The 55802-nt window shown below is 69.6% G+C and carries 53 protein-coding genes and 1 riboswitch (1 of these 54 running past the window's edge); of the genes, 38 read left to right on the top strand and 15 right to left on the bottom strand.

The window, feature by feature from the left end:
* Positions 1-189, bottom strand: partial view of a phosphatase PAP2 family protein gene (locus AVMA1855_RS01920; RefSeq protein ID WP_502870247.1) — the beginning only. Its footprint begins 573 nt before the window's first position; 189 of the gene's 762 nt are visible here — the first part of the coding sequence; it begins with the start codon at positions 187-189; its stop codon lies beyond the left edge, outside the window.
* A gap of 96 nt (positions 190-285) precedes the next feature.
* Here AVMA1855_RS01920 and AVMA1855_RS01915 point away from each other — a divergent pair, with 96 nt between their 5' ends.
* The 9 genes from AVMA1855_RS01915 (at position 286) to AVMA1855_RS01875 (ending at position 10188) form a co-directional block, all read left to right on the top strand.
* On the top strand, positions 286-987 hold the full coding sequence (locus AVMA1855_RS01915) for a response regulator (protein ID WP_284424374.1): 702 nt from the start codon (positions 286-288) through the stop codon (positions 985-987).
* A gap of 104 nt (positions 988-1091) precedes the next feature.
* Positions 1092-2420, top strand: a complete 1329-nt coding sequence (locus AVMA1855_RS01910; RefSeq protein WP_284424565.1) for a histidine kinase dimerization/phospho-acceptor domain-containing protein — start codon at positions 1092-1094, stop codon at positions 2418-2420.
* Between the two features lie 93 nt (positions 2421-2513).
* Entirely contained in the window at positions 2514-3578 is a 1065-nt protein-coding gene (gene fba / locus AVMA1855_RS01905; protein ID WP_092742855.1) for a class II fructose-bisphosphate aldolase, read from the top strand.
* Between the two features lie 169 nt (positions 3579-3747).
* Positions 3748-4863, top strand: coding sequence for a Re/Si-specific NAD(P)(+) transhydrogenase subunit alpha (locus tag AVMA1855_RS01900; protein WP_284424373.1), 1116 nt, complete (start codon positions 3748-3750; stop codon positions 4861-4863).
* A gap of 16 nt (positions 4864-4879) precedes the next feature.
* Positions 4880-5626, top strand: coding sequence for a hypothetical protein (locus AVMA1855_RS01895; protein ID WP_284424372.1), 747 nt, complete (start codon positions 4880-4882; stop codon positions 5624-5626).
* Positions 5627-5704: 78 nt separating this feature from the next.
* Positions 5705-6049 (top strand): NAD(P) transhydrogenase subunit alpha part 2, encoded by a 345-nt coding sequence (locus AVMA1855_RS01890; RefSeq protein WP_284424371.1) that lies wholly within the window; start codon positions 5705-5707, stop codon positions 6047-6049.
* Entirely contained in the window at positions 6046-7536 is a 1491-nt protein-coding gene (locus tag AVMA1855_RS01885) for an NAD(P)(+) transhydrogenase (Re/Si-specific) subunit beta (RefSeq protein WP_284424370.1), read from the top strand. Before AVMA1855_RS01890 ends, AVMA1855_RS01885 begins: the two co-directional genes overlap by 4 nt.
* Positions 7537-7679: 143 nt before the next feature.
* On the top strand, positions 7680-9359 hold the full coding sequence (locus AVMA1855_RS01880; protein WP_284424369.1) for a long-chain-fatty-acid--CoA ligase: 1680 nt from the start codon (positions 7680-7682) through the stop codon (positions 9357-9359).
* Positions 9360-9426: 67 nt separating this feature from the next.
* Positions 9427-10188, top strand: coding sequence for a 5'-methylthioadenosine/adenosylhomocysteine nucleosidase (locus tag AVMA1855_RS01875; protein WP_284424368.1), 762 nt, complete (start codon positions 9427-9429; stop codon positions 10186-10188).
* 488 nt (positions 10189-10676) lie between these two features.
* Here AVMA1855_RS01875 and corA read toward each other — a convergent pair whose 3' ends face one another.
* The 5 genes from corA to AVMA1855_RS01850 all read right to left on the bottom strand — a co-directional run bounded on the left by corA (position 10677) and on the right by AVMA1855_RS01850 (position 14327).
* The gene (corA, locus tag AVMA1855_RS01870; RefSeq protein ID WP_092742874.1) at positions 10677-11663 is read right to left on the bottom strand and encodes a magnesium/cobalt transporter CorA; all 987 of its coding nucleotides are present in this window, start codon (positions 11661-11663) and stop codon (positions 10677-10679) included.
* Positions 11664-11895: 232 nt separating this feature from the next.
* The gene (locus AVMA1855_RS01865) at positions 11896-12693 is read right to left on the bottom strand and encodes a uracil-DNA glycosylase family protein (RefSeq protein WP_284424367.1); all 798 of its coding nucleotides are present in this window, start codon (positions 12691-12693) and stop codon (positions 11896-11898) included.
* The gene (gene rimI, locus AVMA1855_RS01860; protein WP_284424366.1) at positions 12690-13160 is read right to left on the bottom strand and encodes a ribosomal protein S18-alanine N-acetyltransferase; all 471 of its coding nucleotides are present in this window, start codon (positions 13158-13160) and stop codon (positions 12690-12692) included. Before rimI ends, AVMA1855_RS01865 begins: the two co-directional genes overlap by 4 nt.
* The gene (gene tsaB, locus AVMA1855_RS01855; protein WP_284424365.1) at positions 13157-13885 is read right to left on the bottom strand and encodes a tRNA (adenosine(37)-N6)-threonylcarbamoyltransferase complex dimerization subunit type 1 TsaB; all 729 of its coding nucleotides are present in this window, start codon (positions 13883-13885) and stop codon (positions 13157-13159) included. The genes rimI and tsaB overlap by 4 nt, the downstream gene beginning before the upstream one ends.
* A gap of 151 nt (positions 13886-14036) precedes the next feature.
* Entirely contained in the window at positions 14037-14327 is a 291-nt protein-coding gene (locus AVMA1855_RS01850) for a hypothetical protein (protein WP_284407332.1), read from the bottom strand.
* Between the two features lie 193 nt (positions 14328-14520).
* On the opposite strand from AVMA1855_RS01850, the gene dacB reads away from it, so the two are divergent.
* The 3 genes from dacB to AVMA1855_RS01835 all read left to right on the top strand — a co-directional run bounded on the left by dacB (position 14521) and on the right by AVMA1855_RS01835 (position 17976).
* Positions 14521-15981, top strand: coding sequence for a D-alanyl-D-alanine carboxypeptidase/D-alanyl-D-alanine endopeptidase (gene dacB / locus AVMA1855_RS01845; RefSeq protein ID WP_284424364.1), 1461 nt, complete (start codon positions 14521-14523; stop codon positions 15979-15981).
* Positions 15982-16113: 132 nt separating this feature from the next.
* Positions 16114-17271, top strand: coding sequence for an SGNH/GDSL hydrolase family protein (locus AVMA1855_RS01840; RefSeq protein ID WP_284407330.1), 1158 nt, complete (start codon positions 16114-16116; stop codon positions 17269-17271).
* Positions 17272-17304: 33 nt separating this feature from the next.
* Entirely contained in the window at positions 17305-17976 is a 672-nt protein-coding gene (locus AVMA1855_RS01835) for an OmpW/AlkL family protein (RefSeq protein WP_284424363.1), read from the top strand.
* A 93-nt stretch (positions 17977-18069) separates the two neighbouring features.
* On the opposite strand, the gene AVMA1855_RS01830 is transcribed toward AVMA1855_RS01835, so the two are convergent.
* The 4 genes from AVMA1855_RS01830 to purE form a co-directional block, all read right to left on the bottom strand.
* Positions 18070-19023 (bottom strand): SGNH/GDSL hydrolase family protein, encoded by a 954-nt coding sequence (locus AVMA1855_RS01830; protein WP_284424362.1) that lies wholly within the window; start codon positions 19021-19023, stop codon positions 18070-18072.
* 88 nt (positions 19024-19111) lie between these two features.
* Positions 19112-20122 (bottom strand): L-threonylcarbamoyladenylate synthase, encoded by a 1011-nt coding sequence (locus tag AVMA1855_RS01825; RefSeq protein WP_284424361.1) that lies wholly within the window; start codon positions 20120-20122, stop codon positions 19112-19114.
* A gap of 20 nt (positions 20123-20142) precedes the next feature.
* Positions 20143-21315, bottom strand: a complete 1173-nt coding sequence (locus AVMA1855_RS01820; RefSeq protein WP_284424360.1) for a 5-(carboxyamino)imidazole ribonucleotide synthase — start codon at positions 21313-21315, stop codon at positions 20143-20145.
* Positions 21312-21809, bottom strand: a complete 498-nt coding sequence (gene purE / locus AVMA1855_RS01815; protein ID WP_272566742.1) for a 5-(carboxyamino)imidazole ribonucleotide mutase — start codon at positions 21807-21809, stop codon at positions 21312-21314. The genes AVMA1855_RS01820 and purE overlap by 4 nt, the downstream gene beginning before the upstream one ends.
* Positions 21810-21902: 93 nt before the next feature.
* Between purE and trxA the strand changes: the two genes are divergently transcribed.
* Positions 21903-22811: a thioredoxin gene (trxA, locus tag AVMA1855_RS01810; protein WP_284424359.1), complete on the top strand. Its 909-nt coding sequence runs from the start codon at positions 21903-21905 to the stop codon at positions 22809-22811.
* A 32-nt stretch (positions 22812-22843) separates the two neighbouring features.
* Complete coding sequence (locus tag AVMA1855_RS01805; RefSeq protein WP_284424358.1) at positions 22844-23650, top strand: META domain-containing protein; 807 nt, start codon at positions 22844-22846, stop codon at positions 23648-23650.
* Between the two features lie 58 nt (positions 23651-23708).
* On the opposite strand, the gene AVMA1855_RS01800 is transcribed toward AVMA1855_RS01805, so the two are convergent.
* Positions 23709-24629, bottom strand: a complete 921-nt coding sequence (locus AVMA1855_RS01800; RefSeq protein ID WP_272566745.1) for a phosphoribosylaminoimidazolesuccinocarboxamide synthase — start codon at positions 24627-24629, stop codon at positions 23709-23711.
* A gap of 422 nt (positions 24630-25051) precedes the next feature.
* Between AVMA1855_RS01800 and hpf the strand changes: the two genes are divergently transcribed.
* The 3 genes from hpf (at position 25052) to hprK (ending at position 26969) form a co-directional block, all read left to right on the top strand.
* Positions 25052-25387, top strand: a complete 336-nt coding sequence (hpf, locus tag AVMA1855_RS01795) for a ribosome hibernation-promoting factor, HPF/YfiA family (RefSeq protein WP_272566746.1) — start codon at positions 25052-25054, stop codon at positions 25385-25387.
* Between the two features lie 123 nt (positions 25388-25510).
* Entirely contained in the window at positions 25511-25981 is a 471-nt protein-coding gene (locus AVMA1855_RS01790; protein WP_272550568.1) for a PTS sugar transporter subunit IIA, read from the top strand.
* Positions 25982-26015: 34 nt separating this feature from the next.
* The gene (hprK, locus tag AVMA1855_RS01785) at positions 26016-26969 is read left to right on the top strand and encodes an HPr(Ser) kinase/phosphatase (protein ID WP_272566747.1); all 954 of its coding nucleotides are present in this window, start codon (positions 26016-26018) and stop codon (positions 26967-26969) included.
* A 46-nt stretch (positions 26970-27015) separates the two neighbouring features.
* Here hprK and fur read toward each other — a convergent pair whose 3' ends face one another.
* Positions 27016-27450 carry a ferric iron uptake transcriptional regulator gene (gene fur, locus AVMA1855_RS01780; protein ID WP_272566748.1) on the bottom strand — a complete coding sequence of 145 codons (435 nt, stop codon included), beginning with the start codon at positions 27448-27450 and terminating at the stop codon, positions 27016-27018.
* A 92-nt stretch (positions 27451-27542) separates the two neighbouring features.
* On the opposite strand from fur, the gene AVMA1855_RS01775 reads away from it, so the two are divergent.
* From AVMA1855_RS01775 to AVMA1855_RS01740, 8 genes are all read left to right on the top strand, one after another.
* Positions 27543-28091, top strand: a complete 549-nt coding sequence (locus AVMA1855_RS01775; protein ID WP_284401583.1) for an outer membrane protein assembly factor BamE — start codon at positions 27543-27545, stop codon at positions 28089-28091.
* A 58-nt stretch (positions 28092-28149) separates the two neighbouring features.
* A complete protein-coding gene (gene dapB, locus AVMA1855_RS01770) occupies positions 28150-28998 on the top strand; it encodes a 4-hydroxy-tetrahydrodipicolinate reductase (RefSeq protein WP_284424357.1) in 849 nt (282 codons plus the stop codon).
* A gap of 17 nt (positions 28999-29015) precedes the next feature.
* Entirely contained in the window at positions 29016-29702 is a 687-nt protein-coding gene (locus tag AVMA1855_RS01765) for a MotA/TolQ/ExbB proton channel family protein (protein ID WP_284424356.1), read from the top strand.
* A 30-nt stretch (positions 29703-29732) separates the two neighbouring features.
* Positions 29733-30203, top strand: a complete 471-nt coding sequence (locus AVMA1855_RS01760; RefSeq protein ID WP_284424355.1) for an ExbD/TolR family protein — start codon at positions 29733-29735, stop codon at positions 30201-30203.
* A gap of 139 nt (positions 30204-30342) precedes the next feature.
* On the top strand, positions 30343-33024 hold the full coding sequence (gene leuS / locus AVMA1855_RS01755; protein WP_284424354.1) for a leucine--tRNA ligase: 2682 nt from the start codon (positions 30343-30345) through the stop codon (positions 33022-33024).
* 2 nt (positions 33025-33026) lie between these two features.
* Positions 33027-33527: an LPS-assembly lipoprotein LptE gene (locus tag AVMA1855_RS01750; protein ID WP_272566755.1), complete on the top strand. Its 501-nt coding sequence runs from the start codon at positions 33027-33029 to the stop codon at positions 33525-33527.
* Positions 33528-33627: 100 nt separating this feature from the next.
* Positions 33628-34680 (top strand): DNA polymerase III subunit delta, encoded by a 1053-nt coding sequence (gene holA / locus AVMA1855_RS01745; RefSeq protein WP_284424353.1) that lies wholly within the window; start codon positions 33628-33630, stop codon positions 34678-34680.
* A gap of 52 nt (positions 34681-34732) precedes the next feature.
* A complete protein-coding gene (locus AVMA1855_RS01740) occupies positions 34733-36040 on the top strand; it encodes an NAD(P)/FAD-dependent oxidoreductase (protein WP_284424352.1) in 1308 nt (435 codons plus the stop codon).
* A gap of 30 nt (positions 36041-36070) precedes the next feature.
* On the opposite strand, the gene AVMA1855_RS01735 is transcribed toward AVMA1855_RS01740, so the two are convergent.
* Together AVMA1855_RS01735 and mntP are read right to left on the bottom strand one after the other, a co-directional pair.
* Positions 36071-36373, bottom strand: coding sequence for a hypothetical protein (locus AVMA1855_RS01735; RefSeq protein ID WP_284424351.1), 303 nt, complete (start codon positions 36371-36373; stop codon positions 36071-36073).
* A gap of 25 nt (positions 36374-36398) precedes the next feature.
* A complete protein-coding gene (gene mntP / locus AVMA1855_RS01730; protein WP_284424350.1) occupies positions 36399-36965 on the bottom strand; it encodes a manganese efflux pump MntP in 567 nt (188 codons plus the stop codon).
* A gap of 15 nt (positions 36966-36980) precedes the next feature.
* Positions 36981-37168: riboswitch (yybP-ykoY riboswitch) on the bottom strand.
* A gap of 109 nt (positions 37169-37277) precedes the next feature.
* Between mntP and AVMA1855_RS01725 the strand changes: the two genes are divergently transcribed.
* Positions 37278-38918 (top strand): sulfatase-like hydrolase/transferase, encoded by a 1641-nt coding sequence (locus AVMA1855_RS01725; protein WP_502870246.1) that lies wholly within the window; start codon positions 37278-37280, stop codon positions 38916-38918.
* 122 nt (positions 38919-39040) lie between these two features.
* On the opposite strand, the gene AVMA1855_RS01720 is transcribed toward AVMA1855_RS01725, so the two are convergent.
* Positions 39041-39718 (bottom strand): YopT-type cysteine protease domain-containing protein, encoded by a 678-nt coding sequence (locus tag AVMA1855_RS01720; protein WP_284424563.1) that lies wholly within the window; start codon positions 39716-39718, stop codon positions 39041-39043.
* 382 nt (positions 39719-40100) lie between these two features.
* Here AVMA1855_RS01720 and AVMA1855_RS01715 point away from each other — a divergent pair, with 382 nt between their 5' ends.
* From AVMA1855_RS01715 to gshB, 12 genes are all read left to right on the top strand, one after another.
* Positions 40101-41342, top strand: a complete 1242-nt coding sequence (locus AVMA1855_RS01715; protein WP_284424349.1) for an ABC transporter substrate-binding protein — start codon at positions 40101-40103, stop codon at positions 41340-41342.
* A gap of 52 nt (positions 41343-41394) precedes the next feature.
* A complete protein-coding gene (locus AVMA1855_RS01710) occupies positions 41395-43326 on the top strand; it encodes an ABC transporter permease (protein WP_284424348.1) in 1932 nt (643 codons plus the stop codon).
* Positions 43323-44117, top strand: a complete 795-nt coding sequence (locus AVMA1855_RS01705; protein ID WP_284424347.1) for an ABC transporter ATP-binding protein — start codon at positions 43323-43325, stop codon at positions 44115-44117. The genes AVMA1855_RS01710 and AVMA1855_RS01705 overlap by 4 nt, the downstream gene beginning before the upstream one ends.
* Entirely contained in the window at positions 44114-44860 is a 747-nt protein-coding gene (locus AVMA1855_RS01700; protein ID WP_284424346.1) for an ABC transporter ATP-binding protein, read from the top strand. Before AVMA1855_RS01705 ends, AVMA1855_RS01700 begins: the two co-directional genes overlap by 4 nt.
* Before the next feature lie 8 nt (positions 44861-44868).
* Positions 44869-45471: a nucleotidyltransferase family protein gene (locus AVMA1855_RS01695; protein WP_284424345.1), complete on the top strand. Its 603-nt coding sequence runs from the start codon at positions 44869-44871 to the stop codon at positions 45469-45471.
* Positions 45472-45631: 160 nt separating this feature from the next.
* Positions 45632-46912: a glutamate-5-semialdehyde dehydrogenase gene (locus AVMA1855_RS01690; protein ID WP_284424344.1), complete on the top strand. Its 1281-nt coding sequence runs from the start codon at positions 45632-45634 to the stop codon at positions 46910-46912.
* 45 nt (positions 46913-46957) lie between these two features.
* Positions 46958-48448 (top strand): Trk system potassium transporter TrkA, encoded by a 1491-nt coding sequence (gene trkA / locus AVMA1855_RS01685; protein WP_284424343.1) that lies wholly within the window; start codon positions 46958-46960, stop codon positions 48446-48448.
* Between the two features lie 43 nt (positions 48449-48491).
* A complete protein-coding gene (locus AVMA1855_RS01680) occupies positions 48492-49958 on the top strand; it encodes a TrkH family potassium uptake protein (RefSeq protein WP_284424342.1) in 1467 nt (488 codons plus the stop codon).
* A 129-nt stretch (positions 49959-50087) separates the two neighbouring features.
* Entirely contained in the window at positions 50088-51383 is a 1296-nt protein-coding gene (gene gshA / locus AVMA1855_RS01675; protein ID WP_272566777.1) for a glutamate--cysteine ligase, read from the top strand.
* Positions 51384-51548: 165 nt separating this feature from the next.
* Positions 51549-53417, top strand: coding sequence for a potassium transporter Kup (locus AVMA1855_RS01670; protein WP_284401544.1), 1869 nt, complete (start codon positions 51549-51551; stop codon positions 53415-53417).
* Between the two features lie 117 nt (positions 53418-53534).
* A complete protein-coding gene (locus AVMA1855_RS01665; protein WP_284424341.1) occupies positions 53535-54722 on the top strand; it encodes a benzoate/H(+) symporter BenE family transporter in 1188 nt (395 codons plus the stop codon).
* 23 nt (positions 54723-54745) lie between these two features.
* A complete protein-coding gene (gene gshB, locus AVMA1855_RS01660; protein ID WP_284424340.1) occupies positions 54746-55678 on the top strand; it encodes a glutathione synthase in 933 nt (310 codons plus the stop codon).
* Positions 55679-55802: the final 124 nt, after the last annotated feature.

Raw genomic sequence — 55802 nt, 5'->3', positions numbered from 1 at the left:
GAAAAGCCAATGGTCGCGCAAGGGAAAGCCATGGGCCGAGCCGAACAGGCGGGCCAGATCGAGGTCCAGGCCCGAGGTGTCCCAGGCCATGAGTGCGACCAGAATGGCCAGCGCCCAGGCCAGCGGTTGAAGCGGAGGGGCGGAGCGGGGCGCGGCAGTTGCGGCGCCGGGGGAGGCGGAAATCGGCATGGGGGCGGACGATAGGCAGCCGCTCTTAACGCCGTCTTAACGGGTCCGGACGGCTGGGGTCATGGAACGCCGCGCATCGCGGTGACAATCGCCCCCATGCGAATCCTCGTGGTCGAAGACGATGCAGGCATTGCCGACGGCCTGCGCACCAACCTGCACCAGCGCGGCTATGCGGTGGACGTGTGTTCCAGCGTGGCGGCCGCCTGGAGCGCCCTGCGCATGGAGCGGTTCGATGCCGTGCTGCTGGACCTGGGCCTGCCCGATGGCGATGGCGCCCAGCTGCTGCGCCGGTTGCGCCACAGCCCGCCCGGTGCCCCGGGCGCGCCCGCGCTGCCCGATCCGGCCCTGCCGGTGCTGATCCTCACCGCCCGGGACCAGGTCCACCAGCGCATCGCGGGCCTGGATGAAGGGGCCGACGACTACCTGGCCAAGCCGTTCGACGTGGACGAGCTGGAAGCGCGCCTGCGCGCCCTGCTGCGCCGGGCTGCGGGCCGGGCATCGCCCACCATCCGCCATGGCGATCTGGAGGTGGACCCCGCCGCGCGCACGGTACGCCGCGCCGGACAGCAGGTGGACATGTCCCCACGCGAGTTTTCGGTGCTGCTGGTGCTGCTGGAGTCGCGCGGCCGGGTGCTGTCGCGCCAGCAGATCGAGGAAAGCCTCTACAGCTGGCAGAGCGCGGTGGAGAGCAATGCGGTGGAAGTGCACATCCACCATCTGCGCCGCAAGCTCGGCAGCGGGCGCATCCAGACCATGCGCGGCGTGGGCTACTTCATGCCGCTGGAGGACACGCCATGAGCCGCGTCCTTCCGACCGACCCACCGATCCCCGAGCCCGCCGACATCGCCGCGGCGCCCGTGCCACCTGTGCCACCTGTGCCACCTGTGCGCAGGGGCTCGCTCATGCGGCGCCTGCTGCTGTGGACGTTGGGCGCGCTGGTGGTCGTGTGGGGCACCTTCGTCGGGCTGGGCTACCAGACCGGGGTGCACGAGGCCGACGAACTGACCGACGGGCACCTGGCCAGCGTCGCCGCGCTGCTGCTCAATTTGCGCGCCTCCGACGGGGTCGAGCCGTCACTGGCCACGCGACGCGCCCCCACGCCCTGGCTCAAGGCGCATGACTACCAGCAATCGCTGAGCGTGGTGTTGTGGGGAGCGAACGGCCAGTTGCTGTCGCGCACGGGCAGCGCGCCGCTGCCGGCGTTCGACCTGCCGGACGGCTTCGCCGACCTGGAGCTGGGCGAGCCGCCGGTGTCCTGGCGCGGGTTCTCGCAGTGGGATGCGGCCCACGAACGCAAGATCATGGTGCTGCTCAACCTGGACGAGCGCGACGACCTGGCCGACGACATCGCCGGCCAGATCATCGAGCCCGGGCTGTGGCTGCTGCCGGTGGTGGCGCTGGCGCTGGGCCTGGCGGTGCGGCGCGGGCTGCGGCCGCTGTACTCGCTGTCGGACGCCGTGGCCCGGCTGGACGTGGTGCGGGCCGAGCGGCTGGACGCCGGCAACGCCCCGCGCGAACTCGACCCGATGGTCGTGTCCATCAACACCCTGCTGGACCGCCAGCAGGCGGCGCTGGCGCGCGAGCGGCGGCTGGCCAACGAGGTGGCGCACGAGCTGCGCACGCCGCTGTCGTCCATCGTGCTGCAGGCGCGGGCGCTGGACGGGGGGCTGTCGGCGCAGGAGCAGGCCCAGGCGCTGGCCCGGATCGGGCAGGATGCGCTGCGCGCCGGGCACGTGCTCAACCAGCTGCTCGCCCTGGCACGCGCCAGCCGCACCCAGCTGCACGAGGCGGCCGCGCCCGTCGATCTGGCCGAACTGGCGCGCGGCGTGAGCGCCGACTACGCCCAGGCGGCCTGGGCGCGCGAGGACAGCATCGCCGTCGCGGCGCCCGGCGCCTTGGTCTGGCACGGCAACGCGGTGCTGCTGGAGATCGCCCTGCGCAACCTGCTGGAGAACGCCCTCAAGCACACGCCGCACGGCACCCGCATCGAGGTGCAGCTGGGGCAGGCCGAGCACGGCGGCCCCTGGCTGCAGGTGGTGGACGACGGCGCCCGGCACCATGCCCAGGGCGCTGCGCCCGCACCGGTGGACAGCCTGCACCTGGGACACGAGATTGTCGCGCGCGTGGCGGAGGCGCACGGCGCGCGCTTCGGCCCGGGCGCCGTGCCGCCGCCATTCACCACCTGCTACCGTCTGGAATTCATGAATTCCCCGGCGGGGCCGACCGGATAAAATCGCCGGTTACGAAGCGGTTACCACCGCGGCCGACGGCCCTTCAGGGCCTGCGTGCCTTCCCCACTGCCCACCATTGAACGGACCCATCCCATGCCTCTCGTCTCGATGCGCGAACTGCTCGACCATGCCGCCGAAAACCGCTACGGCATTCCCGCCTTCAACGTGAACAACCTGGAACAGGTCCAGGCCGTCATGGCCGCCGCCGACGAGACGGGCGCCCCGGTCATCCTGCAGGCCAGCGCCGGCGCCCGCAAGTACGCCGGCGAAGCCTTCATCAAGCACCTGATCCAGGCCGCCGTCGAGGCCTACCCCCACATTCCCCTGGTCATGCACCAGGACCACGGCCAAAACCCCGCCGTGTGCCAGGGCGCGATCGACCTGGGCTTTTCGTCCGTGATGATGGACGGCTCGCTCGAGGCCGACGGCAAGACCATCGCCAGCTACGAATACAACGTGGACGTGACGCGCAAGGTCGTGGACATGGCGCACAAGGTCGGCGTCACGGTCGAGGGCGAACTGGGCTGCCTGGGCTCGCTGGAGACCATGAAAGGCGACAAGGAAGACGGCCACGGCACCGACGCCACCATGACGCGCGAGCAACTGCTGACCGACCCCGAGCAGGCCGCCGACTTCGTCAAGCGCACGCAGCTCGACGCGCTGGCCATCGCCATCGGCACCAGCCACGGCGCCTACAAGTTCACGCGCAAGCCCACGGGCGACATCCTGGCCATCGACCGCATCCAGGAAATCCACCGCCGCATCCCCAACACCCACCTGGTCATGCATGGCAGCTCCAGCGTGCCGCAGGAGTTGCTGGAGATCATTCGCCAGTACGGCGGCAACATGAAGGAAACCTATGGCGTGCCCGTCGAGGAAATCCAGAAGGCCATCCAGATCGGCGTGCGCAAGATCAACATCGACACCGACATCCGCCTGGCCATGACGGGCGCCGTGCGCAAGTTTCTGGCCGAGAACCCCGAAAAGTTCGACGCCCGCGAATGGCTCAAGCCCGCGCGCGAGGCCGCCAAGGCCATCTGCAAGCAGCGCTACATCGAGTTCGGCTGCGAAGGCCAGGCACCCAAGATCAAGGGCCACAGCCTGCAGGTCGTGGCCGGCCAGTACGCCGCGGGCGCGCTGGCCCAGGTGGTGAACTGACCCCCTGCGCCGCGCGGGGGCGCTGGCGCCCCCGCACGCCAAGGCCCGGCGCATTCGCGTGCGCCGGGCCTTCGTCATGGGGGCGTGCCGATGCCGCGGAGCGCATCGGGTAAGCTCGGGCCCAGTGAGCGGAGATCGCCGAGCACACGCCAGCCGGGAGACAGACAACATGCAGATAGGTGTACCAGCCGAGTCCATGGTTGGAGAAACCCGGGTCGCCGCGACCCCGGAGACGGTCAAGAAGCTCAAGGCCCAGGGCCATGCGGTGCGCATCCAGGCGGGTGCCGGCGTGGCCGCCAGCGTGCCGGATGCCGCCTATGCCGCGGCCGGCGCCGAGATCGTGGACGCCGCCAGCGCCTGGGGCGCCGACCTCGTGCTCAAGGTCCGCTGCCCCACCGAATCCGAAACGCCCCTGCTGCGCCCCGGCGCCACGCTGGTCGGCATGCTCAACCCCTTCGATGCGGCCGGCCTGCAGCGGCTGGCGCAGGCGGGCGTCACCGCCTATGCGCTGGAGGCCGCGCCCCGCACCACGCGCGCCCAGAGCATGGACGTGCTGTCTTCCCAGGCCAACATCGCCGGCTACAAGGCCGTGATGATCGCGGCCGACCGTTACCAGCGCTTCTTCCCCATGCTCATGACCGCCGCCGGCACGGTGAAGGCCGCGCGCGTGGTGGTGCTGGGCGTGGGCGTGGCCGGCCTGCAGGCCATCGCCACGGCCAAGCGGCTGGGCGCGGTGATCGAAGCCTCCGACTTGCGGCCCTCGGTCAAGGACCAGGTCGAATCGCTGGGCGCGAAGTTCATCGACGTGCCCTTCGAAACCGACGAAGAGAAAGAGGCCGCCCAGGGCTCCGGCGGCTATGCGCGCGCCATGCCGGCCAGCTGGCTGGAACGCCAGAAGGTGGAGGTGGCCAAGCGCGTGGCCCAGGCCGACGTGGTCATCACCACCGCCCTCATTCCCGGCCGGCCCGCACCGGTGCTGGTGACCGAGGCGATGGTGCAGTCCATGAAGCCGGGCTCGGTGATCGTCGACATCGCCGCTCCCCAGGGCGGCAACTGCCCGCTGACCGAAGCCGGCCAGACCGTGGTGCGCCATGGCGTGACGCTGGTCGGCGAAACCAACCTGCCCGCGCTGGTGGCGGCCGATGCCTCGGCACTCTACGCGCGCAACGTGCTCGATTTCCTCAAGCTCATCATCCACCCCGAAGGGGCCCTGCACGTGGACCGGCAAGACGACATCGTCGCCGCCTGCCTCGTGGCCCATGAAGGCGCGGTCACCCGCGCATGACAAGACAAGCATTCCTGTGAAGACCCGGCTTTCATCCCTGCTCCCCCTGTCCCCCCGCCTTGGCGGCCCGCTGCTCGCCATCGCCTCGCTGCTCACCCTGGCCGCCTGCGCGCCCGTGCAGCCCGCGCTGCCGCACGTGGGCCGTGCGCAGCTGGAACTGCCGCCGGGCGACTGGGAGGTGCTCGGCCGCCGCGACGAGGTGATCGACGTGCTGCCCGACGACACCTCCGCCGACCTGCCCACGCAGATGACCGCCATGGGCCTGCGCGGTCCGGGCAAGGACCGGCCGCTGCTGGCCGTGCTGCTGGTGCAGACCAACAGCACCAACTACCCGCGCGACACCACGCTGTGGACGGCCCCGTGCCCCCAGCAGCAGGGCGTGTTCGTCGAGGACAAGGCCCAGGGCAGCCCCGCGCGCATCGACTGCCTGCGCTACAAGCGCCGCGCCGATACCGAGGACTACCTGGCCAAGAACCGCCCCGCCGTGGCGCAGTGGCTGTCCATGAACCAGGCGGCGCCCGCCAAGCCGTACTCGCACGTGTTCTTCCGCTATGCCACCAACGGCGGCGCCATCGTCACCATCGATGCACTGGTCGATCAGCGCCTGCTGCGCCCGCCCACGCGCGACAACGAGGCCTTCCTGCGCGCCGGCCGCCCCGCGCTGGAGTGGGGCGACAAGATGGCGCAGGCCGCGCGGTTGAGCACCGCGATGATGGACGGCCGGCTGATCGTGCCGCCGTTCCCGGTCGCCCCGCCGCAGTAGCCATTCCGTCGTTCCGCCGTTCCGCCAGTCGTCCGTTCCTTCGCCCCGTTCGCCCCTTCACCTTCAAGGAGTGCTGCCATGGATGCCGTTTCTCCCACGCTGATCAACCTGATCATCTTCGTGCTGGCCATCTATGTCGGCTACCACGTGGTGTGGACCGTGACCCCGGCGCTGCACACGCCGCTGATGGCGGTGACGAATGCGATCTCGGCCATCGTGATCGTCGGCGCCATGCTGGCCGCGGCCCTCACCGAGACCACCCTGGGCAAGACCATGGGCGTGCTCGCAGTGGCGCTGGCCGCGGTGAACGTGTTCGGGGGCTTCCTCGTCACGCGGCGCATGCTGGAGATGTTCCGCAAGAAGGAGCGCAAGCCCGCGGCCTCCGCTGCCGCCGGCGCCGCTTCCGACAAGGCCGCGCCATGAGAATGAACCTCGTCACACTGCTGTACCTGGTGGCCAGCGTCTGCTTCATCCAGGCGCTCAAGGGGCTCTCGCATCCCACCACCTCGATCCGGGGCAACCTGTTCGGCATGGCCGGCATGGCGATCGCCGTGCTCACCACCGCCGCGTTGATCTGGAGCGTCACGCGCGGCGCGCCCATGGGCCTGGCCTGGGTGCTGCTCGGGTTGCTCGTCGGGGGCGCTGCCGGCACGGTGATGGCCCAGCGGGTGGAGATGACCAAGATGCCCGAACTGGTCGCCTTCATGCACAGCATGATCGGCCTGGCGGCCGTGTTCATCGCCGTTGCCGCGGTGGCCGAGCCCTGGGCCTTCGGCATCGTGCCGCCCCCCGTTCCGGCCCTGGCCAGCGCCGCCACACCCCAGGGCACCGTGCTGGTGGAAGGCTTCGCGCGGCTGCCGATCCCGTTCGGCAACCGGCTGGAGCTGTTCCTGGGCGCGGCCATCGGCGCCATCACCTTCAGCGGCTCGGTGATCGCCTTCGGCAAGCTGTCGGGCAAATACAAGTTCCGCTGGTTCCAGGGCGCGCCGGTGCAGTTCAAGGGCCAGCACCTGCTCAACCTCGTGCTGGGCCTGGCGACCATCGGGCTCGGGCTGGTCTACATGGCCACCGAGAGCTGGACCGCCTTCTTCGCCATGCTGGCGCTGGCGTTCGTGATGGGCGTGCTCATCATCATTCCCATCGGCGGCGCGGACATGCCGGTGGTAGTCTCGATGCTCAACAGCTACTCGGGCTGGGCGGCGGCGGGCATCGGCTTCAGCCTGAACAACAGCATGCTCATCATCGCCGGATCGCTGGTGGGCAGCTCGGGCGCCATCCTGTCCTACATCATGTGCAAGGCGATGAACCGCTCGTTCTTCAACGTGATCCTGGGTGGGTTCGGCGGCGATGCGGCGGCGGCTTCGGCCGGCGGCGCGCAGGCGCAGCGCAGCGTCAAGAGCGGCAGCGCCGACGACGCCGCCTTCGTGCTGGGCAACGCCGAGACCGTGGTGATCGTGCCCGGCTACGGCCTGGCCGTGGCGCGCGCCCAGCATGCGGTCAAGGAGCTGGCCGCCAAGCTGGCCGAGAAGGGCATCACCGTCAAATACGCCATCCACCCGGTGGCCGGGCGCATGCCCGGCCACATGAACGTGCTGCTCGCCGAGGCTGAGGTGCCCTACGACCAGGTGTTCGAGATGGAAGACATCAACGGCGAATTCGGACAGGTGGACGTGGCGATCATCCTCGGCGCCAACGACGTGGTGAACCCCGCCGCGCACACCAAGGGCAGCCCCATCTACGGCATGCCCATCCTGGAGGCCTACAAGGCCAAGACCGTGATCGTGAACAAGCGCTCCATGGCGGCGGGCTATGCCGGCCTGGACAACGAACTGTTCTACATGGACAAGACCATGATGGTCTTCGGCGACGCCAAGAAGGTCGTGGAGGACATCGGCAAGGCCATCGAATAGGCCCGCGCGCCCTCCGGCGCCGCCCGCTGGCGGCCGCTGCGGCAGGGGCAGCACGGTTTAGGGAAACTACAGGCCCCTGGCGCCTTCGCCCGCGACGACAATGCGGGCTCCTTTTTGTAACAGCAGGTTTGGAGACACACAGCATGAATGACCGCCCGTGGCTTGCCGCCTACCCACCCGGGGTGCCGGCCGACATCGACCCGGCGCAGTACCCCTCGCTCATCGCCCTGATGGAAGAGGGCTTCGGCAAATACGCCGACCGCGTGGCCTACAGCTACATGGGCAAGGATGTGAGCTTCGGCGAGACGGACGTGCAAAGCCGCCACATTGCGGCCTATCTCCAGGGCCTGGGGCTGGCCAAGGGCGACCGCGTCGCGGTGATGATGCCCAACGTGCCGCAGTACCCCGTGGCCGTGGCCGCCATCCTGCGCGCGGGCTTCGTGGTGGTGAACGTGAACCCGCTGTACACCCCGCGCGAGCTGGAGCACCAGCTCAAGGACTCGGGCGCCAAGGCCATCGTCATCATCGAGAACTTCGCCGCCACGCTGCAGGCGTGCATCGGCGCCACGCAGGTCAAGCACGTCGTGCTGTGCGCCATGGGCGACCGACTGGGCTTCCCCAAGGGTTTGATCGTCAATTACGTGGTGCGCAGCGTGAAGAAGCTCGTGCCGCCGTTCAACCTGCCCGGCGCGGTGCGCTTCAACGACGCGCTGTCGCAGGGCGCGCGCGGCACGCTCAAGGTTCCCGACCTGCGCCCCGACGACGTGGCCCTGCTGCAGTACACGGGCGGCACCACGGGCGTGAGCAAGGGCGCCGTGCTCCTGCACCGCAACATCATCGCCAACGTGCTGCAGGCCGAAGCCTGGAACCTGCCCGTGATGCAGACCGTGCCGGCCAACGAGCAGCCCACCACCGTGTGCGCGCTGCCGCTCTATCACATCTTCGCCTTCACGGTGAACATGATGATGAGCATGCGCACGGGCGCCAAGAACATCCTGCTGCCCAACCCCCGCGACCTGGCGGCGGTGCTCAAGGAGCTTTCGCGGCACACCTTCCACAGCTTCCCGGCCGTGAACACACTGTTCAACGGTCTGGCCCACCACCCCGATTTCAACACCGTGAACTGGAAGAACCTCAAGGTGTCGGTGGGCGGCGGCATGGCCGTGCAGGGCGCGGTGGCCAAGCTCTGGCTGGAAAAGACCGGTTGCCCCATCTGCGAAGGCTACGGCCTGTCGGAGACCAGCCCCACGGTCGCCTGCAATCCGGCCACGGAAAAGGCGTTCACCGGCACCATCGGCGTGCCGATCTCCAGCACCTACATGAAGCTCATCGACGACGATGGCCGCGACGTGACCGAGCCGGGCGCGCGCGGCGAGATCGCCATCAAGGGCCCGCAGGTCATGGCCGGCTACTGGCAGCGGCCCGACGAGACCGCCAAGGTCATGACGGACGACGGCTACTTCAAGTCCGGCGACATCGGCGTGATCGATGAGCGCGGCTACTTCAAGATCGTGGACCGCAAGAAGGACATGGTGCTGGTGAGCGGCTTCAACGTCTACCCGAACGAGGTCGAGGACGTGGTGGCCACGCTGCCCGGCGTGCTCGAATGCGCGGTGGTGGGCGTGCCCGACGAGAAGACGGGCGAAGCCGTCAAGCTGGTCATCGTCAAGCGCGGCACCGACCTCACCGAGGCGCAGGTGCGCGAGTTCTGCAAGGCCAACCTCACCGGCTACAAGCAGCCCCGCGTGATCGAGTTCCGCGAATCGCTGCCCAAGACCCCGGTGGGCAAGATCCTGCGCCGCGAGCTGCGCGACAAGCGCTAGTGCGGCCCGTCCCGTCCTGGCCCCGGGCCACCCCGGCGCGGGCACAACCGCTGGGGGCGTTGCGGCCGTGACGACCGCCATCCTCAGCGCCCTGGCCGAAGAGCAGCAGGGCCTCATCGACGCGCTCTCCCGGGGGCGCCGCACCCTGCATGCCGGCCGCACGTTCTGGAGCGGCAGCCTGCACGGGTGCGAGGTCGTGCTGGCGCTCTCGGGCATCGGCAAGGTCGCGGCAGCCACCACCGCCACCGCGCTGATCGAGCGCTTCGGCGCGGCACGCGTGGTGTTCACCGGTGTGGCCGGCGGCCTGGGCGCGGACGTGCAGGTGGGCGACGTCGTCGTGGCGCACGACTTCCTGCAGCACGACATGGACGCCTCGCCCCTGTTTCCCCGCTGGGAGCTGCCCGGCTACGGCCGCACCCGGCTGCCGTGCGATGACGCGCTGGCTGGCCGGCTGGCCGATGCCGCCGGCGAATGCCTGGCCGGCGGCGCGGCCGCGCTGCTGGACGGCGCCGGACTGCCCCCGCCCCTGCGCGCGCCGCGCGTGCACCGGGGCCTGATCGCAAGCGGCGACCGCTTCGTGTCGACCGTGCAGGAATCGCAGGCGCTGCGCGACGCGTTCACCGCCGCCGGCCATGCGGTGCTGGCGGTGGAGATGGAGGGCGCCGCCGTGGCCCAGGTCTGCAGCGACTACGGCGTGCCCTTCGCCGCCGTGCGCACGGTCTCCGACCGCGCGGACGACGCCGCGCACGTGGACTTCCCCCGCTTCGTGCAGGCCGTGGCCAGCCAGTATGCCGATGGCATCATCGGGCGGTTTCTCAGGATGCTATAAAAATAATAGCTACATGCCCTAGTGACCATTGTGCTGGAGGGTCGTTTGGCTCTCAATGGGCACTTGGAGCAGGGCGCGTGCTTGAGGGCCCGCAGACGCCGCGCGGCGTGCTCCTGGCATTCGATTGCTACGAAATAAATAGCAGAATGCCATAGTACTGATTGCGCTGGGGGTCGATTCGACGCTAGACCGCCGCTTCTCGGCAGCGCGCCTGCCTTCAAGCCAGCAGACGCCGTGGAACCGGCTCCGCCGGGCCACTGGCGTCGTCCCCCTGGGGGGAAGCCGCGCAGCGGCTCAGGGCTCTTGATGCACTATGAAATTCATAGCTAAACGCCCTAGGGTTGGTTGCGCTGGGGGTCGATTCGACGCTAGACCGACGCTTCTCAGCAGCGAGCGTGCCTTCAAGCCAGCAGACGCCGTGGAACCGGCTCCGCCGGGCCACTGGCGTCGTCCCCCTGGGGGGAAGCCGCGCAGCGGCTCAGGGGGGGTCACTTCAACCAGCCGCGCTTTCGGAAGTACCACATGGGGCCCAGGGCGCTGGCCACCATCAGCGCCAGCGCGTAGGGATAGCCCAGCGACCAGTCCAGCTCGGGCATGAACTTGAAGTTCATTCCGTAGACGCTGGCGATCAGCGTCGGCGGCAGCAGGGCGACGCTGGCCACCGAGAAGATCTTGATGATCTTGTTCTGGTTGATGTTGATGAAGCCGACCGTGGCGTCCATCAGGAAGTTGATCTTGTCGAACAGGAACGCCGTGTGGTTATCGAGCGATTCGATGTCGCGCAGGATCTGGCGCGCCTCCTCGAACTGCTCGGCGTTGAGCATCTTGCTGCGCATCATGAAGCTCACGGCGCGGCGCGTGTCCATCACGTTGCGGCGGATGCGGCCGTTCAGGTCCTCCTGGCGCGCGATGGCGGCCAGCACCTCGCCGGCGCGGGCATCGGTCACGTCGCCGGCCAACACCTGCACGCTGACCTTCTTCAGGTCGTCGTAGATGCCTTCGAGGGTATCGGCGGAGTATTCGGCGTCGGCGTCGAAGAGCTTGAGCAGCACCTCCTTCGCATCCTCGATCAGGCCCGGCGCACGGCGCGCGCGCATGCGCAGCAGGCGGAAGACGGGCACGTCTTCGTCGTGGATGGAAAAGAGCACGCCCTTGCTCTTGAGCGTGTCGTTGACGAGGTTCAGGATGAAGGCCACGCGCACCGAGCGCGGGTCGTCTTCGTCGTCGATGAGAAAGTCGCTGCGGATGTGCAGCTCGCCGTTGTCTTCTTCATAGAAGCGGGCGGATTCCTCGATGTCCTCGTCCATGGCGTCTTCGGGGATGAAGAGGCCGTAGTGCTGCTTGACCCAGCGTTTTTCTTCGAGGGTGGGCGACTCCAGGTCGACCCAGATGGGCTGGAACTGCGCCAGCTCTTCCAGGGATTCGATTTCTTCCTGGACGAGCCGGCCGTTGGCGAGCGTGAAAATGTTGAGCATGTGGGCTCACTCCCGGTGTGTGGTGGGCTTTTTCTGCGAGGGATGGGGCGGCTTTCAACCCTCGGCAGGCCGGGAGCTGAAAGCTACCAACTGGGGTAGGTTTCCACGGAGGAATCTCCAAAAATGCAAGCCGCGGATTATGGCATTGCGCTGCGTCAATCCCATGACACCCGCCGAGGGCCGGCGGGGCCTGGCAGCCCGTGCGCGCAGTAGCGGTAGGGCTTTTTTTCCGTCAGCCCGCCTCGGGCGCGGGGGTGCCCGCCGCCCGCACCGTGGCGAGGGCGCGGCACAGGTCGGCCCAGGCGGCGGCCTTGGCCTCGGGGGCGCGCAGCAGGTAGGCCGGGTCGTAGGTGACGATGGCCGGCGTGCCGCCGGGCAGGGCGTGCAGGCCGGCGCGCAGCCGGCCCAGGGGTTCGCGGCTCTCCAGCACGGCGCGGGCCGCACCCAGGCCGAGCACCAGCACCATCGCCGGGCGCAGGGTGGCCAGCGCCTCCTGCAGGGCGTGCGCGATGCCGGCATCGCCGGGGCCCGCCGCGCCGGTGCGCTGCACGGCGGCGAAGAACACGCGGGGATGGCGGTGCAGGCGCATGGCGCGCAGCATGTTGTCCAGCAGCTTGCCGGCGTCGCCGGTCAGCGGGGCGTCGGGCGTGGCGCTTTCGGCCAGCACCAGCCAGCCCGAGCCGAGGTCCACCGGCGTGGCCGACGGGTCGGCCTGCGGGTACAGCGGCAGCGGCGCCTGCAGGGCCGCGGCGGTGCCCGCGGCCTCGTCTCGCGCCGGTGGCACCGCCGCGGGCGCAGGCATGGGCACCGGGGCCGGGCGGGCCATGGCGGGAGTCGGGGCCTGCGGTGCTGGCGCCAATCGGGGCGCGGCCGGCACGGCGGAGGAGGGGGGGGCATCCGTGGATTCGGCCGCCGGAGTCTTGGCCACGGCCGGCTCCTGCACCGCCACGGAGGCCGCAGCCGGCGCCCACACGGTGATGCCCATCTCGGCCAGCATGGCGCGCTGGCGTGCGTCCAGGTCCAGGCTCATAGTGGCAGGCTCATCACGACGGCATCCTCGCGTTCGCCGCCGTGGGCGGGGTAGTAGCGCTTGCGTTCGCCCACGAAGCGAAAGCCCCGGGCTTCGTAGATCGACCGTGCCCGCGCATTGCTCACGCGCACTTCCAGCCACAGCCATTGCGCGTTGCAGCCGCGCGCCCACAGGGCCAGCGCATCCAGCAGCAGCCGGGCCCAGCCCTGGCGCTGGTGGGCGGGTGCCACGGTCAGGTTGAGCAGGTGCACTTCGTCCACGCCTTTCATGGCCACGAAGTAGCCGATCAGTTCATCGCCGGCCATCAGCAGCTGGGTTTCGTAGCCGGCCGCCATGGCATCGATGAAGTTGCCGCGCGTCCAGGGGTGCGTGTAGGCGACCTGTTCGATCGCCAGCAGCGCATCCAGCCGCGCGAGCGTGAGCGGCTCGAACCGGGCTTCTTCGGGGGTGTGGGGAACGGCGCTCATGGGGCACTCAGAATGGGAGGCAGGGCGGCTGCGGCCGCCTGCCTGGCCGCCAAGCGCTCCGCCGTGGTTTGCGCCACTTTATCGCGCACATACAGCGGCAGGGCTTCGCTGGCCGGTTGCGCGCCCCCCGCAGCGATGCGCGCGGGGGCCAGGTGCAGCAGGGCCAGAGCGGTCGGCAGGGCGAACACGTGGGGGGCGTCGGGTGCGAGCCGCTCGCCATAGGCCGCGCGGGCATTGCCGGCCACGGTGTAGCCGGGCGGCACTGCCACGGACTGCGGCGCGCACAGGCCGAAATCGTCGCCTCCGCGCCATGTGCCGTCGGCCTGGAATTCGAAGGGCGCGGTGTAGACCTCGTCCATGCGGGCGTCGAGCACCGCCACCACGCGCGTGCAGCCGTGGGCATGGCGGGCCGCCTCGGCCACGGCCAGCAGGGTGTCGATCGGCAGCACCGGCACGCCCGCACCGCCGCGCGCACCGAACGCCAGTCCCTGCGCCACCGAGCACGCCGTGCGCAGGCCGGTGAACGAACCCGGGCCGCGCCCGAAGACCACGGCATCCAGGGTGTCGAACGACAGGCCGGCCTCGGCCAGCAGCGCCCGGATCGCCGGCAGCAGCGTGGCAGATGCCTGCGCGCCGCCGGGCCCGCTGTGCTCCCAGGTCGCATCGGCGCGCTGTACGGCGATGGACAGGGTGTCGGTACTGGTATCGAAGGCGAGCAGGTTCATGGGGTGAGGGTGGGTGGCCCGCCCGAAGCGCCGGGTCTGCGAAACCGCAGCCGTGCGCCGCACCCGGTGCTGGGGAGCCAGTGCGCATTATCGGCGCCCCGGCCGGCGGCTGCCTTCCCGCCGCGCGCAACCCCAGCGCGCGGTGATGGCGTCAGGCGGCCGCGGCTTCCAGCGCCGCCGGCTGGGCGAGGGCATCGCCCTCGCCGGCCAGCAGGCCCAGGGGGGCGTCGGGGGCGGGCTTGTCGCACGGCTGGGCGGCCACGCGGGTGGCGATGTCGCGCGCCGCGGGCGAAAAATACAGCCAGAGGTTGTCGCTGGCGAGGTCGTAGCTGGAGAAAAGGGCGCGTCCCGATCCGGGAGGCGTCATCAGGAACTTCGCCATGAAGATCTGCTGGATCTGGCGCGCGGGCTCGAACGCGTCCTGGTCATTGCCGAGAGCCAATTTGTACCAAGTGCTCACAGTTGCCTTTCTCCCCGGAGGCCGGGACTTCAAGATTGGAGGCCATCCTAGGGTGAACCCGAAGGCCGCCGGACCTCCCCGCGAGCGCATCGATCTGTAGGACGAAGGCCGATCCTCGGCCGCTGGCAGCGCGCCAGGGCAATGGCGCCAGCGTGCATCGCTAGACTCGTCCGCCATGTTGCAAGTCTTTTCATGGCGCCGGCGTCTGGCCGTGCGCGCGGCCACGCTCGTGGCATTCGCGGGGGCGGCGCTGCCGGCCCTGGCCCAGTCTCCCGCCACGCCCGAGGCCGCCGCCCTGCCGCCCGCGGTCGAGGCCGCCCTGCAGCGCGCCAAGCTGCCGCGCGAGGCCCTGTCGGTGCTGGTGGTGGATGCGGAGGGCCGGCAGGCGCCCCGGCTCGCCTACCGCGCGCAGGTGCCGGTCAATCCCGCCTCGGTCATGAAGCTGGTCACCACCTATGCCGCGCTGGACCAACTGGGGCCGGCCTTCACCTGGGACACGCCGGTGTACCTGGACGCCCGCCCCCGGTCGGGCAGCCTGCAGGGCAACGTGTACATCAAGGGGCAGGGCGACCCCAAGCTCGTGGTGGAGCGCCTGTGGCTGCTGATGCGGCGCCTGCAGGCGCAGGGCATCCAGGTGATCGTCGGCGACATCGTGCTGGACCGCAGCGCCTTCGACGTGCCCGAGCACGATGCCGCGCGCTTCGACGGCGAGCCCCTGCGCCCCTACAACGCCGCGCCGGACGCGCTGCTGGTCAACTACAAGTCGATCGCCATGACCTTCGTGCCCGATGGCCCGGCCGGGCTGGCGCGCGTGCAGTACGAACCGCCGCTGGCCGGCGTGCAGTGGCCCGCCACCGTGCCGCTCGCGGCGGCGGGCGCGGAGTGCGGCGACTGGCGCACGGCCCTCAAGGCCGAGCTGGCCGACCCCGTCCGCATCGCCTTCCAGGGCGTGTACCCGGCGGCCTGCGGCGAGCGCACCTGGGCGGTGGCGCCGGCCGATCCCGCCGGCTACGCGGCGCGCGCCATCGAAGGCATGTGGCGCGACCTGGGCGGCAAGCTCACCGGCAGCGTGCGCGACGGGCGGGTGCCCGCCGGCCTGGCCCCGGCCTTCAGCACGTCCTCGCCCGCGCTGGCCGAGGTGGTGCGCGACATCAACAAGTACAGCAACAACGTGATGACGCAGCAGGTGTTCCTCACGCTGGCGCTGCAAAAGAACGGCCGCGGCACCTTCGACGGTGCGCGCGCCGTGGTCGGGCAGTGGTGGCGCCAGCGCTTTCCCGGCACGGAGGCGCCCGTGCTGGACAACGGCGCGGGCCTGAGCCGCGAGGCGCGCATCAGCGCCCAGGCCCTGGCGCGCATGCTGCAGGCGGCATGGCTCTCGCCTGTCATGCCCGAGCTGGTGTCGTCGCTGCCGATCACCGGCGTGGACGGCACCCTGCGCCGGGCCCAGGGACGCTCGGTGGGCGCGGCCCACCTCAAGACCGGCAGCCTGCGCGACGTCTCGGCCATGGCCGGCTACGTGCACGCCGCCAGCGGCCGCCGCTACGTGATGGTGGCCATCGCCAACCACCCGAACGCGGCCGCGGCGCGCCCGGCCATCGAGGCCCTGGTCGATTGGGTGGCCCATGACCGCTGAAGCGCCCCGGACGGGCGCCTGCGCGCGGCGCGGCTATCGGTAGTTCCCCTGTGCGGCCCCGGGCGGTGCGGGTTTACGATGGGCCTCAGTAAAACGCACGACCGTGCTATTTTCAACCTGACGGAGAACACCTTGATCTCGAAAACCACTAAAAACAGAGCTTCCTGGGCGGTGACGGCATTGGCGGCAGCCGCTTTGCTGGCGGCCTGCGGGGGCGGCGGCTCGGACACGACGCCCGCCGTGAGCGTGAAGTCCGTGAAGGTCATGGGCGACAGCCTGGCCGACAGCGGCACGTTCGGCTTCAAGTTCACCGTGCAGGGCACGGCGGCCACGGGCGCCGGCTCCAGTTCCGTCTGGCCCGAGCGCGTCGCCACGAGCTACGGGCAGACGCTGTGCGCGCACTACCAGTCGACCGGCACCACGTTCGGCACGCGGGCGGAATGCACCAACTACGCCGTGGGCGGCGGGCGCATCAACAACTTCACCGCGCCCACCTCGCCGGTCTCCATCACCAAGCAGATCCAGGATGCCGGCGCGGCCGGATTCACCGACACCGACCTGGTGCTGATCGACGGCGGTGCCAACGACGCGGCCGACCTGATCGGCGCCTACCTGCGCGCCTCGAGCGACGGCGGCGCCACCTACCGCGCCGTGCTGGGCACGCTGCTGGACGCCAACACCGTGAACACCGCCCTGGCCGGCGGCGCGACCGGCATGGCGCAGGTGGGCGGGCTGTACATGCAGACGCTGGCCACGCGTTTCGCGGCCACCATCAAGACCAACACGCTGGACAAGGGCGCCAAGCGCGTCGCGGTGCTCAACGCCCCGGGCATCACCCTCACCCCGCGGTTCCGACTGGTGGTGGCTTCCATCGCGGCCGCCAACGGCGCGGCCGCCGCCGCCCAGGCCGAAGCCCTGTTCGACGGCTGGATCCAGGCCTACAATGCCCGCCTGGCCACCAGCCTGGGGACCGACAGCCGCCTGGCCCTGGTGGACTTCTACAGCTCGTTCAAGGACCAGGCCACCAACCCGGCCCAGTACCAGCTGACCAACGTCTCGACCGCTGCCTGCCCAGCCACCGGCGTGGGCAGCGATGGCCTGCCGACCTACTCCTTCCCGACCTGCACGTCGGCCGCCCTGTCGGCCCGCACGCCCCCTGCAGGCGCCACGGGCGGTGCCGACTGGTGGAAGTCCTACGGCTTTGCCGACAGCTTCCACCCCACGCCGTACGGCCACCAGCTGGTCGCCCAACTGGTGTCGCGTTCCCTGTCCACCGCCGGCTGGCTCTGATTGCCCAGGCCCCATTCCCTTCGAGGAGTTTTCATGAAGCCATTTTCCTGGGCCTGCGTGGCGATCGCCGCGGCCGCCGCCTGCGGCACGGCCAGCGCACAAGTCGCCGGCACGCTGAGCCTGCGCGCCGGCGTGACCCAAATCTCGCCCCAAGTCAAAAGCGGCAACCTGAGCGCGCCGAGCTTTCCCGGCACCCGCGTGGACGTGCATTCCGCCACGGCCCTGACCGGCGGCCTGAACTACATGTTGACCGACCACTGGGCGGTGGACGTGCCCATCGGCCTGCCGTTCAAGCACTCGTTCTACGGTGACGGCGCCATCGGCGGCGTGGGCAAGGTGGGCGAGACCAAGGTGGTGCCCGCCACGGTGTTCGCGCAGTACCGTTTCCAGGAGGCCAACGCGGCCTTCCGGCCGTATGCCGGGCTGGGCGTGACCTACGCCAAGTTCTTCAAGGAGCGCACCACCGCCACGCTGAACGGGCTGACGGGTGGCACACCGACCAATCCCACCACCGCGTCGATCGACGACAAGTGGGGCGTCACCGCGCAGGTCGGCTTCGTATGGCAGTTCAACGAGCGCTGGTTCCTGGACGCGGCCTATTACAAAGGCTTCCTCAAGACCACCACGCGCCTGTCGAGCGGGCAGAACATCGACATCAAGCTCAACCCCAACGTGTTCGCGGTCGGGATCGGCTACCGGTTCTGAGGCCCCCCGCCGGGCCCCGTGCCGCACGGAGCCCGCGGCACCATCAAAAAAGCCGACCCGAGGGTCGGCTTTTTCGCGTGGGCTGCGAGGCGCTTACCAGCGGGCGCGCAGGCGGTCGTACGCGTAGGTGCCGAACTGGCGCTGGGCCGAGGGCGTGAAGTACACGCGGTCGGCGAACACGTACTTGTCCTGGGCGGCGCCCGTCAGCAGCGTGGAGGCGTTGCACAGCAGCGAGTTGACCTGGCCTGCGCCGATGCCGATGCCGTTGTTGGGGTCCACCGAGGTGCAGACGGCGTTGTCCTTGTCGGTGAAGCCGTAGCCCGAAGGCGAGCCCACGAACACGTTGCCGTAGTAGGCCAGATCGACATACAGCACCGTGGTGCCGAGGTCTTCGATGTTCACCAGCAGGGCCTGGTTGAACTGCGTGCTGGCGTTGCTCAGCAGCGTGGTCTGGTTGATGCCCACGGCCCAGGGGCTCTTGCCCAGGTCGTAGGTGCCGGTCACCACCACGTGCTTGGCACCCGCGTTGGACAGGCGGCGCACCTGCGCGGCCAGTTCCTTGCCGGCCGTGGCCGCGTTGGTGAGGAACTGCGCGCTGGTCTGCGTGCCCGCGTTCACTGCGGCCATGCCGGCGATCACGTCGCTGATGCCGCCGTTGATCAGCACCAGGTCGTTGTCGGCGAAGCCGCCCTTGGACAGGAAGGTGTCGATCTGCTGGGTGACGGACGGGGTGGTGGTCCGGCCGGCGGCGTCGGTGGTGGCCGTCACGCGGGCGTTGCCCTGCGCGTAGCCCGTGCCGCCCGCCGCGGCGGCGGTGAAGCTCTTGCCGTAGTTGTTGGCGATCTGCTGGGCCCAGTTGTTGATGCTGCCGTCGTTGACCGTGTAGCGGGCCCCGTTCTGGCCGATGTCGGTGAAGCCGTCACCGAACGTGATGAACCGGTCGGGCGTGATGGCCGACTCGGTTGTGCTCGAACCGCAAGCCGCGAGCAACGTGGCCGTTGCACAAGCGGCGACCACGAGGGTGCGGCGCATCCAATTTGCTGCCATGGGTTTTTCTCCAGAAAATGTGGCGAGAGTTTAACGACTGGCGCGGCACGGCCTGCAACAGGGCGTGCCGCGGGACATGCAATCCGGGTTATGCGGCCGCGGCACGCTGCAGGCGGTCTCGCACGCCTTCCCATTCGGGGGTGGCGGGCGGGGCTTCGATCCAGATCAGCTTCACACCGTCGTCATCGAAGGCGCGCAGCACGGCAAAGAGCTGCTGGGCGGTGGCCGTGGCGTCGTCGGGCATGCGCCGCACCTGGACTTTGGCCGAGCGCGAGCGCAGCGGGGTGCGCGCATAGACGGCCAGGTGCGCGGCATCGGCGCCCAGCAGGTCCAGCCCGGTCTGCAGCGCCTTGGCCTCCATCAGCCGCACCTTGGCGGCCGGGGCGTAATGGGCCTCCAGGGTGCCCGACGCGCGCGGGGTGTGCGCGGGCAGGTCGTCTTTCGACAGCGGCGCCAGGCCGCACGCCTGGGCGATCTGCGCGCGGGTGATGGCGCCGGGCCGCAGCAGCACCGGCACGCCGCGCGTGCAATCGATGATGGTCGATTCGATGCCCACGCCGCAGGGCCCGCCGTCCAGCACCAGCAGCGCCTCGCCCAGCTCGTCCTGCACGTGCAGGGCGGTGGTGGGGCTCACGCGGCCGAAGCGGTTGGCGCTGGGCGCGGCCACGCCCCACACGGGGCGGCCCTCCAGCGCCGGGTCGTCCGATGCGCCGGCGCGCAGCACGGCCTGGGCGACGGGGTGGGCGGGGCAGCGCAGGCCCACGCTGTCCTGGCCGCCCGTGGCGGCCGTGGCCACGCCGGGCCGGCGCGGCAGGATGAGGGTGAGCGGGCCGGGCCAGAACGCATCGACCAGCGCCTGCGCGAACGCCGGCACTTCGCTGGCGAAGTGGGCAATGCCGCCGGCATCGGCCACGTGCACGATCAGCGGGTGGTCGCTCGGCCGGCCCTTGGCGGCGAAGATCTGCGCCACGGCGGCATCGCTGGCCGCGTCGGCGGCCAGGCCGTACACCGTCTCGGTGGGCAGGCCCAGCAGCGCGCCCGTGCGCAGGGCGCGCGCGGCGGCGGCGATGGATTCGGGGCGTTGGCCGTCGAGGATCATGTCGTGTGCGGGCCCCGGGTTCAGAAGGCTTCGATGCCCAGCAGCGCCGCCGCCTGCAGCGCCGTGGCGCGCGCGGCCTCGGCGCTCGGGGCCGTCACGTTCAGGTGGCCCATCTTGCGGCCGGGCTTGGCGTCGGCCTTGCCGTAAAGGTGCAAGTGCGTGCCCGGCAGCGCCAGCACCGCGTCCCATGCGGGCGTGCGGGCGTGCGGGCCGTGCGTGAACCACAGGTCGCCCAGCAGGTTGAGCATGACGGCGGGGCTGTGCTGGCGCGGCTGCGTGAGCGGCAGGCCAGCCATGGTGCGCACCTGCAATTCGAACTGCGAGACGTCGCATGCGTTCTGGCTGTAGTGGCCGCTGTTGTGCGGGCGCGGGGCGATCTCGTTGACCACCAGTTCGCCGCCGTCGAGCACGAAGAACTCCACGCACAGCACACCCACGTAATTCAGGCCGTTTGCTATCGATTTGGAAGCGTCGACGGCATGTTTCACTAGGGCATGAGGCACATTTCCCTCGTAAACCTCGGTGACCGCCAGAATGCCGTCCCGGTGCAGGTTGCGCTGCACGGGCAGGTGCACGCAGGTGCCGTCGGCGCCGCGCGCCACGATCACCGAGCATTCGAGGGCCAGGGGCAGCATCTTTTCCAGCACGCAGGGCACGCCGCCCATGGCCTGCCACGCGGCGGCGAGTTCGGCCGGCGTCTTCACGCGGGACTGGCCCTTGCCGTCGTAGCCCATGCGCGCCGTCTTCAGGATGCCGGGCAGAAGATCGGGCGCCACGGCCGCCAGATCGGCGGCGGTCTCGATCACCGCGTAGGGCGCGCAGGGCACGCCGCAGCGCACGAAATGGGCTTTCTCCTGGGCGCGGTCCTGCGCAATGGCCACGGCGCTCGCCGCCGGTGCCACCGGGCGCTCGGCGCCCAGCGTGCGCAGCGCCTGGGCCGGCACGTTCTCGAATTCGGTCGTGATGGCATCGCACAGGCCGGCCAGCCGGGCGAGGCCGTCCGGGTCCTCGTAGGCGGTGCGGATGTGGTGGTGGCTCACCCGGCCGGCGGGGCTGTCCGCGTCGGCATCCAGCACGGCCGTGAAGTAGCCCATGGCCTGCGCCGCGTGCATGAACATGCGGCCGAGCTGGCCGCCGCCCACCACGCCGAGCGTGCTGCCGGGCAGCAGCGGGGGCGTAGGCTGCGCGCTCATGCGGACACCGGCGGCAGGGCCATGGCGCGCGCCGCGGCGGTCTGCTCGGCGCGGAAGGCCTCGAGCCGCTCGCGCAGGGCGGGGTCCTCGGTGGCCAGCAGGGCCACGGCGAACAGCGCCGCATTGGCCGCACCCGCCGTGCCGATGGCGAACGTCGCCACCGGAATGCCCTTGGGCATCTGCACGATGCTGTGCAGCGAATCGACGCCCTGCAGGTGGCGGCTGGCCACCGGCACGCCGAGCACCGGCACGGTGGTCTTGGCGGCGATCATGCCCGGCAGGTGGGCCGCGCCCCCGGCACCGGCGATGATGGCCTTGAGCCCCGCGCCGGCCGCTGCCTCGGCATAGGCGAACATGTCGTCCGGCATGCGGTGGGCCGAGACCACGCGGGCTTCGTGGGCGATGCCGAATTGCTGGAGAATCTGCACTGCGTGCTGCATGGTCTCCCAGTCGCTGCTGGAGCCCATGACCACACCGATCTGGATGGGTTTCATGTGAGTGGGGCGCTGGCCGAACCGGCCGCCCGCCGAAGTGGAACCCGCGATTTTACTTTTTGTGTGCCGAGCGCACCCACCGGGCCTGAACACATGATCGACGTCACCGTAGAAAATTTTGAAACCGAAGTCATCGCCGCCTCGATGGACGTGCCCGTGCTGGTGGACTTCTGGGCGCCCTGGTGCGGCCCGTGCAAGTCGCTCGGGCCCATCCTGGAGAAGCTGGAGACCGAGTACGAGGGCCGCTTCAAGCTCGTGAAGATCGACTCCGACCAGGAGCAGCAGATCGCCGGCATGTTCGGCATCCGCAGCATTCCCACCTGCGTGCTGCTGATGAACGGCCAGCCCGTCGATGGCTTCATGGGCGCCCAGCCCGAGGGGCAGGTGCGGGCCTTCCTCGATAAGCACGTGCCCACCGCCGAGTCGGCCCTGGCCGAGCAGGAGGAGGAGCTGGCGCAGGACGCGCTGGCCGACGGCGATACCGACACCGCGCTGGAAAAGCTGCAGCACGCCGTCGCCACCGACCCCGCCAACGACGACGCCCGCTTCGACTACGTGAAGCTGCTGCTGCAGCTGGGCCGCGAGGACGACGCCAAGGTCGCCTTCGCCCCCGTGATCGCCAAGGCCCCGGCATCGCGCAAGCTGGGTGCGCTCAAGGCCTGGATGGATGCGATCGATTTCGTGGCCAGGGAGGCGAACGGCCCTTCGGCATTGGCCGATTTCGATGCCGGGATTGCCGCCAACCGCCGCGATTTCGACGCCCGCTTCGGCCGGGCGCGCTGGTTCATCGCGCACCAGCGCTGGACCGAGGCCATGGACGAACTGCTGGAAATCCTCATGCGCGACAAGGCCTGGAGCGACGAGGCCGCGCGCAAGACCTATGTGGCCGTGCTCGAGATCATCGAGCCGCCCCGGGTGAAGGTGGCCGAAGGCCAGATCCCACCGGAAGACCCGACGGTCGCCACCTACCGCCGCCGCCTGTCCAGCGTGGTGCTGAGCTGACCGGCGCCCCAGCCACCGAAGCCGCCCGGTCCATGGGCGCTGAACGGGCCCGTGCGGCGGCCCTGGCCGTGGCCTCGGTGCTGGCTCTCGCCCTGGCGGGCTGCGCCACATCGCCCCCGCCCGATGCCATGGTCATCGGCACGGTGTTCTCGCGTGAGCGCCTTTACGTGCCCCCCGACGAGCCGGCCGTGTTCGAGGCGGCGCTGCTCGACGTCTCGCGGCCCGATGCGCCGCCCACGGTGCTCGGGCGCCAGCGCATCGAGCTGCCGGGGCCGCCGCCGTACCAGTTGCAGATTCCTTTCCGGTCCGCGCTCACGCAGCCGCTGCTGCCGGGCCGCTACCGGGTTCGCGCCTCGCTGTCCCTGCAAGGCTATGTGCGGTTCGCCTCCGATGGCATCCATCCGCTGCCGCCGGACCCGGCCTATCGGCGCGTGGATGTCGAGCTGCACCGCCTGCCTCTGGACAAGGCGACCGCGCAGGCCGAGGTGCCGCTGCGGCAGACCTACTGGCGGTTGGTGGAAATCGACGACACGGCCGTGCCGCCGGCCCCCGCTGGCGCGCCCGAGCCGCATCTGGTGCTGGACAGCGAAGGGGGACAAGCGCGCGGGGCAGGGGGCTGCAACCGCTTTTTGGCGAGCTACGCGGTCGATGGCGTGCGTCTGCGGATGACGCAGATCAACACGACCCTGCAGCTGTGCCTGCAGACGGCCACCCTGGAGGGCCGTTTCATGCACGCGCTGGACGAAGTCCGGACCTACCGCCAGGAAGGGCGGCAACTGCTGCTGTTCGGCGAAGAGGCGCGCGTGCTGCTGCGGCTGGAGGCCATCGAGCTGGAGTGAGGCGGCCGCACGGGCCGCCCGATGCCGCTGCGCTCCCTGGCGCGCGCGGCAGGGCCGTTCAGCCTACCAGGCGCTCGAGCGCCTCGCGGTACTTGGCGGCGGTCTTCTCGACCACCTCGCGCGGCAGGCGCGGGGCGGGCGCGGTCTTGTTCCAGGGCTTGCCGTTGATCTGCGTCTGCTCCAGCCAGTCGCGCACGAACTGCTTGTCGTAGCTGGGCGGGTTCTCGCCGGCGGCCAGAGCGCTTTCGTAGCCTTCCACGGGCCAGTAGCGCGAGCTGTCGGGCGTGAGCACCTCGTCCATCAGCACCAGCGTGCCGTCGGGCGCGAGGCCGAACTCGAACTTGGTGTCGGCAATGATCATGCCCTTTTCCAGCGCGATGGCCGCAGCCTCCTGGTAGATGGCGATGCTGAGGTCGCGGATCTTCGTGGCCAGCTCGATGCCGATCATCTCCACCGTGCGCTCGAAGGTGATGTTCTCGTCGTGCTCGCCCATCGCGGCCTTGGCGGCCGGGGTGTAGATGGGCTGCGGCAGCTTGGCCGCGTTGGTCAGGCCCTCGGGCAGCTGCACGCCGCACACGGCGCGCGATTCCTGGTATTCCTTCCAGCCGCTGCCGGCCAGGTAGCCGCGCACCACCGCTTCCACCGGAATCGGCTGCAAGCGCTGCACCAGCATCGAGCGGCCCCGCACCTGGGGTGCTTCGTCCGGCGTCACCACGCTCTCGGGGTCGTCGCCCGTCAGGTGGTTGGGGCACAGGTGGCCCAGCTTGTCGAACCAGAACAGTGCCATCTGTGTGAGCAGCTCGCCCTTGCCCGGAATCGGCTCGCCCATGATCACGTCGAAGGCCGAGAGGCGGTCGCTGGCCACCATCAGGATGCGGTCGTCGCCCACGGCGTAGTTGTCGCGCACCTTGCCGCGCGCGAGCAGCGGCAGGGACGTGAGGGCGGAGGTGTGCAGTGCGGAGGAAAGGGGCAGGGTCATGGTGGGTGAAGCGATTGCGAACGGGAAAGCCGCGGCTTTCGGCGGCAGGGCCGGCCAGCCCGCGATTTTAGGGCGCGAGCCGGGATGGCCGGTGCAGGGCGGTCGGGAGGGTGGGGCGTGGGCCGGGACCGCAGCGGACGGCGGGCCATCGCGTCGGCAGGGCGCCGTGCCGGCGGTGCGCCCCGCGAAGGCGTCTGCGCTGTGTGCCGCGGAGCAAAGCCAAGCTATTTTGCGCCGTTTTTCGGCCCTTGGCACCTGGGAGGGCAAGACCCGACAGCCGACTTCGGTATGCGTTTGCAATTGCCCGGGGGCGGGCGCATAGTGAATCCAACACATGCATGAGTTGACCTTTCGCCGGGCCGTCCTTCCACCAGACCTTTGAGGACGGCGCTTCTTCAACGCAAGCCCAGGAGGCCAGTTTTATGAACCTGACGATCAGCGGTCACCACCTCGAAGTCACTCCCGCATTGCGCGCCCATGTGACGGAAAAGCTGGACATCATCAGCAAGCATTTCGACCAGGTGGTCGACGTCAAGGTGCTGCTCACCGTCGAGAAGCAAAAGGAGAAGGAAAAACGCCAGCGCGCGGAATGCAACGTGCATGTGAAAGGCAGTGATCTGTTCGCCGAGAGTTCCCATTCCGACCTGTACGTGGCCGTGAACGACCTGGTGGAAAAGCTGGACCGCCAGGTGGTCCGCCACAAGGACCGCATCCAGAACCACCACCATGGCGCCATCAAGCGGGAGCTGGTGGCCTGATGGGTGCCGGGGCCTGAGCAGCCAGGCCCTTCGCCACGCCGCCCCCCAGGGGCGGTTTTTTTTATGCCCCCCGCAAAGTGCTCAGGGTTTATGCTAGGGGGTGCATAATCGCAACCCTCCACCATGAACCGTCTTGCCTCCATCCTGCCTGCCGCTCAAGTGCTCGTGAGCGTCGACGCCACCAGCAAAAAGCGCGCTTTCGAAGAGGCAGGGTTGTTGTTCGAGAGCCAGCACGGCCTGTCGCGCGCCCTCATCACCGACAGCCTCTTCGCCCGCGAGCGGCTGGGCTCCACGGGACTGGGCCACGGTGTCGCCATCCCGCATGGCCGCATCAAGGGCCTGAAGGCGCCGATGGCCGCCGTCTTCCAGCTGGCCCACCCGATCGGTTTCGATGCGCCGGACGAGCAGCCCGTCGGGCTCCTGATCTTCCTGCTGGTGCCCGAGGCGGCCACGCAAAAGCACCTGGAGATCCTGTCCGAGATCGCCGAGCTGCTGAGCGATGGCTCGCTGCGCGAGCGCATCAAGGGCAGCACCGATGCCGCCGAGCTGCACGGCCTGATCGCCGGCTGGCAGTCCGCCCAGGCCACCGCCTGACCCCGCCGCCGCCGCTGCAAACGCTGAACCTTCCGTGAAACCCAACGTCGTCAGCGCCGATGTCCTGTTCGAGGAGTTCCGCGGCCCGCTGAAGTGGGAATGGGTCGCCGGCCTCGGGGCCTCCGAGCGGCGCTTCGACGAGGTGGCCGTGCGCTCCGCGCGCTCCGGCGCCGACCTGGTGGGCTACCTCAATTACATCCACCCGTACCGGGTGCAGATCCTGGGCGAGCGCGAAACCGCCTACCTCACCAACGCGACGCCCGAGGACTGCAAGCGCCGCATCGCCCGCATCGTCACGCTGGAGCCACCCGTGCTGGTGCTGGCCGACAGCCAGGTCGCGCCCGATGCGCTGCTGTCCATGTGCGAGCGTGCGCAGATCCCGATGTTCTCCACGCACGAGTCGTCGGCCTTCGTCATCGACGTGCTGCGCGCCTACCTGTCCAAGCACTTCGCCGACCGCACCACCATGCACGGCGTGTTCATGGACATCCTGGGCCTGGGCGTGCTGATCACCGGCGAGTCGGGCCTGGGCAAGAGCGAGCTGGGCCTGGAGCTGATCTCGCGCGGCAACGGCCTGGTGGCCGACGACGCGGTGGACCTGTTCCGCATCAACCAGACCACCATCGAGGGCAAGTGCCCCGACCTGCTGCAGAACCTGCTGGAAGTGCGCGGCATCGGCCTGCTGGACATCCGCGCGATCTTCGGCGAGACCGCCGTGCGGCGCAAGATGCGGCTCAAGCTCATCGTGCACCTGGTGCGCAAGGAAACGCTGGAGCGCGACTACGAACGCATGCCCTACGAGCCCCTCACGCAGGACGTGCTGGGTGTGCCGGTGCTCAAGGTGGTGATCCAGGTGGTGGCGGGCCGCAACATCGCCGTGCTGGTCGAGGCGGCCGTGCGCAACACCATCCTGAACCTGCGCGGGATCGACACCTACCAGGAATTCGTGGAGCGGCACCGCCGCGCCATGGAGCGCGACGGCTCCTGACCATCGCGCCGCGTCCCGGGCCCGCCGGGCGGCGCGCGCCCGCTGCTCAGCGGTGCTGCGTGGTGGCCAGCTTGGCGCAGGTGGCGCACTGGCCGTACAGCGCCATCGAGTGGTCCTGCACCACCCAGCCCTTCGACTTGGCCACCAGCTGCTGGCGCTTTTCGATCTCGGGGTCGTAGAACTCCTCGACCTTGCCGCAGACCGTGCAGATGAAGTGGTCGTGGTGCTGGCCCTCGTTGAGCTCGTACACCGCCTTGCCGCTTTCGAAGTTGCTGCGGTTCAGGATGCCCGCCTGCTCGAATTGCGTGAGCACGCGGTAAACCGTGGCCAGGCCGATGTCCGAGCGCTCCTGCAGCAGCACGCGGAACACGTCTTCTGCGGTCATGTGGCGCTGCGCGCCCTTCTGGAAGATCTCGAGGATCTTCAGGCGCGGCAGGGTCGCCTTCAGGCCGGTGCTCTTGAGTTCGTCGATGTTCGTCATGACAGGGGTTTCCGTGTACCAAACCAGCGTGCCAAAGCCCGGGAGAAGCTGCCGCTACAATGGGTCGGATCATATCGCCTATGCCTAACTCCATGTCCGTTTCCGCCCGCTGCAGCGCCCGTTGGGCCCTGACCCTGTTGATCGGCGCCAGCTTGACGGCCTGCGGCAGCTTCGACAGCGCCAGCAACCGCGTCGCCAGCCTGGTCACTCCCTACAAGGTGGACGTGGTTCAAGGCAACTTCGTCTCCCGCGAGCAGGTCGAGGCGCTCAAGCCCGGCATGGGGCGCCAGCAGGTCAAGGAAATCCTCGGCACGCCGCTGGTGACCAGCCTGTTCCACGCCGACCGCTGGGAATACGTCTTCACGCTCAAGCGCCCCGGCGTCGAGGTGCAGTCGCGCAAGCTGACCGTGTTCTTCAACGGCGATGTGTTCGAGCGCGCCGAGGGCGACGAGATGCCCACCGAGGCCGAGTTCGTCGCCACCCTGGGCACCCGCACCCCGAAGAACAAGGTGCCGGTGCTGGAGGCGACCGAGGCCCAGCTGGCCAAGTTCCCCAAGCCGGCCGCGCTGCCCGAGCCTGCCGATTCGCCCGTGCCCACGCCGCCGTCCAGCTACCCGCCGCTGGAATCGTCGACCCGCTGATTTCCGCCGGCCAGGGCCTGGTGCGCACCGGCCCTGCGGCTTAGCCGCTGATCTTTCCATGACCGCCACCACTTCCCCGAACGCATCTCCCTCCACCCCTTGCCGCGTGGCCGTCGCCGGGGCGTCCGGCCGCATGGGGCGCATGCTGATCGAAGCCATCCGCGACACCGGCGGCGAATGCGTGCTGGCCGGCGCGCTCGACGTGGCGGCCAGCCCCGCCATCGGCTCCGACGCCACCGCCTTCCTGGGCCATGCCAGCGGCGTGGCCATCACGGCCGACGTGCGCGAAGGCCTGCGCCACGCCGACGTGCTGATCGACTTCACCCGCCCCGAGGGCACCATGGCCCACCTCGCGGTGTGCGCCGAGACGGGCGTCAAGATGGTGATCGGCACCACGGGCCTGTCCGACGCGCAAAAGGCCGAGATCGCCGCCGCCAGCGCGCGCACCGCCATCCTGCTGTCGCCTAACATGAGCGTGGGCGTGAACGTCACGCTCAAGCTGCTGGAGCTGGCCGGCAAGGCCATGTCCACCGGCTACGACATCGAGATCATCGAGTCCCACCACCGCCACAAGGTGGATGCGCCCTCGGGCACCGCGCTCAAGATGGGCGAGGTCATCGCCCAGGCCCTGGGGCGCGATCTCAAGGACTGCGCCGTCTATGCCCGCGAGGGCATCACGGGAGAGCGCGATCCGTCGAGCATCGGCTTTTCCGCCATCCGCGGCGGCGACATCGTGGGCGACCACACCGTGCTGTTCGCCGGCACCGGCGAGCGCATCGAGATCACCCACAAATCCGCCAGCCGCACGACCTATGCCCAGGGCAGCCTGCGCGCCGTGCGATTCCTCGCCGCGCACCAGACCGGCCTGTTCGACATGTTCGACGTGCTGGGCCTGAACGCCGCCTGACGGCCGGCGCGCACGCGATGGACGGCCTGCACTGGTGGCGTCAGGGCGACGCGGTCACCCAGATCAGCGCGCTGCTGTTGCTGGCCATGTCGGTCGCCAGCTGGGTCGTGATCGTCTGGAAGGCCCTGCTGATGCGCCGTGCCCGCCGTGATGCGGCCCGCGCCATCGCCGCCTTCTGGCAGGCCCCGTCGATCGCCCTGGCGGCCGAGCGCCTGCCCGCCTTCGACCGCGATGGCCTGGTGATGCCGCTGGTGCAGGCGGCCAGCGCCGTGGCCGGCGCCAACCAGGCCCCCGCCACGCTGGCCGCGCGCGGCAGCCTTTCCCAGCAGCTGACGCGCGGCCTGCGCGATGCGCTGCACGGGGTGCTGGGCCGGCTGCAGTTCGGGCAGGTGCTGCTCGCCACCGTGGGCTCCACCGCACCGTTCGTGGGCCTGCTAGGCACCGTGTGGGGCATCTACCATGCGCTCACCGCCATGGCCGGGGCCGGCCAGATCACCATCGACCGCGTGGCGGGCCCGGTGGGCGAGGCGCTGGTGATGACGGCCGCCGGCCTGACCGTGGCCATTCCCGCCGTGCTGGCCTACAACGTGTTCGGCCGCTTCATCGGCCGCACCGAGGCCGACCTGGAAGGCTTCGCGCGCGACCTGCGCGAGCTGGTGCTGGACGAATCCGGCATCGCCGCGCCCGCCGCGGCGAACGACTGACCAGCGACGGACTCCCGCCCCGCACGCGCCATGGCATTCGGCCGACTCGAACGCACCACCGGGCCGCAGCCCATGAGCGACATCAACATGACTCCGCTGGTGGACGTGATGCTGGTGCTAGTGGTCATCTTCATCCTGACCGCGCCGCTGCTGGCCAGCTCGATCCGGCTGGACCTGCCGCGCGCCGACGGCGCCACGCCCGGCGCGCCGCCGCAGTCGGTCACCGTGGTGCTCGACAAGGAGGGCCAGGCCTACCTGGACGACGTGCCGCTCGCCCCGCAGGCGCTGGCCGCGCGCCTCGCGCAGCTGGCCAGGGAGCGGCCCGACACCGAGGTGCAGTTGCGCGCCGACACCGCCGTGCCGTATGGCCGGGTGGTCGAGGTGATGGGGGCGGCCAATGCCGCGGGCCTGCGGCGCATCGGCTTCGTGGCAGACCCGGCCGCGCCGGCCGCCCCTTCCGCTGCTCCAGCCTCTCCCGCCGCTGCTGCCGCTGCCCGCTGACCGGCCGGGCCCTGCGCCAGCCGGGACCGCGCACCGTGTAACGCTTCGCGCCGCCCGCGGCCGGCATCGCGCCTAAAATCCCCGGCTGACACCCCGCTCACTTTCTTTCCTGGCCGCACCGCCGCGGCCCCGCCAACCCATGCAAGACAAATACAACCACACCGAGGTCGAGCGCGCCGCGCAGGGCCACTGGACGGCCACCGATGCCTACCGCGTGACCGAGGATGCGGACCGGAAGAAGTTCTACGCCTGCTCCATGCTGCCCTACCCCAGCGGCAAGCTGCACATGGGCCACGTGCGCAACTACACCATCAACGACATGCTCGCGCGCCAGCTGCGCATGAAGGGCATGAACGTGCTGATGCCAATGGGCTGGGACGCCTTCGGCCTGCCGGCCGAGAACGCGGCGCTCAAGAACGGCGTGCCGCCCGCGCAGTGGACGTACGACAACATCGCGTACATGAAAAAGCAGATGCAGGCGATGGGCCTGGCCATCGACTGGTCGCGCGAGGTCGCCACCTGCGACCCGAGCTACTACCGCTGGAACCAGTGGCTGTTCCTCAAGATGCTGGAAAAGGGCATCGCCTACCGCAAGACCCAGGTCGTCAACTGGGACCCGGTGGACCAGACCGTGCTGGCCAACGAACAGGTGATCGACGGCAAGGGCTGGCGCACCGGTGCCACGGTGGAAAAGCGCGAGATCCCGGGCTACTACCTCAAGATCACCGACTACGCCGAAGAGCTGCTGGGCTTCGTCACCGGCGACCAGCTGCCCGGCTGGCCCGAGCGCGTGAAGCTCATGCAGGAGAACTGGATCGGCAAGAGCGAGGGCGTGCGCTTCGCCTTCCCGCACGACATCCGCGCGGCGGACGGCACGCTGATCGGCGACGGGCGCATGTACGTCTTCACCACGCGCGCCGACACCATCATGGGCGTGACCTTCTGCGCCGTGGCGCCCGAGCACCCGCTGGCCGCGCGCGCGGCGCAGGGCAATCCGGCCATCGCCGCCTTCATCGAGGAGTGCAAGAGCGGCGGCACCACCGAGGCCGAACTGGCCACGCAGGAAAAGAAGGGCGTGCCCACCGGGCTGGTGGTCACGCACCCGATCACCGGCGAGGAAGTGCCCGTGTGGATCGGCAACTACGTGCTCATGGGCTATGGCGACGGCGCCGTGATGGGCGTGCCCGCGCACGACGAGCGCGACTTCGCCTTCGCGCTCAAGTACGGCATCGACATCAAGCAGGTGGTGCTGGTCGATGGCGAGACCTTCGACTACCACCACTGGCAGGACTGGTACGGCGACAAGCAGCGCGGCGTCACCGTCAACTCCGACAGCTTCAGCGGCCTGTCCTACCCCGAGGCCGTGCAGGCCGTGGCGCATGCGCTCGCGCAAAAGGGCCTGGGCGAGACCAAAACGACCTGGCGCCTGCGCGACTGGGGCGTCTCGCGCCAGCGCTACTGGGGCACGCCGATCCCCATCATCCACTGCGACGAGCACGGCGCCGTGCCCGTGCCCGAGAAGGACCTGCCGGTGGTGCTGCCCACCGACTGCGTGCCGGACGGCTCGGGCAATCCGCTGCACCACCACGAGGGCTTCCACGCCGGCGTGACCTGCCCGGTCTGCGGCAAGGCCGCGCGCCGCGAGACCGACACCATGGACACGTTCGTGGACAGCTCGTGGTACTTCATGCGGTATTGCGACCCGAAGAACAGCGAGGCCATGGTGGCCGAGGGCGCCGAGTACTGGATGCCGATGGACCAGTACATCGGCGGTATCGAACACGCGATTCTTCACCTGCTGTATGCGCGCTTCTGGACCAAGGTGATGCGCGATCTCGGCCTGGTCAAGATCGACGAGCCCTTCACCAAGCTGCTCACCCAGGGCATGGTGCTCAACCACATCTACTCGCGCCGCACCGAGCAGGGCGGCAAGGAGTATTTCTGGCCGCACGACGTCGAGCACGTGGTGGACGAGGGCGGCAAGATCGTCGGCGCGAAGCTCAAGAACGCCGTCGGCAGCCTGCCCACGGGCACCGCCATCGACTACGAGGGCGTGGGCACCATGTCCAAGTCCAAGAACAACGGCGTCGATCCGCAGGACCTGATCGAGCGCTACGGCGCCGACACCGCGCGCCTGTACACCATGTTCACCGCGCCGCCCGAGGCCACGCTGGAGTGGAACGACGCGGCCGTTGAAGGCAGCCACCGCTTCCTGCGCCGGGTGTGGAACTTCGGCCTCAAGCTCGCGGCCCTCGACAAGGACGCGGCGCTGGCCAGCGCGGCCGGCGCCACCCGCCTGAAGGAAGTGCCCTTCGGCAAGGAGGCCAAGGCCCTGCGGCTGGAGATCCACACTGTGCTCAAGCAGGTGGACTACGACTACCAGCGCATGCAGTACAACACCGTGGTCTCGGGCGCGATGAAGATGATCAACGCGCTGGAAGACTTCAAGGCCGTGGACAGCGCCGGCGCCCCCGTGGCGATGATCGAAGGCTTCGGCATTTTGCTGCGCGTGCTGTACCCTGCCACGCCCCACATCGCGCACAGCCTGTGGAGCGGCCTGGGCTATGCCGGCGAACTGGGCGACCTGCTCGATGCGCCATGGCCCCAGGCCGATGCCGATGCGCTGGTGCAGGACGAGCTGGAGCTGATGCTGCAGGTCAACGGCAAGCTGCGCGGCTCCATCCGCGTGCCCGCCTCGGCCGACAAGGCCGAGATCGAGCGCACCGCCCTCGCGAGCGAGGCTTTCGTCAAGCAGGCGGACGGCGCCACGCCCAAGAAGATCGTGGTCGTGCCGGGCCGCCTGGTCAACGTGGTCATCTGACAATGCAAAAACGCACCCTCCTGTCGCTGCTGGCCGTGGCGCCCCTGGCCGCCTGCGGCTTTCACCTGCGCCGCGCGCCCGAGTTCCAGTTCCGCTCGCTCTACGTGGAGGCGGGCGGCGGCTCGCCCCTGGCGCGCGAGCTGCAGCGCACGCTGCAGGGCGCGGGCGGCAACCTCACGGTGCTGCGCGATCCCACGCAAAAGACCACGGCCGACGCCATTTTCGAGCTGCTGTCCGAGCAGCGCGAGCGCGTGGTGGTGGGCTACAACGCCTCGGGCCAGGTGCGCGAGTTGCAGCTGCGCCTGCGCATCCACTTTCGCCTGCGCAACCAGCAGGGCGCGGAGCTGATCCCCGACACCGAGCTGCTCCAGCAGCGCGACGTGAGCTACAACGAAAGCATCGCGCTCGCCAAGGAGGCCGAAGAAGCGCTGCTGTACCGCAACATGCAGACCGACCTCGTGCAGCAGCTGCTGCGCCGGCTCGCCGCGGCGCGCCCGGTTTGATGGTTGGCGTCCCGATTGCTATTGATTTGATAGCTATGACCGCATGTTTTTCTAGGGCATGCGGCCTGTTTCATTCAAAGATCCTGCCCTGGCCGCTCCCATGCAAGTCGCTCTGAACCAGCTCGCCGCGCACCTGCAAAAGGGCGTGCGGTCGCTCTACACCTTGCATGGCGACGAACCGCTCCTGCAGCAGGAGGCGGCCGACGCCATCCGCGCGGCGGCGCGGGCCCAGGGCTACACCGAGCGCAGCAGCCACACCGTGGCCGGCGCGCACTTCGACTGGAGCGCCGTGCTGGCCGCCGGCGGCTCGCTCTCGCTCTTCGCCGACAAGCAGATCGTGGAGATCCGCATCCCCTCGGGCAAGCCCGGCAAGGACGGCGGCGCGGCGCTGCAGCAGATCGCCGAGGCCGCGCAGGACAACGACAGCACGCTCACCCTGGTGCTGCTGCCGCGCCTGGACAAGGCCACCCGCACCGGGGGCTGGTTCAGCGCGCTGGACGGCCGGGGCATCTCGGTGCAGATCGACCCGGTGGAGCGCGCCGCGCTGCCGCAGTGGATCGCCCAGCGCCTGTCGCTGCAGGGCCAGCGCGTGGCCGGCGGCGACGAGGGCCAGCGCACGCTGCAGTTCTTCGCCGACCGCGTGGAAGGCAACCTGCTCGCCGCGCACCAGGAGATCGCCAAGCTCGCGCTGCTGCACCCGCCCGGCGAGCTGTCGTGGGCGCAGGTCGAGGCGGCGGTGCTCAACGTGGCGCGCTACGACGTGTTCAAGCTCTCCGAGGCGGTGCTCTCGGGCCAGGTGGCCCGGGTGCAGCGCATGCTCGATGGCCTGCAGGCCGAGGGCGAGGCCGAAGTGCTGGTGCACTGGGCGCTGGCCGAGGACATCCGCGCCTTGAAGCGCGTGAAGGACGCGCTCAACGCCGGCAAGCCCCTGCCCATCGCCCTGCGCGAAAACCGCATCTGGGGCCCCAAGGAACGCCTGTTCGAGCGCATCGCGCCGCGTTTTTCCGACGCGGCCGCGGCCCGGCTGCTGCAGTCCGCGCACACGGTGGACGGCATCGTCAAGGGCCTCAAGGCGCCCGACTGGCCCACCGACGGCTGGCAGGCGCTGCAGCGGCTGGCGCTGCAGCTGTGCAAGGCCTGCGGGGCGCGCTGAGCGCCCGCCGCGCCTTTCGATCGCCTTGCCGACACCGCCGCGTCCCACCCCCTTGCGCCTGCCGGCCGACGATGCCACCAACGGCTGGTCGGCCATCCTGCCGGCGCGCGCGCCGCGCCCGGCGCTGCAGGGCCCCGTGCGGGCCGACTGGCTGGTGCTGGGCGCCGGCTGCGCTGGCCTGGCCGCCGCGCGCCGCCTGGCCGAGCTGCGCCCGCACGCGCACGTGGTGCTGGTCGATGCGGGCACGGTGGGCGACAACGCCTCGGGCCGCAACTCCGGCTTCGCCATCGACGTGCCGCACAACGTGGGCAGTTCGCTCGAAGAGCTGCGCCAGGCCGCGCACTACCAGCGCCTGCTGGCCGCCGGCCTGGCCGACCTGCAGCGGCGCATCGCCGCGCACGCCATCGACTGCCAGTGGCGCCGCGCGGGCAAGTACCACTGTGCCGTGTCGCCCGCGGCCGGGCGCACGCTGGACCACCACGCCCAGGAACTGCGCGCGCTGGGCGAGCCGCACGAACGGCTGGACCGCGATGCGCTCGCCGCGCGCCTGGGCACGCGCTACTTCGCCGCCGGGCTGTACACGCCGGGCACGGTGCTGCTCAACCCGGCCGCGCTGTGCCGGGGCCTGGCCGATGCGCTGCCCGCCCAGGTCGCGCTGTACGAGAACACGCCCGTGCACGCGCTGGACATCGCCCCGCACGCGGTGGTGGCCCACACCACGCAGGGGCGCATCGAGGCGCCGCAGCTCATCGTGGCCAGCAACGCCTTTGCGCAGCAGCTCGGCCTGTTCCAGGTCGAGACCTTTCCGCTGGCCACCTTCGGCTCGCTGAGCGCGCCGCTCACGCCCGCGCAGCGCGAGCGCCTGGGCGCACCGCAGGGCTGGGGCGTGACGCCGGTGAACGCCGTGGCCGGCGCTACCCTGCGCTACACCGACGACCACCGCCTGCTGGTGCGCCAGGGCTTCGAATACGCGCCGCGCTTTCGCGTGGCCGCCGCCGTGCGCGAGCGCGTGCGGCGCGCGCACCGGGCCGTGTTCGATGCGCGGTTTCCGCAGCTGGCCGACGTGCCGCTCGCGCATTTCTGGGAAGGCGCCATCGCCATCACGCGCAACGGCGCGCCGCGCTGGGGGCGCTTTGCCCCCAACGTGCACGGCGTGGCGGGCTGCAACGGCGTGGGCATCGTCAAGCACACGGTGCTGGGCGCGCTCGCGGCCGACCTGGCGCTGGGCCAGGACCATCCGCTGATCGCTGACGCCCTGGCGCTGGGCGCGCCCGCGCGCATGCCGCCCGCGCCGTTCCTGGGCCTGGGCGTGCGCGCCTACATCGCCCGGGAGAAGTGGGCGGGCCGCGCCGAGCGGTGACCGGGCGGTGGACGGGTCGCGGTGGCCCTGTCAGCTCGCCTGGCGCAGCACGTCCCCGGCCTTGTCCACCCACTGCTGCAGGCTGTCCAGCAGGTCCTTCTGGCTGAACGAGCAGCTTTCCTCGGAAAACAGCGCGCTCGATTCGAGGCGGTCGAGCAGGCCGTGCAGCACCTCGGCATAGCGCGGGGGCAGGGCGGCCAGCAGCGCGTCCTGCGCGCGGGCCGTGGCGCTCAGCTCGGTGGCGCTGCCGCCCGGGGCGCGGCAGCGGGCCAGGGCGGAGTCCAGCGTGGCCAGTTGCACGAGGGCGGTGGTGGTGTCGGAAAAACGGGTCATGCGGCAAGGGTAGCGCGTGCCGGGATCAGAACGTGGTCAGGTGCTCGTAGAGGATCACCGAGCCGATGCCGATCAGCAGTACGCCGCCCACGGCCTCGGCCCAGCGGCCCGCGATGCTTCCCAGCACCCGGCCGACCATCACGCCGATCGTGACCATGGCAAACGTCGCCAGGCCGATGGCCGCCGCCACGGGCAGGATGCCCACGTCGAGGAACGCCAGCCCCACGCCCACGGCCATCGCATCGATGCTGGTGGCAAAGCCGGTCACGGCCAGCAGCCAGAAGCCGTGGCGGGTGGGTTTTTCGGTTTCGGTATCGGGCGCCTGGAACGCCGCGCACACCATGCGCAGGCCGAGGATGGTCAGCAGCGTGAACGCGATCCAGTGGTCCCATTCCTTCACGTAGCCCGAGGCGGCATAGCCCAGCGCCCAGCCGGCGATCGGGGTGAGCGCCTCGATGACGCCGAAGATGGCGCCGGTGCGCAGGGCTTCGGACCAGCGGGGTTTCTGCAGGGCGCTGCCCTTGCCGACGGCGGCGGCGAAGGCGTCGGTGGACATGGCCAGCGCGAGCAAGGCGGTGGAGGCGAAATTCATGGTGGGGACGTCGTTGTATGGCCGGGCGAGCGCAAAGGCACGCCCCCGCTGCCCGACCTGTCGTCGCGGTGGCATGCCGATGGTCTCGCCAACCGCAACGGTTGCCTGCGCCACGGCATGCAGCATGCCGAGTGTGTTGACGCAGGCGCCTTCGTACAACGCTCGAAAGACATTGCACGAAAGCCGGCTACTCCCCAAGGGAGCGCGGATTATAGAAGCCCCTGCCGGCCTGGGGCCGCGCCGGCCCTGGCGCGTGCGGGGGCTTGGCCCGCTGTCAGAATCCGCGCCACCCCGACGAGCCGGATCCCGAACGTGCCAGACCCTTCCTCCCTTTCCTCGACCCCGCCGCCCGCGCCGCGGCAGGCGCTGCGCGCCCTGGGCCTGGCCACCGCCACGGTGCTGGCGCTGGTGGCCCTCGGGCACGATGGCCGCCGCGTGGCGCAATTGATGGCGCTGGCCCTGCCCGCCCTGCTGTGGCTGGCCTGGCCGGTGCGCAGCGATGCCGTCCACCGGCTGCGCACCGCCGCCGTGTGGCTGTGGGCCATGGCCTTCGCGCTCGACGGCGTGGCGCGCGCCTATCTGCTGGACGCTTACCAGGCCGCGCCCGACAGCACGCTGGTGCTCGGCGCGGCGGCCAACACCACGGGCCGCGAGAGCGCCGAATACCTGTCGATGCACTGGCGCTCGGTGGCCGTGTGGTCGGCGGCGCTGGTGGGTGCCGCGTGGCTGGTGGGCCGCAGCGCGCGCCAGGGGCTGCGCACCGCCGTGCGCTGGCCGCGGGGCCTGGTGGCGCTGCTTTGCGCACTGCTGGCGTTCAGCGCCCTGGGCTATGCCAGCAAGCCGTGGCGCCGGCTGCACCCGGTCGCCTACTGGATGCACTGGAACGCGGCGGTCCACGGCCTGCGAAGCGGCTGGGCCGACCAGGAGCGCCAGCGCAGCGCCCTGCTGGAGCGGGCGCGGCAGGCGGCGCCCGCGGTCACGCGCGCCGGCCCGTCCACCGTGGTGCTGGTGGTGACCGACAGCATCAATCGCGACAACCTGGGCCTGTACGTCTACGCGCGCCCCACCACGCCGCGCCTGGAGGCGCAGCAGCGCGTGCTGGGCGGGGAGATGGCCGTGCTGCGCCATGCGTGGTCGGTCGATGCCAGCACGCTGCCCGCGCTGGCCAACATCTTCGGCTTCGGGCAGCCGGGCCGGGCCGACGGCCAGCACGTGCTGGCGCTGGCCCGCGCCGCGGGCTACAAGGTCTGGTGGATGAGCAACCACGACGACGTGGCGATCGAGCAGCAGCATGCGCGCCTGGCCGATGTGGTGGACATGGTCAACCGCACGCCGGGCCGCGCGGGCGCCTCGCTGGACGGCGAGCTGCTGGACTGCGTGCAGGAGGCGCTGGACGACCCCGCCGAGCGCAAGCTGATCGTGGTGCACCTGATGGGCGCGCACCCGCACTACCGGCTGCGCTTTCCGAGCGGCGACAACCCGTTCGACGACCACGTGGACGCGGTCGAGGCGCAGCTGGCCGGCCAGGGCCGCTCGGCCTGGGTGCGGCGCTACCGCCAGCAGTACGACGCGGCCCTGCTGTACCACGACTTCGTGGTGTCCGAGACGCTGCAGCTGGCGCGCGCCGGGGCGCGGCCGGGCGAGTCCCGGGCGTGGATGTATCTGTCCGACCACGGCCAGGAGGTCTGCCACGGCAGCGACCGCGCGGGCCACAGCCCCGCGACCGCCTCGGGCTACCGCATTCCCACGGTGATCTGGCGCAGCGCGGCGGCGCAGCCGGTGTCCGCCGCCACGGCGCAGCGGCCGTTCCGTGCCGACTGGGCGGCCTGGACCCTGGCCGATCTGCTGCACATCGGCTGGGCCGGTGCCATGCCGGAGCGCAACGTGCTGGACGACCGCTACCACTGGGTGGCTCCGGTGCTGCCCGTGGCGGTGCCGTCGTTTTCAGACTGAAGGTGCTCGGGCCAGCGCCATCCATCGCAAAGGATTCTGGCGTGCAGCAGGGCGAGGCCCTGAAGCGGCCGCACTCACTTGCCGCGGCCCAGCCGCCTGCGCAGACTCTTGTCACTCCATCTTCAACTTCTCACGGGAATTGTTTCTACCTCAGGAACTGGGTACCTCATTGATGAGTTTGCAATCATGGCGCGCAACACCGTAGGAACTTGCGAAGGATTGCATTTGAATTCTCCAAGGTTTGGATCAAAGAGCACCACACGGTTGTTCGCAGCACGCGCAGCGACAATGTGACCAGAGGCCGGGCAGTCGGGAGTCCGCCCCAAGATGATGACGTGTGCCAGCCCCTCCTGACTTAAATTGCGAGCAAGTGCGCCCAATGCGCTCGCTTCGTCATCGAGGACATCCACGCGCATCCGTTGGCCCCAATCGAGGTTCAATCCCATCTGCCGGATGCTTGCATCGAAAGGATGAATGCCGGTGCTGTAGTCAGCAGCGTCCATTCGATCTTGATGTTCACTTTGCATCTGACTTGCTTGTGTTGTCATCTCTTTCATGGAAGCCATGCGCGATTGCGCATCCTGCGAAGGTCGGGCCGCGATTTGGCGACACCAAAGTGCACTGAAGGCAACGCACGCTCCCGACTCATTGCTTTGGGATCCGATCTGAGCAAGCTCCACGGATTGGTGGAAGCTGGCTTTTCGATGGGCTTGCCAATCCCGTGCTAGCCCCGTGATTTCATTGGGGCCCTCCAAGGTGCGAGGCTGGCTCGAGCAAACGCCACCTTGCAGTACCCGCATGCGGGAGGGTGAGGGGATGCGACTACGGGGCGGCAAACCATCGATCCCAGACTCCAGCCGTTTCGTTTTTTGCGGTGCGCCAAAAGATGTTTTTGCTATGCCATGAGGCGCAGAAGAGCCGGTTGTGGTCTTTGAAAAACTTGCGGTGCCATCAATCTTTCCCATTTTGCAAACCACTTTATTTGAGATAAGAAAGCAAGTTTTAGAGACATCTCTGACTTCGGCCCCCCTTTTGCGAACTTTGGGTCCTTAGGACGAAGTAAATTGACGCATTATTTGATTCGTACCCGATCAGCCGCTGGTGTGGCGTCAAGGCCAAACAGTGGGATGGAGATGCTCAGGGCATGCAAGGCGGGTGGCATTGTTTTATTTCGGAGTTGTCATGGGCTTACCTCACCTTTCCGTGGCCGCAGGGCCGGGCGCGCGCTGGCTGGCCGCCGCCGGCATCGCCCTGCTGGGCGCCGCGCCTTTCGGTTCCGCCGGGGCGCAGGGCACGATCAAGATCGGCGAGATCAACAGCTACAAGGCCCAGCCGATGTTCCTGGAGGCCTACAAGAAGGGCATGCACCTGGCGGTGGACGAGGTCAATGCGGCGGGCGGCATCGGCGGCAGGAAGCTCGAACTGGTCACGCGCGACGACAACGCCAACCCCGGCGAGGCCGTGCGGCTGGCCGACGAGCTGGTCTCGCGCGAGCGGGTGGACATCCTGGCGGGCAGCTTCCTGTCGCACATCGGCCTGGCGCTGTCCGACTACGCCAAGCAAAAGAAGCGCTTCTTCCTGGCCAGCGAAGCGCTCACCGACAAGATCACCTGGCACAACGGCAACGCCTACACGTACCGCCTGCGCTCGTCCACCCACATGCTGTCGTCGGCCCTGGTGCCCGAGGCGCTCAAGCTCCAGAAAAAGCGCTGGGCCATCGTGTACCCCAACTACGAATACGGCCAGTCGGCGGTGGACACGTTCAAAAAGCGCATGAAGGCGCAGCAGCCCGGCATCGAGTTCGTCACCGAGCAGGCCGCGCCGCTGGGCAAGCTGGACGCCGGCAGCGTGGCCCAGGCCATCGCCGATGCCAAGCCCGACGCCATCTTCAACGCGCTGTTCGGCCCCGATCTGGCCAAGTTCGTGCGCGAAGGCACCACGCGCGGCCTGTTCAAGAGCACCCCGGTGGTCAGCCTGCTGACCGGCGAGCCCGAGTACCTGGAGCCGCTGCGCGACGAGGCGCCCGTGGGCTGGATCGTCACCGGCTACCCCTGGTACAGCATCGACACGCCGGCCCACAAGGCGTTCGTCGCGGCCTACCAGGCCAAGTACGGCAAGGAAGACCTGCGCCTGGGCGCGCTGATCGGCTACGACACCATCCAGTCCCTGGCCGCGGGCGTGAAGCGCGCGGGCGGCAAGACCGATGCCGAGTCGCTGGCCAAGGCGTTCAGCGGCCTCCAGGTGTCCACGCCCGACGGCCCCATCGAATACCGCGCGATCGACCACCAGTCCACGCTGGGCGTGTACGTGGGCAAGATCGCGCTCAAGGACGGCAAGGGCGTGATGGTCGACTACCGCTACGTGCCCGGCGATACCCTGCTGCCGCCCGAGGCCGAGGTGCGCGCGCTGCGCCCCGCGCCCTGACGCGCCGGCCTGCCGATCGCCCGCGACCCCGCCGCGCCCCGTTCCGCCCGCGATGGATTTCTCCGGCTTCCTGACCCAGCTGCTCAACGGGCTGGCCGAGGCGTCGTCGCTCTTCCTGGTGGCGGCCGGCCTGTCGCTGATCTTCGGGGTGACGCGCATCGTCAACTTCGCGCACGGCTCGTTCTACATGCTGGGCCTGTACCTGGCGTATTCGCTGGTTGAGCACATGGCGGGCCTGGCCGGCGGGCCGCTGGGCTACTGGCTCGGCCTGCTGCTGGCGGCGCTGGCGGTGGGCGCCTTCGGCGCGCTGGTGGAGGTGGTGCTGCTGCGGCGCATCTACCGCGCGCCGGAGCTGTTCCAGCTGCTGGCCACGTTCGCGCTGGTGCTGGTGGTGAGCGATGCGGTGCTGTGGCTCTGGGGCCCCGAGGAACTGCTGGGCCGGCGCGCGCCGGGCCTGGCGGGCTCGATCGAGCTGATGGGCCGGCAGTACCCGGCCTACAACCTGTTTCTGATCGCCCTGGGCCCGCTGGTGCTGGGCCTGCTGTGGCTGCTGCTCACGCGCACGCGTTGGGGCACGCTGGTGCGCGCCGCCACGCAGGACCGCGAAATGCTCGGCGCCCTGGGCGTCAACCAGGCGTGGCTCTTCACGGGCGTGTTCGCGCTGGGCGCCATGCTCGCGGGGCTGGGCGGCGCGGTGCAGCTGCCGCGCGAGCCGGCCAGCCTAGCGCTGGACCTGCGCGCCATCGGCGAGGCGTTCGTGATCGTGGTGGTGGGCGGCATGGGGTCGATCCCGGGCGCCTACGTGGCCGCGCTGCTGATCGCCGAGATCAAGGCGCTGTGCGTGGGGCTGGGCACGGTGCAGTGGTTCGGCGTCGAGGTGTCGTTCTCCAAGCTCACGCTGGTGGTGGAGTTCCTGGTGATGGCCCTGGTGCTGGTGTTCCGGCCCTGGGGGCTGATGGGGCGGCCCCAGGCCGTGAGCCGCAACTCGGCGCCGGCGGAGGCGCCGCTGCGCCCGGGTACGCCGCTGTTCCGGGCCGCGGTGGTGGCCGTGCTGGCGGCCCTGGCCGCGCTGCCGCTGCTGTCGGCCTGGCTGCCGTATGCCACAGTGCTGGCGCAGGACGTGCTGGTGGCGGTGCTCTTCGCGGTGAGCCTGCACTTCATCATGGGCCCGGGCGGCCTGCATTCGTTCGGCCACGCGGCCTACTACGGGCTGGGCGCCTACGGCGCCGCGGTGCTGCTCAAGGCCTTCAGCATGCCCATGCCGCTGGCCATGGCGCTCGCGCCGCTGGTGGCCGGGGCCGGGGCGCTGGTCTTCGGCTGGTTCTGCGTGCGCCTGTCGGGCGTGTATCTGGCCATGCTGACCCTCGCGTTCTCACAGATCGTGTGGTCGGTGGTGTTCCAGTGGGACGCCGTCACGGGCGGCTCCAACGGCCTGATCGGCGTGTGGCCCGCGCCGTGGCTGGGCGGCGCGGCCTACTACTACCTCACGCTGGCGCTGGTGGGGCTGTCGGTGTTGGCGCTGCGGCGCGTGCTGTTCGCGCCGTTCGGCTACGCGCTGCGCGCGGGGCGCGACTCGGCGCTGCGGGCCGAGGCGGTGGGCATCGACGTGCGGCGCGTGCAGTGGATGGCCTTCGTGATCGCGGGCGGGTTCGCCGGCCTGGCGGGCAGCCTGTTCGCGTTCTCCAAAGGCAGCATTTCGCCCGAGGCGGTGGCCGTGGGCCAGTCGGTGAACGGGCTGGTCATGGTGCTGCTGGGCGGCCTGCAGACCCTGCTGGGCCCCATCGTCGGCGCGGCGGCGTTCAGCGTGCTGCAGGACGCCATCCTGCGGGCCACGGAGTATTGGCGCGCGCTGTTCGGCGGGGTGATCCTGCTGCTGGTGCTGGCCTTCCCGCAGGGCATCGCGGGCTTCGCGCAGCAGATCGCGCAGCGCCGGGCCGAACGAACGGCGGTGGCGCCCGCCATCCCCGAAGGGCCGTCGCCATGACGCTGCTCCAGGTGCGCGGGCTGCGCAAATCCTATGGCGGCGTGCAGGCCGTCGATGGCATCGGCTTCGATCTGGCGGCGGGGGAATTGCTCGCGCTCATCGGGCCCAACGGGGCGGGCAAGTCCACCACCTTCGACATGGTGGGCGGGCAGACGAAGGCCACGGCCGGTTCGGTGCAGCTGCAGGGGCGCGAGCTGCTGGGCCTGCCGCCCCGCGCCATCGCGCGCCTGGGCGTGGGCCGCACCTTCCAGATCGCGGCCACGTTCGCCTCGCTCACCGTGGTCGAGAACGTGCAGATGGCGCTGCTGTCGCACCACCGGCGCGTGTTCGCGCTCTGGCGGCCTGCCGCCTCGCACTACCGCGCCGAGGCGATGGCGCTCCTGGCCCAGGTCGGCATGGACGCGCAGGCCGGCCGCCCGTGCAGCGAACTGGCCTACGGCGACGTCAAGCGCGTGGAGCTGGCCCTGGCGCTGGCCAACGATCCGCAGTTGCTGCTGATGGACGAGCCCACCGCCGGCATGGCGCCGCGGGAGCGCAGCGACCTCATGGCGCTCACCCGGCGGCTCGTGGCCGAGCGCCGCATGGCGGTGCTGTTCACCGAGCACAGCATGGACGTGGTGTTCGCCCATGCCGACCGCATCATCGTGCTGGCGCAGGGCCGGCTCATCGCCGAGGGCGATGCCCACGCGATCCGCAACCACCCCGGGGTGCAGGCGGTGTACCTGGGCGCCGGCACGACCTTCGGGGAAAAGAGCGGGCACCGGGAAGCGGTGCCGGAGGGCGCGGCATGACGGCCCCCGCGCCGACGCCGCCGCTGCTGCTGGAGGTCTCCGGCCTGAACGCCTGGTACGGCGCGGCGCACATCCTGTTCGACGTGTCGATGCAGGTGCGCCGCGGCGAGGTCGTGGCGCTGATGGGCCGCAATGGCGCGGGCAAGTCCACCACGTTCAAGGCCATCATGGGGCTGCTCGCGCGGCGGCAGGGGCGGGTGGATTTTCTCGGTCGCCCGATCGCGGGGCTGGCGCCCTACGAGATCGCGCGGATGGGCCTGGGCTTCGTGCCCGAGGACCGGCGCGTGTTCGCCGACCTCACGGTCACCGAGAACCTCGCGGTCGGCCGCCAGCCGCCCCGGCACTGGCCCGACGGCAGCGAGGCGCCGTCCTGGACGCCCGCCGCGCTGTACCAGCTCTTTCCCAATCTGGGCGCCATGCAGGACCGGCCCGGCGGGCAGATGAGCGGCGGCGAGCAGCAGATGCTCACCGTGGCGCGCACGCTCATGGGCAACCCGTACCTGGTGCTGCTGGACGAGCCCTCCGAGGGCGTGGCGCCCGTGATCGTCGAGCAGATGGCACAGACGATCCTGCAGCTCAAGGCCCGGGGCGCGAGCATCCTGCTGTCCGAGCAGAACGTGCGCTTTGCCGAGATGGTGTCCGACCGGGCCTATGTGCTGGAAAAGGGCCAGATCCGCTACGAGGGCTCGATCGAGGCGCTGTCGCGCAACGAGGACGTGCGCCGCGCGTACCTTGCGGTGTAGGCCGCGCCATGGACACCGCCTGCGACGAAGCCCTGCCCACGGCACCGGCCCACGGCGTGGTCGGCGTGCTGCTGGCGGCCGGCCACGCGCGGCGTTTCGGCAGCGACAAGCGCCGCGTGCCCTGGCCCGGCCATGATTCGCTGATGGAGGCCGCGCTCGCGCCGCTGCAGGCCGTGTGCCCGCGCGTCGTCGCCGTGCTGCCGCCGGGCGATGCCTGGGGGCTGATGCGGTGCCGCCGCCTGCAGGTTGAGGTGGCGTGGTCGTTCCGGCGCGGCGATGGGCTGGCGGCCTCGCTGTCGGCCGCCCTGCCGCTGGTGCGCGGCGCGCCGGCCATCGTGGTGGCGCTGGCCGACATGGGGGACGTGCGGGCGGCCACCGTGCGCGCGCTCATCGCGGCCTGGCAGCGCCAGCCGGGGCATCCCGTGCTGCCGGTGTTCGGCGGCCAGCCCGGCAATCCGCGGCTGATCCCGGCAGTGCTGTATCCCCGGCTGGAGGGACTGTCGGGCGACGACGGCGTGCGCCGTGCGCTCGACTGGGCGGCCGCGCAGCGCTGCGCGGTGGAGGACCCCGGCGTGCTGCGCGATCTGGACACGCCCGCCGGGCTGGGGTGACGGCGGCGGTCCCGGAAAGGGTTTGGGGTCGAATCGGGCTCCAGTGCAATCATTACTAGGGCATCGTGCTATCAAATTAGTAGTGATTTCGTTTCGAGGGGCGAGGGACGCGACAGCCCTGCGTTTCCGCGGCCGCGGCAACTGCGTCAAAATCACGCCCATGAACGCGCTCCACATCGCCGAATACACCCATGGCCTCGGCATCCAGGCAAAAGCGGCTTCCGCGCAGATGGCGCGGGCGCCCTCGGCGGTCAAGAGCCGGGCCCTGCTCGCCCTGGCCCGCCTGCTGCGCGAGCAGACCGCCCCGCTGCAGGAGAGCAACGCCCGCGACCTGGATCGCGCCCGCGCCGCCGGCCTGGCCGAGCCCATGGTCGACCGCCTGAAGCTCACCCCCAAGGTGCTGGAAACCTGCGCGCTCGGCTGCGAGCAGCTCGCCGCCATGGGCGACGTGATCGGCGAGATCACCGGCATGCGCCAGCAGCCCAGCGGCATCCGCGTCGGCCAGATGCGCGTGCCCATCGGCGTGTTCGGCATGATCTACGAGAGCCGCCCCAACGTGACCATCGAGGCCGCCAGCCTCAGCATCAAGAGCGGCAACGCCTGCATCCTGCGCGGCGGCTCCGAAGCGATCGACTCCAACAAGGCCCTGGCGGCCCTGGTGCAGCAGGCGCTGGCCGAGGCCGGCCTGCCCGAGGACGCGGTGCAGCTGGTGCAGACCACCGACCGCGAGGCCGTGGGCCACCTGATCGCCATGCCCGAGTACGTGGACGTCATCATCCCGCGCGGCGGCAAGGGCCTGATCGAGCGCATCAGCCGCGACGCCAAGGTGCCGGTCATCAAGCATCTGGACGGCAACTGCCACACCTATGTGGACGACCCCTGCGACATCGCCATGGCGGTGAAGGTGGCCGACAACGCCAAGACGAACAAGTACAGCCCGTGCAACGCCAGCGAGAGCCTGCTGGTGGCGCGCGGCGCGGCGGCCGCCTTTTTGCCGCAGATCGGCGCGGTCTATGCCGCCAAGGGCGTGGAGATGCGCGGCTGCCCCGAATCGCTCGCCCTGCTGGCCGGCGTGCCGGGCGCGAAGCTGGTGCCTGCCACCGAGCAGGACTGGAGCGAGGAATACCTCGCCCCGATCATCAGCGTGAAGGTGGTGGACGGCCTGGACGAGGCCATCGCCCACATCAACCGCTACTCCAGCCACCACACCGACGCCATCCTCACCACCCACCACGGCCACGCCCAGCGCTTCCTGCGCGAGGTGGATTCGGCCAGCGTGATGGTCAACGCCAGCACCCGGTTCGCCGACGGCTTCGAGTACGGGCTGGGCGCCGAGATCGGCATCAGCACCGACAAGTTCCATGCCCGCGGCCCGGTGGGCATCGAGGGCCTGACCTCGCTCAAGTACGTGGTGCTGGGCGAAGGCGAAGTGCGCGGCTGACGGTCCCCATCGAGACTGCGGTCCGGTCCAGCCCAAAACACTGACATGAAAATCATCATCCTCGGCGCGGGCCGCGTCGGCTGCAGCGTGGCCGACAGCCTCGTGTCCGAGCAGAACGACATCACCGTCATCGACACGGACGCCCAGCGCCTGCGGGATCTGGAATCGCGCTTCGACCTGCGCGGCGTGGTGGGCAACGGCATCGACCCCGAGGTGCTGGCCGAGGCCGGCGCGCGCGACACCGACCTGCTCATCGCCTGCGCCGCGCAGGACGAGACCAACCTCGTGTGCTGCAAGGTCGCGCAGCTGCTCTTCAACGTGCCCACGCGCATCGCGCGGGTGCGCTCCTCCGGCTTCGAGCACGACCGCGAGCAGGCCGCGCTGCTGCTGGGCAAGGACGGCTTCGCGGTGGACCGCATCATCTGCCCCGAGGAATCGCTGACGCGCTACATCGGCAAGCTGGTGGAGTACCCCGAGGCGCTGCAGGTGCGCGAATTCGCCGGCGGCCGGGCCTGCCTGGTGTCGGTGCGCGTGCGGGCCGGCGCGACCGTGGCGGGCGTGCGCATCGCCGACATGCGGGCCGGCATCCCGGACGTGGCCATGCGCATGGTGGCCATCTACCGCCGCTTTCCCGAAGAGCCCGACCGCTTCATCGCCTGCGACGGCGACACGCGCATCGCGGCGGGCGACGAGGTCTTCGTGCTGTCCGCGCGCGAGCACATCCCCCAGGTGCTGGCCGCCATGCACCAGCGCGACGGCCAGCCCGCGCGGGCGGTGCGCCGCATCATGATCGCCGGCGGCGGCCGCGTGGGCCTGCGTCTGGCGCGGCAGCTGGCGCAGCGGGGGCGCTTTCACATCAAGGTGATCGAGGGCGATCCGGATCGCTGCGTCGAGCTGGCCTCCACGCTGCCCTCCGAGGTGCTGGTGCTGCAGGGCGATGCCACGGACGAAGACCTGCTGGGCGACGAGAACGTCGAGGAGGTGGACCTGTTCCTCGCGCTCACCGACGACGACGAGGACAACATCATGGCCTGCCTGCTGGCCAAGCGCATGGGCGCGAGCCGCGTGCTGGCGCTGATCAACCGGCGCTCCTACGCCGACCTGATGCACGGCACGCAGATCGACATCGCGCTGTCGCCCGCGCAGGCCATGCTGGGCGAGTTGCTGGCCTATGTGCGGCGCGGCGACGTGCAGGCCGTGCACAGCCTGCGCCGGGGCGTGGCCGAGGCGCTGGAGATCGTGGCGCGCGGCGACCGCAAGAGCTCGCGCGTGGTAGGCCGCAAGGTCGGCGACCTGCACCTGCCGCCCGAGGTGCACATGGGGCTGATCGTGCGCGGGCTGTCCGGCGCGGAGCCGGGGGCGGATGCGGCGCTGGCCGAGGGCGATGGCCCGGACGCCTTCGCCGAACCCCAGGTCATCATCCCGCGCAGCCACACGGTCATCGAAAGCGGGGACCACGTGGTGTTCTTCCTGCCGAACAAGCGGCTGGTGCGCGATGTGGAAAAGGCCTTCCGCCTGGGCGCCACGTTCTTCTGAGCCCGCGCCCCCGACCCTCTTCGTTTCCTTCCACACCGACACCATGGCGGACCTTCTTCCCGTTCTGCGCGTGCTGGGCGCGCTGCTCGCCCTGTTCTCGCTGGCTTTCGGCGTGCCGCTGGCGGCTTCCTGGTGGACGGGCGACGGCCTGTGGCCGCAATACGCCGGCGCCCTGGCGGCCACGCTGCTGTGCGGCGGCGGGCTTTGGGCGGGTCTGCGCCACCAGGCGCGCGAACTGCAGCCGCGCCACGGCATCATCCTCGTCGCGCTCGTGTGGGTGGTGCTGCCGCTCTGCGCCGCGCTGCCGCTGCTGCTGGCCATGCACCAGATCGGCCGGCCGATATCGTTCACGCATGCGTACTTCGAGGCCGTCTCGGGCCTGACCACCACGGGCGGCACCGTGCTGACGGGGCTGGATGCGCTGCCGCTGTCGATCAACGTGTGGCGCACCTTCATGCAGTGGCTGGGCGGCATGGGCATCCTGATCCTGGCGGTGGCCGTGCTGCCGCTGCTGGGCGTGGGCGCCAGCCAGCTCTTCAAGGCCGAGGCCGCCGGACCGGTCAAGGACACCAAGCTCACCCCGCGCATGACCGAAACCGCCAAGGGGCTGTGGGGCGTGTACGTGCTCTTTTCGCTGGCGTGTGCGCTGGCCTACTGGCTGGGCGGCATGCCGCCGGCCGATGCCGTCATGCACATGTTCACCACGGTGAGCCTGGGCGGGCTGTCGTCGCACGACAGCAGCTTCGGCCATTTCCAGTCGCCGCTGCTCGAATCCATCGCGGTGGTGTTCATGGTGGTGGCCAGCTGCAACTTCGCGCTGTATTTCGTCGCGCTGCGCAAGGGCCACTGGCGCAGCCTGTGGTGCGACCCCGAGATGCGCGCCACCGTGCTCACGCTGCTGGGCGGCGGTTTGTTCGTCGCGCTGCTGCTGTGGGCCAAGGACGTCTATGCGCCGCTGGCGGCGCTGCGGCACGGGTTCTTCCATGTGGTGTCGGTCGCCACGACGACGGGCTTTGCCACCACCGACTACCTGGCCTGGCCGGTGTTCGCTCCGATCTTCATGCTCATGCTGTCGGGCGTGGCCACCAGCGCGGGATCGACGGGCGGCGGCATCAAGATGGTGCGCATGCTGATCCTGCTGAAGCAGGCCCGCCGCGAGATGACGCGCCTGGCCCACCCCCGCGCCGTGCAGCCCGTGCGCCTGGGCCGCGCGGTGGTGGACAACCGCATGATCTTCTCGGTGCTGGCGTTCATGCTGGTCTATGGCGCCACGGTGACGGTGCTGAGCATGGTGCTGCTGCTGACCGATCTCGATTTGGTGAGCGCGTTCTCCGCCGTGCTGGCCAGCGTCAACTGCACGGGGCCCGGCCTGGGGCTGCTCGGGCCGTCGGCCACCTACGCGGTGCTCACGGAGTTCCAGCTCTGGGTCTGCACCCTGGCCATGCTGCTCGGGCGGCTGGAGATCCTGAGCTTCATGGTGCTGCTCACCCCGGCGTTCTGGCGGCGGTAGCGCGGGGCGGCGGCCGGGCGGGCCGGGGCGGCGCGCCGGTGGCGAAAGCCGGCGGCCGGGGTTGCGAAGCCGGGGCGCGTCCCCATATCCCTACAATTCAACGCGTCTTTCGTCTTCCGAGGGCTTTTCATGGTTCCGCATCTCATCACCGCCCTCACGGGACCGATCAACGAGCTCGAACAGCGCATTCTCGATTCCATGCCCGCGATCGAGCGGTGGTTCCGCCTGGAGTGGATGGAGCACACGCCCCCGTTCTATACGTCGGTGGACATCCGCAATGCCGGCTTCAAGCTCGCTCCGGTGGATACCAACCTGTTTCCCGGCGGCTGGAACAACCTGACCACCGACATGCTGCCCCTGGCCGTGCAGGCGGCCATGGCGGCCATCGAGAAGATCTGCCCCGAGGCCCGCAACCTGCTCATCGTGCCGGAGAACCACAGCCGCAACACGTTCTACCTGGCGAACGTGATCCAGCTGCAGCGCATCTTCAACATGGCGGGGCTCAACGTGCGCGTGGGCTCCATCAGCCCCGAGATCAAGAAGCCCACCACGGTGACCCTGCCCAACGGCGACTCCGTCACGCTCGAGCCCGTGGTCCGCACCAAGGGGCGCCTGGGGCTCAAGAACTTCGACCCCTGCACCATCTTGCTCAACAACGACCTCTCGGCCGGCCCCCCGGGCATCCTGGAGGACATCCACGAGCAGTACCTGCTGCCGCCGCTGCACGCCGGCTGGAGCGTGCGCCGCAAGAGCCGCCATTTCCAGAGCTACGAGGAAGTGTCCAAGCGCTTTGGCAAGCTGCTGGGCATCGACCCGTGGCTCATCAACCCGCTGTTCAGCCGCTGCGAAGGCGTCGACTTCAACGAAGGCACGGGCATGGAGGGGCTGCGCGCCGCCGTCGATGCGCAGCTGGGCAAGGTGCGCCGCAAGTACAAGGAATACGGCATCAACGAAAAGCCCTTCGTCATCGTGAAGGCCGACAACGGCACCTACGGCATGGGCATCATGACCGTGCGCGACGCCAAGGACCTGGACGCGCTCAACCGCAAGACCCGGAACAAGATGGCCGTCATCAAGGACGGGCAGGCGGTGAGCGACGTGATCATCCAGGAAGGCGTGCTCACCCAGGAGCGGGTGCACGAGGCCGTGGCCGAGCCGGTCGTCTACATGATGGACCGCTACGTGGTCGGGGGCTTTTACCGCATGCATGCCGAGCGCGGCGTGGACGAGAACCTCAACGCCCCCGGCGCGAGCTTCGTGCCCCTGGCCTTCGAGCACAGCACGCACCTGCCCCAGCCCGGCGCCCGCCCCGGCGCCAGCGCGCCCAACCGCTTCTATATGTATGGCGTGGTGGCGCGCCTGGCGATGCTCGCCGCCAGCTACGAGCTGGAAGCCACCAACCCCGAGGCCGAGATCTACGACTGACGGCCGCGCGGCCACGCTCGGGCAGGGGAGGGGGCGGCCGTGGCCGCCTCAGTTGCTGCATTGCAACAACCGGGCGGGGGCCGAGCCATCGGGGGCGAGCCGCGCCACAATAGCGGTCCCCCAATATCGGAATCCCGGTTGGCCCCGGTGCCAGCGGGCCAGTCTGTGCAAAGTTCCAAGTCCTCGCTCGCGGCGCTCACCCTGGGCGCCATCGGCGTCGTGTATGGCGATATCGGCACCAGCGTGCTGTATGCGGTCAAGGAGGTGTTCGGCTCGGGACACGTGGCCTTCACGCCCCAGAACGTCTACGGCATCCTGTCCATCTTCTTCTGGACGCTGACCACCATCGTCTCGCTCAAATACGTGGTACTGGTCCTGCGGGCCGACAACAACGGGGAGGGCGGGCTCATCGCCATGCTGGCGCTGGCCTCCCAGGCGGTGAAGGACAAGCCCCGGCTGCGCAGCGTGCTGCTGTGCATCGGCATCTTCGGCACCTCGCTCTTCTATGGCGACGGGGTCATTACCCCGGCCATCTCGGTGCTGTCGGCGGTCGAGGGGCTCGAAGTGGTATCGCCGCATTTCGGCAAGGCCGTCATTCCCCTCACCCTCGTCGTGCTGTTTTGCCTGTTCGCGGTGCAAAAGCGCGGCACCGGCGGCATCGGGCGCTATTTCGGGCCCATCACCCTGGTGTGGTTCCTGAGCCTGGCCGCCCTGGGCATTCCGCACATCATCGGCCACCCGGAAATCCTGGGCGCCCTGAGCCCGCACCATGCGCTGGGCTTCATCTGGAACAACCCGGGCACCAGCTTCATCGTGCTGGGCGCGGTGGTGCTGTGCGTGACCGGCGCCGAGGCGCTCTATGCCGACCTGGGCCATTTCGGCAAGAAACCCATCCGCCTGGCCTGGTTCAGCGTGGCGATGCCGGCGCTCACCATCAACTACTTTGGTCAGGGCGCACTGCTGCTGGCCGAGCCCGAGGCGGTGAAGAACCCGTTCTACATGATGGCCCCCGACTGGGCGCTGATCCCGCTGGTCATCATGGCCACCATGGCGACCGTCATCGCCTCGCAGGCGCTCATCACCGGTGCCTTCAGCGTGACCAAGCAGGTCATCCAGCTCGGCTACCTGCCGCGCCTGAACATCCTGCACACCAGCGTGCGGGACACGGGCCAGATCTACATCCCGTTCGTCAACTGGATGCTGTTCGTCGCCATCGTGCTGGCGGTGGTTATGTTCCGCTCCAGCAGCAACCTGGCGGCGGCCTACGGCATCGCGGTCACGCTGGACATGCTCATCACCACCGTGCTCACCTTCTTCGTGATCCGGTACGGCTGGAAGTACCCGCTCGCCCTGTGCGTCGCGGCCACGGGCTCGTTCTTCGTGGTGGACCTGGCCTTCTTCAGCTCCAACCTGCTCAAGCTGTTCCAGGGCGGTTGGTTCCCGCTGCTGATCGGCGGCATCGTCTTCACCCTGATGATGACCTGGAAGCGCGGGCGCGAGCTGCTCAACGAAAAGCTGCGCGACGACTCCCTGGACCTGCGCGACTTCCTCACCGCCGTCTTCGTCAGTCCGCCCACCCGGGTGGACGGCACCGCCGTCTTCCTGACGGCCGAGACGGGCTCGGTGCCCAATGCGCTGCTGCACAACCTCAAGCACAACAAGGTGCTGCACGAGCAGAACCTGTTCGTGACCGTGCGCAGCCACGAGGTCCCCTGGATCGGGCTGGACCGGCGGCTGCAGGTCGAACCCCTGGGCGGCGACTGCTGGCAGGTGATCGTGCACTACGGCTTCAAGAACGATCCCGACCTGCCCGGCGCCCTGGCGCTGATGCGCGGGCGCGGCTGCGAGCTGGAACCCATGACCACCAGCTACTTCCTGTCGCGCGATGTCGTCATCCCCACGATCGGCAGTGGCATGGCACCGTGGCGCGAGAAGCTCTTCGCGCAGATGCACCACAACGCGAGCGGCGCCGCCGGCTTCCTGAACCTGCCGGGCAATGCCGTGGTGGAGCTGGGCTCCAAGATCGAGATTTGAGGATTCATGGGCTTTTCTGCCGCATGCCGGCGGTTTGATTGCCCTTGCTGCTATTAATTTAATAGCAATTCGACCAGATCGAGGTCGGGCCGGCGGCCGGTGACAGAATCGCGGCCCATGTCCTTCTTCAAAGACCTGAGCCTTTCAACCGCCACCGCGGGCTTCGTTTCCGTCCTGGTGGGCTTCACCAGTTCGGTGGCCATCGTGTTCCAGGCGGCCCAGGCGTTCCAGGCCACGCCGGCGCAGATCACCTCCTGGATGTGGGCCCTGGGCCTGGGGATGGGGTTGTGTTCGCTGGTGCCGTCGCTGCTGCTGCGCCAGCCCGTCATGGTGGCCTGGTCCACGCCGGGCGCGGCCGTCCTGGCCACCGCGGGGCTCGCGGGCGGGTTCAGCATGGGGGAGGCGGTCGGTGCCTTCATGGCCTGCGCGGTGCTGATCGCGCTGGCCGGTGCCACTGGCTGGTTCGAGCGCATCATGGGCCGCATTCCCATGGAAATCGCCTCGGCGCTGCTGGCCGGCGTGCTCGCCCGGTTCGGCATGCAGGCCTTTGCCTCGGCCAACACCGCCTTGCCGCTGGTGCTGCTCATGCTGGTCTGCTATCTGGTGATGCGCCGGCTGCTGCCGCGCTATGCGGTGGTCGCGACGCTCGCGGTGGCCGTGGCTTTTTCGGCCGGCAGCGGGCAGATGGCCTGGTCCGCCGTCCACTTCGAACTGGCCGCGCCCGTGTTCATGGCGCCGCAGTTCAGCCTGCCGGCACTGATCAGCCTGGCGCTGCCGCTCTTCGTGGTCACCATGGCGTCGCAGAACCTGCCGGGCGTGGCGGTCATGCGCGCGACCGGCTACCGGTTGCCCGTTTCGCGCCTGGTCACCATGACCGGGCTGGCCACGCTCGTGCTCGCGCCCTTCGGCGCCTTCGCGCTCAACTTCAGCGCGATCACCGCCGCCCTGTGCATGGGCCCCGAAGCGCATGAAGACCGCACCCGCCGCTACACCGCGGCCGTCACCTGCGGGTTCCTGTACATCGTGATCGGCATCTTCGGCGCGGTCATCACTGGGCTGCTCACCGCGTTCCCGAAGGAGCTGGTCAGCACCATCGCGGGGCTGGCGCTGCTCGGCACCATCGGCACCGGCCTGGCGTCGGCGCTCAAGGAGGATGCGCATCGCGAGGCGGCGGTCATCACCTTCCTCGTCACGCTGAGCGGTGTGGCCATTGCGGGCATCGGTTCGGCCTTCTGGGGCGTGGCGGCCGGCAGCCTCGCGCTATTTGTGCAACAGTACGGCCGCAAGCGCGCACCGGGCGCATAGCCGATCCCTTCCTTTCGCAGACCATGAACATCCTCTTCATCGCCGATCCGCTCGAACATTTCAAGATCTACAAGGACACCACCTTCGCCATGATGCGCGAGGCCCAGCGGCGCGGCCATGCGATTTCCGTGTGCCAGCCCTCGCAAATCGCCTGGCAGCGCGGCGGGCAGGTGACGGCGCGGGTGCAGGACATCGTGCTCACCGGGCAGTCCGAGGCGTGGTTCTCCGTTCAGGGTCACCGCGAAGTGCCACTGGCGGGCTTCGGATGCGTGCTCATGCGCAAAGACCCCCCTTTCGATAGTGAGTATTTCTACGCGACCCACTTGCTGGAACAGGCCGAGAGGGAGGGCGCAAGGGTGTTCAACAAGCCCCGGGCGCTGCGCGACCATCCGGAGAAGCTGGCGATCATGGAATTCCCGGAGTTCATCGGCCCCACGCTGGTGACGAGGGACGCGGAAGACATCCGCCGCTTCCATGCGGAACACCGGGACATCATCCTCAAGCCGCTCGACGGCATGGGGGGCATGGGTATCTTTCGCGTGAAGGAAGATGGCCTGAACCTGGGAAGCATCATCGAAACCCTCAATAAGGAGGGCTCGCAGAGCGTGATGGTGCAGAAATTCCTGCCGGAGATCGTCGACGGCGACAAACGCATCCTCATCATCGGGGGCAAGCCTGTTCCTTATTGCTTGGCGCGCATTCCCCAGGGCACGGAGGTCCGGGGCAACCTGGCGGCGGGCGGTAAGGGCGTCGCCAAGCCTTTGACGGAAAGAGACATGGAAATCGGTCGATCGCTGGGCGCTGTTCTCCAGAGCCGGGGACTGCTGCTGGCCGGCGTCGACGTGATCGGTACGTGCGTCACAGAAATCAACGTCACCAGCCCCACCTGTTTCCAGGAGATCTACGACCAGACAGGATGCGACGTGGCCGCGTTGTTCGTGGATGCATTAGAGTGACCCGTCCTGGAATAGGTTGACACCTATGCGGGACTGAACCCTAGCCGTAATTGGCTTGCAAGAGACGCCCGGTGCACCGCATCGGGCGTTTTGTATTCTAGGGACAGGTGGGGCCGCTGCTCGT

Origin of the sequence: Acidovorax sp. SUPP1855 (assembly GCF_030158955.1) — a bacterium.
GTDB lineage: Bacteria > Pseudomonadota > Gammaproteobacteria > Burkholderiales > Burkholderiaceae_C > Paracidovorax.
This window is presented reverse-complemented; position numbering and strand designations above follow the sequence as displayed.

Coding starts and splice junctions, on each gene's coding strand:
- AVMA1855_RS01735 (WP_284424351.1), bottom strand. CDS start 36,373: ATGACCCGTTTTTCCGACACCACCACCGCCCTCGTGCAACTGGCCACG.
- AVMA1855_RS01805 (WP_284424358.1), top strand. CDS start 22,844: ATGGGCGCTGAACGGGCCCGTGCGGCGGCCCTGGCCGTGGCCTCGGTG.
- dacB (WP_284424364.1), top strand. CDS start 14,521: ATGTTGCAAGTCTTTTCATGGCGCCGGCGTCTGGCCGTGCGCGCGGCC.
- AVMA1855_RS01690 (WP_284424344.1), top strand. CDS start 45,632: ATGAACGCGCTCCACATCGCCGAATACACCCATGGCCTCGGCATCCAG.
- AVMA1855_RS01750 (WP_272566755.1), top strand. CDS start 33,027: ATGCAAAAACGCACCCTCCTGTCGCTGCTGGCCGTGGCGCCCCTGGCC.
- trkA (WP_284424343.1), top strand. CDS start 46,958: ATGAAAATCATCATCCTCGGCGCGGGCCGCGTCGGCTGCAGCGTGGCC.
- AVMA1855_RS01790 (WP_272550568.1), top strand. CDS start 25,511: ATGAACCGTCTTGCCTCCATCCTGCCTGCCGCTCAAGTGCTCGTGAGC.
- AVMA1855_RS01665 (WP_284424341.1), top strand. CDS start 53,535: ATGTCCTTCTTCAAAGACCTGAGCCTTTCAACCGCCACCGCGGGCTTC.
- AVMA1855_RS01720 (WP_284424563.1), bottom strand. CDS start 39,718: ATGCGGGTACTGCAAGGTGGCGTTTGCTCGAGCCAGCCTCGCACCTTG.
- AVMA1855_RS01900 (WP_284424373.1), top strand. CDS start 3,748: ATGCAGATAGGTGTACCAGCCGAGTCCATGGTTGGAGAAACCCGGGTC.
- tsaB (WP_284424365.1), bottom strand. CDS start 13,885: ATGAACCTGCTCGCCTTCGATACCAGTACCGACACCCTGTCCATCGCC.
- hpf (WP_272566746.1), top strand. CDS start 25,052: ATGAACCTGACGATCAGCGGTCACCACCTCGAAGTCACTCCCGCATTG.
- AVMA1855_RS01835 (WP_284424363.1), top strand. CDS start 17,305: ATGAAGCCATTTTCCTGGGCCTGCGTGGCGATCGCCGCGGCCGCCGCC.
- gshA (WP_272566777.1), top strand. CDS start 50,088: ATGGTTCCGCATCTCATCACCGCCCTCACGGGACCGATCAACGAGCTC.
- trxA (WP_284424359.1), top strand. CDS start 21,903: ATGATCGACGTCACCGTAGAAAATTTTGAAACCGAAGTCATCGCCGCC.
- AVMA1855_RS01710 (WP_284424348.1), top strand. CDS start 41,395: ATGGATTTCTCCGGCTTCCTGACCCAGCTGCTCAACGGGCTGGCCGAG.
- AVMA1855_RS01775 (WP_284401583.1), top strand. CDS start 27,543: ATGTCCGTTTCCGCCCGCTGCAGCGCCCGTTGGGCCCTGACCCTGTTG.
- dapB (WP_284424357.1), top strand. CDS start 28,150: ATGACCGCCACCACTTCCCCGAACGCATCTCCCTCCACCCCTTGCCGC.
- AVMA1855_RS01865 (WP_284424367.1), bottom strand. CDS start 12,693: ATGAGCCTGGACCTGGACGCACGCCAGCGCGCCATGCTGGCCGAGATG.
- AVMA1855_RS01715 (WP_284424349.1), top strand. CDS start 40,101: ATGGGCTTACCTCACCTTTCCGTGGCCGCAGGGCCGGGCGCGCGCTGG.
- AVMA1855_RS01915 (WP_284424374.1), top strand. CDS start 286: ATGCGAATCCTCGTGGTCGAAGACGATGCAGGCATTGCCGACGGCCTG.
- AVMA1855_RS01800 (WP_272566745.1), bottom strand. CDS start 24,629: ATGACCCTGCCCCTTTCCTCCGCACTGCACACCTCCGCCCTCACGTCC.
- gshB (WP_284424340.1), top strand. CDS start 54,746: ATGAACATCCTCTTCATCGCCGATCCGCTCGAACATTTCAAGATCTAC.
- AVMA1855_RS01695 (WP_284424345.1), top strand. CDS start 44,869: ATGGACACCGCCTGCGACGAAGCCCTGCCCACGGCACCGGCCCACGGC.
- fba (WP_092742855.1), top strand. CDS start 2,514: ATGCCTCTCGTCTCGATGCGCGAACTGCTCGACCATGCCGCCGAAAAC.
- holA (WP_284424353.1), top strand. CDS start 33,628: ATGCAAGTCGCTCTGAACCAGCTCGCCGCGCACCTGCAAAAGGGCGTG.
- AVMA1855_RS01760 (WP_284424355.1), top strand. CDS start 29,733: ATGGCATTCGGCCGACTCGAACGCACCACCGGGCCGCAGCCCATGAGC.
- corA (WP_092742874.1), bottom strand. CDS start 11,663: ATGCTCAACATTTTCACGCTCGCCAACGGCCGGCTCGTCCAGGAAGAA.
- fur (WP_272566748.1), bottom strand. CDS start 27,450: ATGACGAACATCGACGAACTCAAGAGCACCGGCCTGAAGGCGACCCTG.
- AVMA1855_RS01705 (WP_284424347.1), top strand. CDS start 43,323: ATGACGCTGCTCCAGGTGCGCGGGCTGCGCAAATCCTATGGCGGCGTG.
- rimI (WP_284424366.1), bottom strand. CDS start 13,160: ATGAGCGCCGTTCCCCACACCCCCGAAGAAGCCCGGTTCGAGCCGCTC.
- AVMA1855_RS01890 (WP_284424371.1), top strand. CDS start 5,705: ATGGATGCCGTTTCTCCCACGCTGATCAACCTGATCATCTTCGTGCTG.
- AVMA1855_RS01700 (WP_284424346.1), top strand. CDS start 44,114: ATGACGGCCCCCGCGCCGACGCCGCCGCTGCTGCTGGAGGTCTCCGGC.
- purE (WP_272566742.1), bottom strand. CDS start 21,809: ATGAAACCCATCCAGATCGGTGTGGTCATGGGCTCCAGCAGCGACTGG.
- AVMA1855_RS01910 (WP_284424565.1), top strand. CDS start 1,092: ATGCGGCGCCTGCTGCTGTGGACGTTGGGCGCGCTGGTGGTCGTGTGG.
- AVMA1855_RS01825 (WP_284424361.1), bottom strand. CDS start 20,122: ATGATCCTCGACGGCCAACGCCCCGAATCCATCGCCGCCGCCGCGCGC.
- AVMA1855_RS01820 (WP_284424360.1), bottom strand. CDS start 21,315: ATGAGCGCGCAGCCTACGCCCCCGCTGCTGCCCGGCAGCACGCTCGGC.
- AVMA1855_RS01830 (WP_284424362.1), bottom strand. CDS start 19,023: ATGGCAGCAAATTGGATGCGCCGCACCCTCGTGGTCGCCGCTTGTGCA.
- AVMA1855_RS01885 (WP_284424370.1), top strand. CDS start 6,046: ATGAGAATGAACCTCGTCACACTGCTGTACCTGGTGGCCAGCGTCTGC.
- leuS (WP_284424354.1), top strand. CDS start 30,343: ATGCAAGACAAATACAACCACACCGAGGTCGAGCGCGCCGCGCAGGGC.
- AVMA1855_RS01765 (WP_284424356.1), top strand. CDS start 29,016: ATGGACGGCCTGCACTGGTGGCGTCAGGGCGACGCGGTCACCCAGATC.
- AVMA1855_RS01680 (WP_284424342.1), top strand. CDS start 48,492: ATGGCGGACCTTCTTCCCGTTCTGCGCGTGCTGGGCGCGCTGCTCGCC.
- AVMA1855_RS01880 (WP_284424369.1), top strand. CDS start 7,680: ATGAATGACCGCCCGTGGCTTGCCGCCTACCCACCCGGGGTGCCGGCC.
- mntP (WP_284424350.1), bottom strand. CDS start 36,965: ATGAATTTCGCCTCCACCGCCTTGCTCGCGCTGGCCATGTCCACCGAC.